The 53,024-nt window shown below is 60.9% G+C and carries 66 protein-coding genes, 1 tRNA gene, 2 other RNA genes and 1 pseudogene (1 of these 70 running past the window's edge); 24 read left to right on the top strand and 46 right to left on the bottom strand.

The annotated features are described in order from the left end of the window. On the bottom strand, positions 1-412 hold the beginning of the coding sequence (locus B7Y43_RS01590) for a lytic transglycosylase domain-containing protein (protein ID WP_374130177.1). 581 nt of this gene lie to the left of the window's left edge; 412 of the gene's 993 nt are visible here — the first part of the coding sequence; it begins with the start codon at positions 410-412; the stop codon falls past the left edge of the window. 148 nt (positions 413-560) lie between these two features. Between B7Y43_RS01590 and B7Y43_RS01585 the strand changes: the two genes are divergently transcribed. Next, a tRNA-Ser gene (locus tag B7Y43_RS01585) sits at positions 561-650 on the top strand. Positions 651-721: 71 nt separating this feature from the next. After that, a complete protein-coding gene (locus B7Y43_RS01580) occupies positions 722-1,261 on the top strand; it encodes a hypothetical protein (RefSeq protein ID WP_374129864.1) in 540 nt (179 codons plus the stop codon). A 107-nt stretch (positions 1,262-1,368) separates the two neighbouring features. On the opposite strand, the gene B7Y43_RS01575 is transcribed toward B7Y43_RS01580, so the two are convergent. The 18 genes from B7Y43_RS01575 to B7Y43_RS01490 all read right to left on the bottom strand — a co-directional run bounded on the left by B7Y43_RS01575 (position 1,369) and on the right by B7Y43_RS01490 (position 16,165). Next, positions 1,369-1,851, bottom strand: a complete 483-nt coding sequence (locus B7Y43_RS01575) for a hypothetical protein (RefSeq protein ID WP_374129863.1) — start codon at positions 1,849-1,851, stop codon at positions 1,369-1,371. A 14-nt stretch (positions 1,852-1,865) separates the two neighbouring features. Further along, positions 1,866-2,201: a PilZ domain-containing protein gene (locus B7Y43_RS01570; RefSeq protein ID WP_374129862.1), complete on the bottom strand. Its 336-nt coding sequence runs from the start codon at positions 2,199-2,201 to the stop codon at positions 1,866-1,868. A gap of 73 nt (positions 2,202-2,274) precedes the next feature. Beyond that, positions 2,275-2,505 carry a 50S ribosomal protein L31 gene (gene rpmE / locus B7Y43_RS01565; protein ID WP_374129861.1) on the bottom strand — a complete coding sequence of 77 codons (231 nt, stop codon included), beginning with the start codon at positions 2,503-2,505 and terminating at the stop codon, positions 2,275-2,277. 106 nt (positions 2,506-2,611) lie between these two features. Beyond that, positions 2,612-3,505, bottom strand: a complete 894-nt coding sequence (locus tag B7Y43_RS01560) for an SDR family NAD(P)-dependent oxidoreductase (RefSeq protein ID WP_374129860.1) — start codon at positions 3,503-3,505, stop codon at positions 2,612-2,614. An 81-nt stretch (positions 3,506-3,586) separates the two neighbouring features. Continuing rightward, positions 3,587-4,165 (bottom strand): TetR/AcrR family transcriptional regulator, encoded by a 579-nt coding sequence (locus B7Y43_RS01555; protein WP_374129859.1) that lies wholly within the window; start codon positions 4,163-4,165, stop codon positions 3,587-3,589. Positions 4,166-4,188: 23 nt separating this feature from the next. After that, complete coding sequence (locus tag B7Y43_RS01550; RefSeq protein WP_374129858.1) at positions 4,189-6,048, bottom strand: M2 family metallopeptidase; 1,860 nt, start codon at positions 6,046-6,048, stop codon at positions 4,189-4,191. Between the two features lie 58 nt (positions 6,049-6,106). Beyond that, positions 6,107-6,862 carry an alpha/beta fold hydrolase gene (locus B7Y43_RS01545; protein WP_374129857.1) on the bottom strand — a complete coding sequence of 252 codons (756 nt, stop codon included), beginning with the start codon at positions 6,860-6,862 and terminating at the stop codon, positions 6,107-6,109. Next, positions 6,859-7,302, bottom strand: a complete 444-nt coding sequence (locus tag B7Y43_RS01540) for a GFA family protein (protein WP_374129856.1) — start codon at positions 7,300-7,302, stop codon at positions 6,859-6,861. The genes B7Y43_RS01545 and B7Y43_RS01540 overlap by 4 nt, the downstream gene beginning before the upstream one ends. After that, positions 7,299-7,706 carry a type II toxin-antitoxin system VapC family toxin gene (locus tag B7Y43_RS01535; protein ID WP_374129855.1) on the bottom strand — a complete coding sequence of 136 codons (408 nt, stop codon included), beginning with the start codon at positions 7,704-7,706 and terminating at the stop codon, positions 7,299-7,301. Before B7Y43_RS01535 ends, B7Y43_RS01540 begins: the two co-directional genes overlap by 4 nt. Next, positions 7,706-7,951, bottom strand: coding sequence for a hypothetical protein (locus tag B7Y43_RS01530; RefSeq protein ID WP_374129854.1), 246 nt, complete (start codon positions 7,949-7,951; stop codon positions 7,706-7,708). The genes B7Y43_RS01535 and B7Y43_RS01530 overlap by 1 nt, the downstream gene beginning before the upstream one ends. Before the next feature lie 32 nt (positions 7,952-7,983). Beyond that, complete coding sequence (locus tag B7Y43_RS01525; protein WP_374129853.1) at positions 7,984-9,012, bottom strand: aspartate-semialdehyde dehydrogenase; 1,029 nt, start codon at positions 9,010-9,012, stop codon at positions 7,984-7,986. 61 nt (positions 9,013-9,073) lie between these two features. Further along, positions 9,074-10,432: a DUF418 domain-containing protein gene (locus B7Y43_RS01520; RefSeq protein ID WP_374129852.1), complete on the bottom strand. Its 1,359-nt coding sequence runs from the start codon at positions 10,430-10,432 to the stop codon at positions 9,074-9,076. Between the two features lie 77 nt (positions 10,433-10,509). Then, entirely contained in the window at positions 10,510-12,714 is a 2,205-nt protein-coding gene (locus tag B7Y43_RS01515; protein ID WP_374130176.1) for a DPP IV N-terminal domain-containing protein, read from the bottom strand. Positions 12,715-12,876: 162 nt separating this feature from the next. After that, positions 12,877-14,235: a DUF418 domain-containing protein gene (locus tag B7Y43_RS01510; protein WP_374129851.1), complete on the bottom strand. Its 1,359-nt coding sequence runs from the start codon at positions 14,233-14,235 to the stop codon at positions 12,877-12,879. A 140-nt stretch (positions 14,236-14,375) separates the two neighbouring features. Next, the gene (rplS, locus tag B7Y43_RS01505) at positions 14,376-14,768 is read right to left on the bottom strand and encodes a 50S ribosomal protein L19 (RefSeq protein ID WP_374129850.1); all 393 of its coding nucleotides are present in this window, start codon (positions 14,766-14,768) and stop codon (positions 14,376-14,378) included. Position 14,769: 1 nt separating this feature from the next. Continuing rightward, the gene (gene trmD / locus B7Y43_RS01500) at positions 14,770-15,513 is read right to left on the bottom strand and encodes a tRNA (guanine(37)-N(1))-methyltransferase (RefSeq protein ID WP_374129849.1); all 744 of its coding nucleotides are present in this window, start codon (positions 15,511-15,513) and stop codon (positions 14,770-14,772) included. Further along, positions 15,510-15,890 (bottom strand): type II toxin-antitoxin system VapC family toxin, encoded by a 381-nt coding sequence (locus B7Y43_RS01495; protein ID WP_374129848.1) that lies wholly within the window; start codon positions 15,888-15,890, stop codon positions 15,510-15,512. The genes trmD and B7Y43_RS01495 overlap by 4 nt, the downstream gene beginning before the upstream one ends. Next, on the bottom strand, positions 15,887-16,165 hold the full coding sequence (locus B7Y43_RS01490) for an AbrB/MazE/SpoVT family DNA-binding domain-containing protein (protein ID WP_374129847.1): 279 nt from the start codon (positions 16,163-16,165) through the stop codon (positions 15,887-15,889). Before B7Y43_RS01490 ends, B7Y43_RS01495 begins: the two co-directional genes overlap by 4 nt. A gap of 111 nt (positions 16,166-16,276) precedes the next feature. On the opposite strand from B7Y43_RS01490, the gene B7Y43_RS01485 reads away from it, so the two are divergent. Continuing rightward, complete coding sequence (locus B7Y43_RS01485; protein ID WP_374129846.1) at positions 16,277-17,560, top strand: diguanylate cyclase; 1,284 nt, start codon at positions 16,277-16,279, stop codon at positions 17,558-17,560. On the opposite strand, the gene B7Y43_RS01480 is transcribed toward B7Y43_RS01485, so the two are convergent. The 5 genes from B7Y43_RS01480 to ffh form a co-directional block, all read right to left on the bottom strand. Continuing rightward, positions 17,561-18,409, bottom strand: coding sequence for a TIGR04222 domain-containing membrane protein (locus B7Y43_RS01480; RefSeq protein ID WP_374129845.1), 849 nt, complete (start codon positions 18,407-18,409; stop codon positions 17,561-17,563). It lies immediately after the preceding gene. A 4-nt stretch (positions 18,410-18,413) separates the two neighbouring features. Next, positions 18,414-18,956, bottom strand: coding sequence for a hypothetical protein (locus tag B7Y43_RS01475; RefSeq protein WP_374129844.1), 543 nt, complete (start codon positions 18,954-18,956; stop codon positions 18,414-18,416). A 77-nt stretch (positions 18,957-19,033) separates the two neighbouring features. Continuing rightward, positions 19,034-19,510 carry a ribosome maturation factor RimM gene (gene rimM, locus B7Y43_RS01470; protein WP_374129843.1) on the bottom strand — a complete coding sequence of 159 codons (477 nt, stop codon included), beginning with the start codon at positions 19,508-19,510 and terminating at the stop codon, positions 19,034-19,036. Continuing rightward, a complete protein-coding gene (gene rpsP, locus B7Y43_RS01465) occupies positions 19,510-19,998 on the bottom strand; it encodes a 30S ribosomal protein S16 (protein WP_374129842.1) in 489 nt (162 codons plus the stop codon). The genes rimM and rpsP overlap by 1 nt, the downstream gene beginning before the upstream one ends. 48 nt (positions 19,999-20,046) lie before the next feature. Further along, positions 20,047-21,567: a signal recognition particle protein gene (gene ffh, locus B7Y43_RS01460; RefSeq protein ID WP_374129841.1), complete on the bottom strand. Its 1,521-nt coding sequence runs from the start codon at positions 21,565-21,567 to the stop codon at positions 20,047-20,049. Positions 21,568-21,807: 240 nt separating this feature from the next. Between ffh and B7Y43_RS01455 the strand changes: the two genes are divergently transcribed. The 4 genes from B7Y43_RS01455 to B7Y43_RS01440 are packed head-to-tail and all read left to right on the top strand — an operon-like array spanning position 21,808 to position 26,300. Beyond that, positions 21,808-23,427, top strand: a complete 1,620-nt coding sequence (locus B7Y43_RS01455; RefSeq protein ID WP_374129840.1) for a putative bifunctional diguanylate cyclase/phosphodiesterase — start codon at positions 21,808-21,810, stop codon at positions 23,425-23,427. A 50-nt stretch (positions 23,428-23,477) separates the two neighbouring features. Then, the gene (gene mtaB / locus B7Y43_RS01450; RefSeq protein ID WP_374129839.1) at positions 23,478-24,758 is read left to right on the top strand and encodes a MiaB/RimO family radical SAM methylthiotransferase; all 1,281 of its coding nucleotides are present in this window, start codon (positions 23,478-23,480) and stop codon (positions 24,756-24,758) included. Continuing rightward, complete coding sequence (gene ftsY, locus B7Y43_RS01445) at positions 24,755-25,687, top strand: signaling recognition particle receptor family protein (protein ID WP_374129838.1); 933 nt, start codon at positions 24,755-24,757, stop codon at positions 25,685-25,687. The genes mtaB and ftsY overlap by 4 nt, the downstream gene beginning before the upstream one ends. Further along, positions 25,680-26,300, top strand: a complete 621-nt coding sequence (locus B7Y43_RS01440; RefSeq protein ID WP_374129837.1) for an inner membrane-spanning protein YciB — start codon at positions 25,680-25,682, stop codon at positions 26,298-26,300. The genes ftsY and B7Y43_RS01440 overlap by 8 nt, the downstream gene beginning before the upstream one ends. A 32-nt stretch (positions 26,301-26,332) precedes the next feature. Here B7Y43_RS01440 and B7Y43_RS01435 read toward each other — a convergent pair whose 3' ends face one another. Beyond that, positions 26,333-26,953, bottom strand: a complete 621-nt coding sequence (locus tag B7Y43_RS01435; protein ID WP_374129836.1) for a superoxide dismutase — start codon at positions 26,951-26,953, stop codon at positions 26,333-26,335. Positions 26,954-27,065: 112 nt separating this feature from the next. After that, a complete protein-coding gene (gene pspF, locus B7Y43_RS01430; protein WP_374129835.1) occupies positions 27,066-28,112 on the bottom strand; it encodes a phage shock protein operon transcriptional activator in 1,047 nt (348 codons plus the stop codon). Positions 28,113-28,288: 176 nt separating this feature from the next. Between pspF and B7Y43_RS01425 the strand changes: the two genes are divergently transcribed. The 11 genes and pseudogenes from B7Y43_RS01425 to B7Y43_RS01375 all read left to right on the top strand — a co-directional run. Beyond that, entirely contained in the window at positions 28,289-28,447 is a 159-nt protein-coding gene (locus B7Y43_RS01425; protein ID WP_374129834.1) for a hypothetical protein, read from the top strand. A 97-nt stretch (positions 28,448-28,544) separates the two neighbouring features. Beyond that, positions 28,545-29,213 (top strand): phage shock protein PspA, encoded by a 669-nt coding sequence (pspA, locus tag B7Y43_RS01420; RefSeq protein ID WP_374129833.1) that lies wholly within the window; start codon positions 28,545-28,547, stop codon positions 29,211-29,213. 1 nt (position 29,214) lies between these two features. Then, positions 29,215-29,487, top strand: a complete 273-nt coding sequence (pspB, locus tag B7Y43_RS01415; RefSeq protein ID WP_374129832.1) for a phage shock protein B — start codon at positions 29,215-29,217, stop codon at positions 29,485-29,487. Between the two features lies 1 nt (position 29,488). Beyond that, complete coding sequence (gene pspC, locus B7Y43_RS01410) at positions 29,489-29,869, top strand: envelope stress response membrane protein PspC (RefSeq protein ID WP_374129831.1); 381 nt, start codon at positions 29,489-29,491, stop codon at positions 29,867-29,869. A gap of 33 nt (positions 29,870-29,902) precedes the next feature. Next, complete coding sequence (locus tag B7Y43_RS01405) at positions 29,903-30,196, top strand: hypothetical protein (RefSeq protein ID WP_374129830.1); 294 nt, start codon at positions 29,903-29,905, stop codon at positions 30,194-30,196. A gap of 14 nt (positions 30,197-30,210) precedes the next feature. Continuing rightward, positions 30,211-30,531 (top strand): hypothetical protein, encoded by a 321-nt coding sequence (locus tag B7Y43_RS01400; protein ID WP_374129829.1) that lies wholly within the window; start codon positions 30,211-30,213, stop codon positions 30,529-30,531. 10 nt (positions 30,532-30,541) lie between these two features. After that, positions 30,542-30,811, top strand: coding sequence for a hypothetical protein (locus B7Y43_RS01395; protein WP_374129828.1), 270 nt, complete (start codon positions 30,542-30,544; stop codon positions 30,809-30,811). A 28-nt stretch (positions 30,812-30,839) separates the two neighbouring features. Further along, positions 30,840-31,082, top strand: coding sequence for a hypothetical protein (locus B7Y43_RS01390; protein WP_374129827.1), 243 nt, complete (start codon positions 30,840-30,842; stop codon positions 31,080-31,082). Between the two features lie 11 nt (positions 31,083-31,093). Next, positions 31,094-31,339 (top strand): hypothetical protein, encoded by a 246-nt coding sequence (locus B7Y43_RS01385; protein WP_374129826.1) that lies wholly within the window; start codon positions 31,094-31,096, stop codon positions 31,337-31,339. Positions 31,340-31,364: 25 nt separating this feature from the next. Next, on the top strand, positions 31,365-31,769 hold the full coding sequence (locus B7Y43_RS01380; protein WP_374129825.1) for a SufE family protein: 405 nt from the start codon (positions 31,365-31,367) through the stop codon (positions 31,767-31,769). A 91-nt stretch (positions 31,770-31,860) separates the two neighbouring features. Beyond that, positions 31,861-32,325 (top strand): annotated as a pseudogene (locus tag B7Y43_RS01375) (PepSY domain-containing protein); the annotation flags it as partial. Here B7Y43_RS01375 and B7Y43_RS01370 read toward each other — a convergent pair. Both B7Y43_RS01370 and B7Y43_RS01365 read right to left on the bottom strand, forming a co-directional pair. Then, positions 32,322-32,624 carry a (2Fe-2S) ferredoxin domain-containing protein gene (locus B7Y43_RS01370; RefSeq protein WP_374129824.1) on the bottom strand — a complete coding sequence of 101 codons (303 nt, stop codon included), beginning with the start codon at positions 32,622-32,624 and terminating at the stop codon, positions 32,322-32,324. The pseudogene B7Y43_RS01375 and the gene B7Y43_RS01370 sit on opposite strands and share 4 nt — an antisense overlap. Continuing rightward, positions 32,621-33,157: a J domain-containing protein gene (locus B7Y43_RS01365; protein ID WP_374129823.1), complete on the bottom strand. Its 537-nt coding sequence runs from the start codon at positions 33,155-33,157 to the stop codon at positions 32,621-32,623. Before B7Y43_RS01365 ends, B7Y43_RS01370 begins: the two co-directional genes overlap by 4 nt. Positions 33,158-33,358: 201 nt before the next feature. On the opposite strand from B7Y43_RS01365, the gene B7Y43_RS01360 reads away from it, so the two are divergent. Both B7Y43_RS01360 and B7Y43_RS01355 read left to right on the top strand, forming a co-directional pair. After that, positions 33,359-34,939 (top strand): SulP family inorganic anion transporter, encoded by a 1,581-nt coding sequence (locus B7Y43_RS01360; protein WP_374129822.1) that lies wholly within the window; start codon positions 33,359-33,361, stop codon positions 34,937-34,939. Beyond that, entirely contained in the window at positions 34,936-35,595 is a 660-nt protein-coding gene (locus tag B7Y43_RS01355) for a carbonic anhydrase (RefSeq protein WP_374129821.1), read from the top strand. The genes B7Y43_RS01360 and B7Y43_RS01355 overlap by 4 nt, the downstream gene beginning before the upstream one ends. Positions 35,596-35,621: 26 nt before the next feature. On the opposite strand, the gene rnpB is transcribed toward B7Y43_RS01355, so the two are convergent. The 10 genes from rnpB to B7Y43_RS01305 form a co-directional block, all read right to left on the bottom strand. After that, an RNA gene (gene rnpB / locus B7Y43_RS01350) (RNase P RNA component class A) lies at positions 35,622-36,008 on the bottom strand. Positions 36,009-36,019: 11 nt separating this feature from the next. Beyond that, positions 36,020-36,718 carry an N-acetylmuramoyl-L-alanine amidase gene (locus B7Y43_RS01345; protein WP_374129820.1) on the bottom strand — a complete coding sequence of 233 codons (699 nt, stop codon included), beginning with the start codon at positions 36,716-36,718 and terminating at the stop codon, positions 36,020-36,022. Beyond that, complete coding sequence (locus B7Y43_RS01340) at positions 36,715-37,602, bottom strand: DMT family transporter (protein WP_374129819.1); 888 nt, start codon at positions 37,600-37,602, stop codon at positions 36,715-36,717. Before B7Y43_RS01340 ends, B7Y43_RS01345 begins: the two co-directional genes overlap by 4 nt. Before the next feature lie 55 nt (positions 37,603-37,657). Further along, entirely contained in the window at positions 37,658-38,515 is an 858-nt protein-coding gene (locus tag B7Y43_RS01335) for a protein-glutamate O-methyltransferase CheR (protein WP_374129818.1), read from the bottom strand. Continuing rightward, on the bottom strand, positions 38,515-39,585 hold the full coding sequence (locus tag B7Y43_RS01330; protein ID WP_374129817.1) for a chemotaxis protein CheB: 1,071 nt from the start codon (positions 39,583-39,585) through the stop codon (positions 38,515-38,517). The genes B7Y43_RS01335 and B7Y43_RS01330 overlap by 1 nt, the downstream gene beginning before the upstream one ends. 14 nt (positions 39,586-39,599) lie before the next feature. Then, positions 39,600-39,965, bottom strand: a complete 366-nt coding sequence (locus B7Y43_RS01325; RefSeq protein WP_374129816.1) for a response regulator — start codon at positions 39,963-39,965, stop codon at positions 39,600-39,602. A gap of 72 nt (positions 39,966-40,037) precedes the next feature. Next, positions 40,038-40,466 (bottom strand): chemotaxis protein CheW, encoded by a 429-nt coding sequence (locus B7Y43_RS01320; protein WP_374129815.1) that lies wholly within the window; start codon positions 40,464-40,466, stop codon positions 40,038-40,040. Positions 40,467-40,468: 2 nt separating this feature from the next. Beyond that, positions 40,469-42,808, bottom strand: a complete 2,340-nt coding sequence (locus tag B7Y43_RS01315; RefSeq protein WP_374129814.1) for a chemotaxis protein CheA — start codon at positions 42,806-42,808, stop codon at positions 40,469-40,471. Between the two features lie 61 nt (positions 42,809-42,869). Next, the gene (locus B7Y43_RS01310; RefSeq protein ID WP_374129813.1) at positions 42,870-43,514 is read right to left on the bottom strand and encodes a histidine phosphotransferase family protein; all 645 of its coding nucleotides are present in this window, start codon (positions 43,512-43,514) and stop codon (positions 42,870-42,872) included. A 56-nt stretch (positions 43,515-43,570) separates the two neighbouring features. Next, positions 43,571-43,978, bottom strand: coding sequence for a M67 family metallopeptidase (locus tag B7Y43_RS01305; protein WP_374129812.1), 408 nt, complete (start codon positions 43,976-43,978; stop codon positions 43,571-43,573). A 41-nt stretch (positions 43,979-44,019) separates the two neighbouring features. On the opposite strand from B7Y43_RS01305, the gene B7Y43_RS01300 reads away from it, so the two are divergent. From B7Y43_RS01300 to mtgA, 3 genes are all read left to right on the top strand, one after another. Further along, positions 44,020-44,976 (top strand): RluA family pseudouridine synthase, encoded by a 957-nt coding sequence (locus B7Y43_RS01300; RefSeq protein ID WP_374129811.1) that lies wholly within the window; start codon positions 44,020-44,022, stop codon positions 44,974-44,976. 52 nt (positions 44,977-45,028) lie between these two features. Then, the gene (gene rpoH / locus B7Y43_RS01295; protein ID WP_374129810.1) at positions 45,029-45,934 is read left to right on the top strand and encodes an RNA polymerase sigma factor RpoH; all 906 of its coding nucleotides are present in this window, start codon (positions 45,029-45,031) and stop codon (positions 45,932-45,934) included. A 64-nt stretch (positions 45,935-45,998) separates the two neighbouring features. Beyond that, positions 45,999-46,676, top strand: a complete 678-nt coding sequence (gene mtgA / locus B7Y43_RS01290; protein ID WP_374129809.1) for a monofunctional biosynthetic peptidoglycan transglycosylase — start codon at positions 45,999-46,001, stop codon at positions 46,674-46,676. 160 nt (positions 46,677-46,836) lie between these two features. Here the strand turns inward: mtgA and B7Y43_RS01285 are convergent, their stop codons facing one another. The 8 genes from B7Y43_RS01285 to B7Y43_RS01250 all read right to left on the bottom strand — a co-directional run bounded on the left by B7Y43_RS01285 (position 46,837) and on the right by B7Y43_RS01250 (position 52,321). Then, positions 46,837-47,070, bottom strand: a complete 234-nt coding sequence (locus B7Y43_RS01285; protein WP_374129808.1) for a hypothetical protein — start codon at positions 47,068-47,070, stop codon at positions 46,837-46,839. A 64-nt stretch (positions 47,071-47,134) separates the two neighbouring features. Further along, the gene (locus B7Y43_RS01280; RefSeq protein WP_374129807.1) at positions 47,135-47,458 is read right to left on the bottom strand and encodes a YbaB/EbfC family nucleoid-associated protein; all 324 of its coding nucleotides are present in this window, start codon (positions 47,456-47,458) and stop codon (positions 47,135-47,137) included. A 10-nt stretch (positions 47,459-47,468) separates the two neighbouring features. After that, the gene (locus B7Y43_RS01275) at positions 47,469-49,142 is read right to left on the bottom strand and encodes a DNA polymerase III subunit gamma/tau (protein WP_374129806.1); all 1,674 of its coding nucleotides are present in this window, start codon (positions 49,140-49,142) and stop codon (positions 47,469-47,471) included. A 231-nt stretch (positions 49,143-49,373) separates the two neighbouring features. Further along, positions 49,374-49,471: signal recognition particle sRNA small type (gene ffs / locus B7Y43_RS01270), an RNA gene on the bottom strand. A 35-nt stretch (positions 49,472-49,506) separates the two neighbouring features. Further along, complete coding sequence (locus B7Y43_RS01265; RefSeq protein ID WP_374129805.1) at positions 49,507-49,779, bottom strand: hypothetical protein; 273 nt, start codon at positions 49,777-49,779, stop codon at positions 49,507-49,509. 45 nt (positions 49,780-49,824) lie between these two features. Continuing rightward, positions 49,825-50,157 carry a 2Fe-2S iron-sulfur cluster-binding protein gene (locus tag B7Y43_RS01260; protein WP_374129804.1) on the bottom strand — a complete coding sequence of 111 codons (333 nt, stop codon included), beginning with the start codon at positions 50,155-50,157 and terminating at the stop codon, positions 49,825-49,827. Further along, positions 50,154-51,245, bottom strand: coding sequence for a cysteine desulfurase family protein (locus B7Y43_RS01255; RefSeq protein ID WP_374129803.1), 1,092 nt, complete (start codon positions 51,243-51,245; stop codon positions 50,154-50,156). The genes B7Y43_RS01260 and B7Y43_RS01255 overlap by 4 nt, the downstream gene beginning before the upstream one ends. Further along, on the bottom strand, positions 51,242-52,321 hold the full coding sequence (locus B7Y43_RS01250) for a cysteine desulfurase family protein (RefSeq protein ID WP_374129802.1): 1,080 nt from the start codon (positions 52,319-52,321) through the stop codon (positions 51,242-51,244). Before B7Y43_RS01250 ends, B7Y43_RS01255 begins: the two co-directional genes overlap by 4 nt. Positions 52,322-52,427: 106 nt before the next feature. Between B7Y43_RS01250 and B7Y43_RS01245 the strand changes: the two genes are divergently transcribed. Next, a partial coding sequence (locus B7Y43_RS01245; RefSeq protein ID WP_374129801.1) for an alpha/beta hydrolase occupies positions 52,428-53,024 on the top strand: 597 nt, incomplete at its 3' end.

The raw sequence follows: 53,024 nt of genomic DNA, 5'->3' as shown, positions 1-53,024 counted from the left end.
GCGAGGCAAGCGCGCGGGGCAGATCGAAATTGCCGGTAATCGCCCCATAATTGGTTTCATGGCCCCAAATGGCGACCATGATCGATTCGGGGACGCCCGTTTCGCGTTCAATCGCGGCGAGGCGTGGGCGCTGCGCGAGATAGGCCTGGCGCCCCCGGTCGATCCGTGACTGATCGACATGACGCGCTCGATAGGGCGCGAAATCGGGGATCGGCGCATTGGGATCGGCGCCCGGCTGCGCGCGATCCAGTTCAACGACGCGCGGATTATAGGTGAGCGTCGGCAGCACAGCGTCGAGCGTTGCCCGGCTGACGCCGCGCGATTCGGCCTGCGCCGCGAGCGTTTGCAGATAGGCCTGAAAACCCGATTCATCCTGCGCGGTTGCGGTCGTGCCCAGCGCAGCACCAGCCATCACGACAGCAATACCGGTCAAGAGACGCCTGAAGATCATTGCTCTGTTCGCCATCCCTTAGCGTTTGCCACAGCCTCACCGCGACATGAACCCCTAGCAGCAACCCCCTTGCACAAAAGTTCATAGCCGACATATGCGTGCAGCGTGCGGACAGGTGGCCGAGTGGTTTAAGGCAGCGGTCTTGAAAACCGCCGTGGGTGCAAGCTCACCGTGGGTTCGAATCCCACCCTGTCCGCCAAAATTTTGTCCGAGCGCGGTGAAACCGCCAATGGCACCGAGATAAGCACTGCCGAGCGGGAGGATTCAGCAATGGATTCGTTTGATACGATGTTGTCAGGCGGCCATCCCAATTCGCTCGGCCGCACGATAGAGGTCGTGCAAGCTGTGTTTGCCGATCCATCTCGGCTCGATGAACTATTCGAATGCTATAAGAGCGATGATCCCGTCGTTCGTTTGCGCACGTCAAACGCGCTTAAACGCATAGAAGCCGAGCGCCATGACTGGATCGTGCCGTTGCTTGATCGGCTGATTGATGCGGTCGGCGCGCTGGATCAGGCTTCAGCGCAATGGACATTGGCGCAACTTTTTCTGCGCCTTACATCTGACATGTCACCGGCGCAGTATCGCGGCGCGACGAAAATATTGAAGCGCAACCTAGAGCAACATGACGATTGGATCGTGCTCAACGCGACGATGGAGACGCTCTTTCAATGGTCACAGACCGACGATGAGCTAGGATTGTGGCTGAAACCTCATCTTGATCGTATCGTCAAAGACCCGCGCAAATCAGTCGCAGGAAGAGCAAAAAAGCTTTTGGCTTGCTATCCGGATCGGACTTCGGCCCCATAACTCGTCGCCGCAATCGCACAGCAATGTCGTTGCGCCGTCGGTTATGAAAGTGTCCAGCGGTACTATTCCCAAACGCAAATCACTGCCCCCGCGGGGCAATCGCGGCATCAGGAAAAGGGTTTCCAGCACCTGGCCTTCACCTCGGCGTGGGAATCGCAGGCCACGCGGGTCATCGTTGCATCATTTTTCAGCTGGACCATCCAGTCGCCAGAGCCTTCGCAACGGACATTCCAATAGGCTAAACCGTCGCGGCTGCCCAGATAGAATGATTTCTTGACCGCTGTGCACGCCTCGCCCGATCGGGCGATCATCTTGCTGAACCGCGCGGCACGGACATCGCTGGCCAGCGCGGGGAAGTTTTCGGCAAAGCTGTTGCGCGTTGAGATTGGCGCGACCGGTGGTGGCTGCGGGGGAGGATCACGGGTCGGCAGGCTGTCGATCAAGGAGGCAAGGCTAACCGCCACGACGGTGCCAAGGCCAAGAATCATCGCGATTCGGTGAAAGCCGAAGATTGAAAAACTATGGCCGCAGACCCGACAGACCGTCGTCTGATCCGATACATTGTCACGGCATTTTGGACAGCGTTTCATCAGCGCACGCCCGCCTAACTATTGCGGCGGGTGGTTTGATCGAGTTCGATCAGGGCGTTGAACGCTTCTTCCTCAAGCGGCGTCTGGAATTGGCAGCCAGCGGCGAAATCGTCTGACCAGATGATGGAGGCCGCAACCTGCCCGAGCTGCGGCAAGGTCAGCCAGATCATCGATCCGACGCGTAACGTTGAATATGTCTGCAACTTTGCGCCGAAAACCGACAGGTCGACGACCCGGCACAAGGTGCGGTCAAGTCCGCCCCGCCCGATCCGCGCGTCGAGAGACACCGGCGCACGTGGCGTGCGACGGCGTCCATTCGTCTCCGCGGGTTCGAATTCGGCAGTGAACATCAGCGATCCTCATCATCCAGATGAGCAAAGCCTAACCGTTCAGGGCTAACGCGGCGTTAACACGCCCGCCAGCTTACTTCTTGCCGAGCGACAGGCCACCAAAGCGCTTGTTGAAGCGCGCGACCTGACCACCAGCATCCAGCAGCCGCGAATTGCCGCCGGTCCAGGCCGGATGTGCAAGCGGATCGATTTCCAGCGTCATCAGATCGCCTTCTTTGCCCCAGGTGGAGCGGGTCTGATAGCTGGTGCCGTCAGTCATCTGGACGGTGATGAAATGATAATCGGGATGGGTATCTTTTTTCACGGGTATCGGGCCTTTGTCTGTGGCTGGTTACCGACCAGCCGGACGTTTGAAGGGCGCGCGCCTAGCATGGACGGGGCCGACCTGCAATGGACGTTGCGCTAATCGCCTATGGCACAAGGCCAACTAGCGTCGCGCTGTCCTCCCACAAGGCGGCACAGGCAGCATCGTCGCGCGCGAGCGTCGATGGCGTGCGGACGACCGGCCGCCGCCGCGTCATTGACCAATATAGACCACGGCCACCAGCAAAGCCCGAATCCTTTGCCAGAGCCGCCAATGCCCGTCCGGACGCTTTAGCCGTGCTGACATTCTCTCCACGCACCACGATTGGCAGGATCCGGCGGAACAGCCAGCGGATCATTGGCCCATAATCGCGTGCCAGCCCGGTGCCGGGGACAAAGCCCGGGTCGAACGCCAGCACGGTCAGATCGGGTCGGTCACCGCTCCGCCGGGGCAGCTCACGGATCGTCATCAGATTGCAGAGCTTGGAGGTCGAATAAGCGCGCCTGCCTGCCAAGCCGGGGCTTGGGTCTGCTGCTGGGTCGCGATCGGGGAAGGCAAGCCATTCAGCCTTGGCGTGGCGCGGTGGCGGGATGCCAGTGCTGCGGTCGGGATCATGCGTACCACTAGACGTCAGGATGATCCGACCGTTCTTGGCGATATGCGGCAGCAACCGACGCACCAAGAGATAATGGGCGAGATGGTTGACGGCAAAGCAGCGCTCGAACCCCTGCGCACTGCGCTGCGGCGAGACGATTTGAATGCCGGCATTGCCGATCACTGCGTCGATCGGCCCCAGCGCGGCTACATCACTGGCAAATTGGGTGACGCTGTCGAGATTGTCGAGATCCAACGGCAATGCCGTCACGCGACCGATCAGCGCTGCCGGAAGGCTCTCCGGCCGCCTTGCGCCGATGACGAGTGAGACGCCCGGTATGATGATCAGCGCATTTGCAGCCTCCAGCCCGATGCCGCTGGTGGCGCCTGTCATCACAATCCGCATTGCTCGCTCCTGAGTTGGTTAACCAACCAATATCAGCGCGTGGCTCAATCCACAAGCAAATCCAGCCTCATGCGCAATTGCCTAGAGCAAGCGGGGTTCCTGCACCCACATAATCGCCGCTTCTTCCAGTATCTCCGCGGCGGCGGTGATCGGGAATTGCGGATTGTTGATCCACGCCAGCATGATCCCATCGAATGCCGCCTTGAGCGTGGCCGCGAGCGCGCGATCCCGCGTTGTCGCCTCAGTTTCGCCACGCGAAGCGGCAAAGACCAGAGCGACCTCTTCCACCGCCGCCGCGTTGATCGCCTCGATGGATTCGACCAGCGCATGTTGCGTCATCGCCCGCGCGGCCAGCGCCAGCCGCACTTTGAAGAAATCGCGATCGGGCTCGACCGCCTCCCGCGCGGCAGCGAAAAACGCTTCAATCTGTTGGTGTTGCGGGGTTGCTTCCCGTCGCGTCCGATTGCGCTGAAGATAAGCGTCGAGCCCATGCCGCAGTGCCGCCTCGAGCATCTCTTCCTTGCGCGTGAAGTGATAATGGACCAGCCCGGTCGTCACCCCGGCTTCGGCCGCAATCACCTTAACGCTTGCCGCCTCCAGCCCCTCGCGCGCAACCACCCGAAAGGCAGCATCGATCAGCCGGTCGCGCGTTGATGGCATCGGGTCTTTGGAGAGCGTTGGTGTTACCACCCGGTCGGTTTTCCCTCATTCTGCTTGTCGAGCCAGGCCTTTAATGGGGCGAAATAATCGACCATGGCCTGCCCGGACATTTCACGGCTGCCGGTAAAGGCCTGGAGTGCATCGGGCCACGGCTTGGATTGGCCGAGTTCGAGCATGGCATTCAGCCGCGCACCGACTTCTTTATTCCCGAAGAATGAGCAGCGGTGCAGCGGTCCAGTCCACCCAGCCTGTTTGCAGGCCGTGGCGTAGAATTGGAACTGCAGCAACCGCGCGAGGAAGTATCGGGTATAGGGCACGCTGGCCGGCACATGATATTTCGCGCCAGGATCGAACCGAGTGTCGTCGCGGTCGACCGGCGGCACGATGCCCTGATATTGCAGGCGCATGGCATTCCAGGCCGCTTCATAGCCTGTCGGCTTGATCACGCCCGAAAAAACACCCCAGCGCCAGCGATCGATCAGCAAACCGAAGGGCAGGAACGCCACCTTGTCCATTGCCTGCTTCAACAACAGGCCAATGTCCTTATCCTCGCTTGGGACCTTTTCCTTGGCGAGCAGGCCGATATCGACGAGATATTGCGGCGTGATCGACAGCGCGACGAAATCGCCGATCGCCTCATGGAACCCATCATTGGCCCCATTTTTGTAGAGGAACGGCTGCGCCTTATAGGCGCGCTGATAATAATTATGCCCCAATTCGTGATGGATGGTGACGAAATCATCGCCATTCACCTTGGTGCACATCTTGATGCGGATATCGTCGAGATTGTCGAGATCCCAGGCCGAGGCATGGCAGATCACGTCGCGGTCGGCCGGCTTGGTAATCTGCGAGCGGGCCCAGAAGGTGTCGGGCAGCGGCGCAAAACCGAGCGAGGAATAGAACCCCTCCCCCGCCTTGACCATTTTCAGCGGATCATAGCCCTTTTCCTTGAGCAGATCGCCGGTATCAAAGCCCAGGTCACCTGCCCCCTTGGGCGCGACGATGTCATAGATATTGCCCCATTCCTGCGCCCACATATTGCCCAGCAAATCGGCGCGGATCGGTCCAGTCTTGGGTTGCACCGCATCGCCATATTTCGCGTTGAGCTTGGCGCGGGTATAAGCGTGGAGCGCGCGGTAGAGCGGCTCAACCTCGCGCCATAATTTATCAGTCAGCGCGGCGAATTCCTTGGGGCTCATGTCATAGCCCGAGCGCCACATCGCGCCGACATCCGGATAGCCAAGTTCGGTCGCGCCCTGGTTGGCGATCACCACGCTGCGGGCATAATCGTCATGCATTTGCGCGCCGACATTGTCGTGCCAGCTGACCCACATTTCCTTTGTTTTGGCGGGATCGCGCATCGTGCCCATCGCCGCTTCGATATCGCTGCCGTTGATCGGCTTGCCATCAAGCGTGCCCTTGCCCTTGCCATATTGTGAGGACATCCGCGTGACGATCGTCGCCAGTTCATCGGCGGCACCCGGCTTGGTCGGGGCTGGCAGCGTGATCGTGCCGCGCAGCAGATCGAGCTTGCGGATTGTATCGGGCGAGAGGTCCGCCACCTTCTGGAACCGGGCTGCTTCAAGCGCGAGCTTGACCGCGAGTTCGGTGCCCTCGGCCCCGGACTTGGCGGCGAGCGCATCGGTATCGTCGGTGATATAGGTGGCGTTCACCCATTGGATGCGGCTGGCGTCGATCGAATATTCAGCCAGCTGCTTTTCGGCAGCAGCCACAAAGGCATCGGCGTCTGCAGCAGTGAGCGCCACCGTCTTGGTCGCAGCTTCAGCGGCGGGCTTCTTATCCTTGGCGGTTGCCGGGCTGGAGAGCAGCGCGATCGTCAGCGCGATGGCCGACAACGAAACCGATGCGGGGAGGCGGTTCATGGGCATTCCTCTGCTTTTCATTTTAATGGGCCTACAGGACCAGACTGCGCCAATAGGGTCAACCCGCCAAAAAGCGCGCAATTGCCTCACCCAGTTCGGGTTTCACCACCGCGCTCATATGATTGCCGGGCACCTCGACATAACTGGCCTGTGGCAGCGCCCTAGCCAGTGCCTCGGCCGATCCATTGTCGAAATCATCCTTGCCTGACAGCACCAGCACGGGCTGGGTAATGGCAGCCAAATCGGCATCGGTCATGTTGACGAAGGTATCGAGTATATGGATCAACGCCTTGGGGTCGCCATCGCTGGACTTTAAGAAGGCCCTGGCCAACCATTCCGCAGACCCGCTGGCAAAGGCGCCGGGATGGGTGAGAACATGGCGGAAAAAGTCGATGCGCTTTCCGGTCTGCGTGAGCCCCTCATAACCCATGCCAGAAAAAATCACGCGGCGGGGTTTCGCGCCCAGCACCAGCATCCGCCCCGTCGTCCGCCCGCCAAGCGAATAGCCGCCGAGATCATAATCGCTGAGCCCCAGATGCTCGACCAACGCCAGACCGTCTTTTGCCAGCACGTCGAGCGGATAGGCGGACGCCTCGTGCGGCTTGGCGCTGTCGCCATGCGCACGCAGATCGGGCATGATCACGCGAAAGCCGCGCGCGACAATCGCGGCGGCATGGCCGTATTTGATCCAGTTGGTGTTGGCGTCCGAGAACAGCCCATGCAGCAGAAGCAGCGGCCGCCCCTCCCCGATCTCCCGCCAGACAAGATCGGCACCGTCGAACCCAGCAAAGTGGTGGATGGTCGGGTCTGTCATGCCATCAGCTTCATGAACGCGGCGGGGGGCGCATTTTCCTCGAAGCTCGGCACAGCGGGGTCGATCGTCAGCCAGGGCTGTTTGCGCTTGGTCCAGATGTGCATCAGCGGGCTGAGCGTCTCGGCAGCGTCAAGCGTCCCCGCGCGTACTACCGCCATTGCCGGCCACACCGTGTTGGTGTTCCACAGCCGCGTATGGCAGACGCTGCAGACATGCTGGGTCGAAACACCTCCGCTTGGCCTTTCTGCGGCATATTCCACTATTGGTCCGGCGGCGGTGATGGCATCGCTGCGGATCATCGCCTGTTCGGTAAAGGCGCTGCCCGACCAGGTCTGGCAATGCTGGCAATGACAGGCATAGACTGGGGGCATCGTATCAACCGCCAGCGTGTAACGGCACGCGCCACAGCGGCAGCCGCCTCCAATATGCTCCGTTATCATTCCAGTAGCTCCACTTGACGATGATACTGCGACAAGCTGACAACTGTCACGAATTTGTGGTCAGCGGTGAGCAATTTACCCCCGGTTTGCAGCGCAAGCGCCAAATACAAACAATCGTACAGCGCGTGCGATAGCTCGACCGAAAGCTCGATCGCCGACGCTAATAGCGGCGCAGTGGGCGCAAGGTCGGGCATGATCAATGGCAGCGCCGCAAATGCCTCCCGGGCCGTTTCAATCGGCAGCCCCGCGTAGCGCACCTTTTTGGCAAGGGCACTGGCGATTTCTGCTTGGATCCAATCTGGCGCAGTCCGTTCCTGCGCTCGACTGACTCGATCGATCGCGATCGTCGATCCCCCTTCACGCGTCAGCAATTTCATCACGACGCTTGCATCGACGATGAGCATTACTGTGCGTCGCGGTCCTCGCGGATCAGCGCCGTGCTATCGATCAATGCCGCGCTATCCGGTGTCAGTGCATGCAGGTGCGATACCAGCGACCGAAGCTGTTCGGGCGACAATCGCTGCTTGGGCCGACCGCGTTCGATCACATCGCGAAGCTCCGCCTCAAGCGATCGCCCATTGTCGCGCGCCGCCCGCTTGTACGCGGCAACGGTTTCATCTGCCAGATTACGGACAAGAACCTGCTTCATCGCAGCAGTGATAGCAAAATGCTATCGGCCGCTCAAGCCGCCTTCTTCAAATGCCGCCGCCCCAGCAATTCCGCGATCTGCACCGCATTTAGCGCCGCGCCTTTACGGAGGTTATCACTGACGCACCACAGCACCAAGCCATTGTCGACGGTCGGGTCCTCGCGCACGCGGCTGACAAAGGTCGCATAATCGCCGACGCATTCGATCGGGGTCACGTACCCGCCATCCTCGCGCTTATCGACCAGCATTACGCCGGGGGCTTCGCGCAGCAGACTCTGCGCCTTCTTGGCCGAAATCTCGCGCTCAAACTCGATCGTGATCGCTTCGCTATGGCCGACAAACACCGGCACGCGCACGCAGGTCGCCGTGACCTTGATCTTCGGGTCGAGAATCTTCTTGGTTTCGACCACCATTTTCCACTCTTCAGACGTTGATCCGTCGTCGTGGAAATCGCCGATATGCGGGATCACGTTGAACGCGATCTGCTTGGTGAACTTGTGCGCCTCCGCACTGTCGCCAACAAAGATGTTGCGGCTCTGCTCGAACAGCTCGTCCATCCCCATTTTGCCGGCGCCCGACACCGATTGATAGGTCGACACGACGACGCGCTTGATCGTTGCATAATCATGCAGCGGCTTCAGGGCGACGACCATCTGCGCGGTCGAGCAATTGGGGTTGGCGATGATATTCTTGCGCCGGTACCCATCAATATCCTGCGGATTCACCTCTGGCACGATCAGCGGCACATCGGGATCCATCCGGTAGAGCGATGCATTGTCGATGACGGTACACCCGGCCGCGGCAAAGCGTGGTGCGTGCAGCCGCGAGCCTTCGGAGCCGATCGCGAACAACGCCATATCCCAGCCGGTGGGATCAAAATGTTCGAGATTCTGGACCTTGAGCATCCGGCCGCTATCGCCGAAATCAATCTCAATGCCCTGGCTGCGTGACGAGGCGACCGCAGCAACATCGGCCAGCGGGAATTCGCGTTCGGCCAAGATGTTGAGCATTTCACGCCCGACATTGCCTGTCGCGCCGACAACGACAATCCGATATCCCATAATATGCTCCACATGGACTTCACGCGGTCGCATACGCTTCCCGCTGTGTTTGTCCAGCCAGTCAGGCGACTATTGGCGCATGTTCTTGTATCGTTACGGGCAAATCCCCCCGGCGGCGCAGCAGGGGCTGCCAGCGAACATAGGCAAGGCTGCGCCACAGCCATTCAAGTGGTCCGGCCACGAACACCCGCATATAAATGTTTGCGAAAATGAGCTGGCCGATCACGATCGCGGCGGCAATGGCGGACAGCTCTGCCCAACCGAACCTGCCGTACAAGCCCAGGCCGAAGGGCGCGAACAGGACATAAAGCGCCAGGAACTGCTGCATGAAGTAGAGGGAGAAGGCCATCCGCCCCGCTGCCTTGAACGGTGCCAGGATCGCGGTCCCGATCGCTGTTTTCACCGCCAGGTTCACCAGCGCGATATGCCCCAGCGTCATCGCCAGCCGACCAAACTCTTCGGTCATCCAGATCGTCTTGGGGATGGGCGCAAAGGCGAAAATCTCGGTTACCCCGATCACCCGGATCGTCGTGCCGATACCATAGCTGAGCAGCATCATGCCGAGATAGAAAGCGGTGCTGCGCCCCCCCTGCATTATCTGCCATTTCCACAGCGCCACGCCGATCAACATCGCGCAAAAGGCCTCAATGACAAAGGCGACTGTGAAGCCCTTGCCCTGCAATCCAAACCATTCCGACCACATTAGCGAGGCATAGGCGATAAAGCTCGCGCCGGGACGACGTGCCGCATCTTCCTCTTGTGCGGCCTTTTTTTGCGCGTCATTGCCCCGGATGGACTCAAGCTTTGTCTGCCATGTCTTAAGCGTTTCGCGATCCGGGACAGATAGCGGCTGGCCAGCGTGCTGGCGCGCCTGCGCCCTTTCGACCTTGGCGATCATTGCCGTCCGATCAAGATACTCCCCGGCTCCCATCGCCACCGTTGCCAGGGCAAAGCTCATACCGATCACCACCAGCCAATGCGCCGCCAGCTTCCGAAACGGAAAAAGAAATAAGGCGGCAAGCGCATAGATGTGGAGAATGTCTCCGACCCATAACAAACAGAAAACGTCGAACAGCCCAAAAGCCAGCAGCCACAAGTTCCGGCGATAATAAAGATCCGCTATAGCGACGGGCCCATCAGGAAGCATCGCCTTGGTCGTCAGCACCATCATCCCGGCACCAAAGAGCATTTCGAGCAAGCCGCGCTGCGTCCCTTCGGCAAGCACCTCGATGACCGCCCAGGTCCAGCGATCGGCCAATGTCCAGCCAATGGCGCGGATATTTTCCTGCACCAGGATACTGTTCTGTCCCATATATGGGATGTTCATGAAAAAAATGCCGAGAATGGCAATGCCGCGCAGAATATCCAGCACGTCGATCCGCGCTCTGCCGGTCACCGGTGCCAAAGCTGGTGTCGTCATGGTCAAACATCCCCCGGATCAAGAAGCGCTAATCACTGACGCAGGGGCGGTCAATCAAGGCCGCCTCTGCCGATCAGTCATTTCTTTGCCGGCAGGCGCCGATCAAGGAAATCGAGGATCGTCGTCCACAAATGCTCGCTGATGCCCGGGCCGCCGACCCGATGCGTCTGGCCCGGATAGAACATCATTTCGAATGGCCGCGCGCTGCGTTGCATGGCGGCGGCGAAGGCGGTCGAGTTGTCGAACACCACATTGTCGTCCGACATCCCGTGGATCAGCAATAGGGGATCACTGATCTTGGCCGCATCGGCCAGCGCATTCGATACGGCATAGCTCGCCGGGTCCTTGTGCGGATCGCCGAGATACCGTTCGGTATAATGGGTGTCGTACAATTCCCACTTAGTTACCGGTGCGCCCGAAATGCCGGCGGCATAGACGCCCGGATTCGCCTCCAGCATCTTGATCGTCATATAGCCGCCATAGGACCAGCCATAGGTTGCGATCCGGTCTGCATCCACGAAAGGCTGGGCCTTGATGAACTTGGCACCCGCCAGTTGATCGGCAACTTCAACCGTGCCCATCGCGTGATAGATATGGTCTTCGAACGCCTTGCCGCGATTATAGGACCCGCGATTGTCGATCTGGAAATAAACATAGCCCCGATCGACCAGATATTGCGCGAGCGTGCCGTTCCAGCCCCGCGTCACCTGCTGGCCGGTGCCGGGGCCGCCATAATGTTGGAAGAAAACCGGGTATTTCTTGCCCGGCTCAATCACCGGCGTGATCATTTCCCAATAGAGCGTCGTGCCATCATCGGCCTTGATCGTGCCGAACTGGCGCGGGCGATGGCTGGCGAGATAGGGATAATAAGGGTGCCCCTCCTTCACTGGATTTTCGTTGATCCACGCCGTCCGCTTGCCGCTTCTATCGGCGAGATAGATTTGCGCTGGCTGATTGGGATTGGAACGGCTGATGATCAGGCGCGTGGCGGCGGCATCCATCGCCGCGTTATTCCACCAACCGCCCTCAGTCAGCCGTGTAATCGCCTTGGGATTGGCGAGGTCGAGCGTGTAAAGATGCTGTTCGAGCACATCGTCCTTGTTGCCCGTGAAGAATAGCCGCCGCTTTTTTTCATCGACGCCGACCAAATTGGTCACCACCCAATCGCCCTGGGTAAGGGAAGTCCATTTGCCCGCGCGATAGTGATAGAGATGGCCAAAGCCGCTGCGTTCGGATCGCCAGATCAGGCTACCATCGCGCAGGATATGGTAGCTGTCGCTCAAGTTGATCCAGCTGCGCTTGCCCGATTTTTCGGTGAACATCACGGTCGACTTGCCGGTCGTCGGGTCGACGCTGAGCATATCGAGCACGGTCTGGTCGCGATTTTCGCGCTGAACGAGCAGGGTTTTGCCATCGGGCGTCCAGTCGACGCGGGCCAGATAGATATCGGGGTTCTGACCGAGATCGACCTTCACTTGTGCCGATCCATCAGGCTTCATCACATACAGTTCGACCAGCGCATTGGGTGTGCCGGCGGCTGGATAACGCTGATCGAAAACCTTGGTCCCTTCCGCGCCAATCGCTGTACGCGTGACGATGCCAACGGGCGCATCGTCAAATTTTTGCACCGCGATCAACCGGTCGCCGGGCGACCACCAATATCCCGTGCGGCGGTCCATTTCCTCCTGGGCGACGAACTCTGCTTCGCCCCAATGTACCGTGCCCTGGCCGCTGCTTGTCAGCGCTTTTGCCGGGCCGCCGGCCAGCGGCTGAACGTAGAGATTCTGATCGCGCACAAAGCTGACAAAGCCGCCCGCCGGGCTGATTACGGGATTGAGCTCGCCTTGCTTGGTATCGGTCAGCCGCGAAACCTTGCCGTCAAGTGTCGCGATGAACAGGTCACCATCCAGCGGCACCAGGATCGATTTGCTATCCGGGGACCAATCATAAGTGACAATCCCGCGCGACCCGCCGATCCGGGCACGCTCGCGTTGCATCTTTTCTGCTTCGGACAGCTCGGCGCCCGATCCAATTTGCTTGGAATCGACCAGCATCCGCTCCTTGCCTGTCTTGGTATCAAGCGCCCAGAGATCGAAACGTTCCTTTTCTTCGGCGCGTGCACGCAGCGACGTGAGCAGGCTGCCATCGGGCGACAGTCGCAGCGCGCGCGGTTGCGGGCCCGCCAGATCGGGGCTAGCGAAGACGCGCTTTAGGGTCAGCGCGGGTGGGCTTGCCGGCGTGTCAGAAGCCATCGCGATACCCCCCATGGTGGCGAGCAGCATGCCGCCTGCAAATAGCTTCATCATTTCCCTTGTTCGCCGACCCGCCGATTGCCGCAACGATCATCTCCCAATTCCGTTCTCATAGCCCGCCGACCGCGAGCGACGCCGCCTGTATCGCGACGGCGTGCCGGAAGGTAAAGGGCGGAGTGCGGGCCGCTCTGGTCAGGCAGGAATCGGTAACGCCGTCACTGGCCGATGGGTTTGCGGCTCACGCCAAGGGAGCCGATGGCCAGCGATTATCGATCGCCATAGCCATTCGACCGGCGCGATATCAACATAGCGGACATAGAGGTTCGCCCAGATCAGCAGCGCTGCATTGATCGCCAGGGCGAGCAGCATTAGCGGCGCCCAGCTCAATTTGCCGTAAAGGGCGAGACCCCAGGGCGGGAAGATGACCCATAAGGTGATCAGCGTCTGCGCAACATAGACGGACAGGGCCGTTCGTCCTGCCGCTGCAAAGGGGCGCAACAGGCGCTGCCCAAGCGGCGACGTTACCATCACAAGGACGAGGCCGATGTGCCCGATTGTCATCAATAACCGCGCCACTTCCATGGTCGCCCAAAATGTATGCGGGCCATCATCGAACCGCGTCTGCTCCCAGGCCCCGATGGCCCGCAACGTGCCGCCGATCCCATAGCCGATCATCAGCATGCCAAGATAATAGCGCCGCGATCGTAACCCCTGGATAATGCCCATCTTGTAGAGCGCAGCGCCAATCAGCATCGTCCCGGCCGCTTCCCAGATCGACAAGATTTCAAAGAAGCTGGGGAATCGATCCCAGGACACCAGAATTTGGGCCCAAATCCAGCTAAGGCCTGTGCCGGAACGGCCCTTGTCTTCGGCGGCGACCTTGCTTTTGAATTCGGCTTCGCGCTTGGCGCTTTCGGCCTTTGCCTTGATGTGCGCCTTTAGCTTTTTGGTTTCGTCCGCAGTCAGCTTCTGGCCAGCCGATTGCTTTGCTTCAATCGCGACGGTTTGCGCACGCTTTTGCAGCCCCTGATAATAGCCGAAATAGCCCCCCATGGTCAGCTGAATCAGTGCCATGCTGAGGCCGATGGTCAGCAGCCAGCGCGGGCGCAGCCGACGAAACAGCACGGCGACCAGCGCCGCCAGACCATAGCTGTGCAAGATATCGCCAGGCCACAGCAGAATATACATATGCACCACGCCGAACAGGAACAGCACGATATTGCGCACATAATAACGACGCAGCACGGCCCAGCCACTCGCCGCTGTCGCGAACCGATCGGTCAGGATAACCATGCCAACGCCGAACAGCATTTCCAATAGGCAGCGCGCCGTGCCGTTGGCCAGAATTTCGCGGATCCACCACGCTAGCTGGTCAGCGGGTGCCCATCCGAGATGACGGATATCGTCGAACGAGGCGTTGAGTGATTGCCCCATATCGTTGATGTTCATGAAGAGAATGCCCAGGATCGCAACCCCGCGCAGAATGTCCATGATCGCAAGGCGCGGCGCACCGTCGGGCTCGGTTGTCCTGGCGATTGTTGCGTCCGTCATCCCTGCAGCCCCCAATTGACCAGTGCATTATATTACTAATACAGCGGGACAAGCAAGCGCCCACCAAAACGAAAAACGCCGCGACCGATAAAGCCGGGCACGGCGTTTCCATGATGGACAACCGGCTGCTGCCAGACAGCTTATTCGGCGGCGGTGCCGCCCTTGGCTGCGCGTGGATCGCGACGTTCCGCGATGCGCGCACGCTTGCCGCGCAGGCCGCGCAGATAATAGAGCTTGGCGCGCCGGACGACGCCCTTGCGGACGACTTCGATCGAATCAATGTTGGGCGAATAAAGCGGGAAAACGCGCTCCACGCCTTCGCCGAACGAAATCTTGCGCACGGTGAAGTTGCTGCCCATGCCCTTGTTCGACCGCGCGATGCACACGCCTTCGTAATTCTGGACGCGGGTGCGCTCGCCTTCGACGACCTTCACGCCGACCTTCAGCGTGTCGCCGGGGCGGAAATCGGGGATGGACTTGGTTTCGAGAAACTTGGCGATGTTCTCGGCTTCAATCGTCTGGATGAGATTCATCTCATTCTTCCTTCGTCTGTTCGTGCGCGCCAGAGGGAGGATTGACCCGAGCGCCGTCGTGACGCTCCCAAAGATCAGGCCTCCTTAGCCGTGTATCGGTTTCGGCCATCAGCTTTCGCCATGCCGAAATCCTCGCATGATCCCCCGATCGCAGCACTTCGGGGATCGTGCGCCCTTCCCACACCGGTGGTCGGGTATAGTGCGGATATTCGAGCAACCCCGTTTCGAAGCTCTCGTCCACGCCGCTAGAAGCCGCGCCCATTACGCCGGGCAGCAGCCGAATGCAAGCGTCGAGCAGCACCAGCGCCCCCATCTCCCCGCCCGACAGTACATAGTCGCCGATCGAGAGCTGTTCGATGGGGCGCGCATCGAAGATGCGCTCGTCAAAACCCTCGAACCGGCCGCACAGGATAATCGTGCCGGGGCCGCCGGCAAGCGAACGGACGCGGGCCTGTGTCAGCGGTGCCCCGCGCGGCGTCATCGCCAGGATCGGGCGGTCATCGGCCACGCTATCGAGCGCCGCGGCCACGACATCGGCACGCAGCACCATCCCGGCCCCACCCCCCGCCGGGGTATCATCGACGGTCCGGTGCTTGTCGGTCGCAAAGTCGCGGATGTTGACGGCATTGCATGACCACTTCGCCTCGGCGAGCGCGCGCCCTGCGATCGACTGGCCGAGTGGCCCGGGAAACATGTCGGGATAGAGGGTCAGGATCGTGGCGGCGAAAGTGTATGGCCCAGTCATTGCGTCCAGTTCTCGGTCTTTAACGCTGGCACATCGCCAAAATCAGCCTCATTGTTCGTCACGATCGTTGCCCCCAGGCTCAGCGCATGCGCCGCCAATAACCGGTCATGCAGCCGGGAGCGACTAAACCGTAAGCGTCCGAAAATGCGGGCGGCCGCCTCGTCGAACGGTAACAGCGGGATCGCGGCAATGAAGGCGTCGAGCACGTCGCTTGGTGGTGGTTTTCCACAATGCGTTCCCAGCGCCACTTCCGCAAAGCTGATAGCAGATATCGCCACTGTCCCAGCCTCACATCCCGACAAGCGATTATTGAGCACTGGATACCGCCCGACCATCGCATAAACCGCGCAATCTGCGTCGATCAGATAGTGGATCATTCCTCGCCACGCGCCTCTCTCGCCCGCCGCGCTATGGTGCTAGGCCGTTCCTCGAAATCCTCGCGTGGTGGCACCTCCAGCCAAGGGGCCTTTCCCCAGAAGCCACTGATGTCGATCTTGCGCCGGGGTGCCTCGACTGGTTCGACCCGGAATGTCATCGCGGATTCCATCACCATGCGGACCTCGATCCCTTCGGGGATGCCCATGCCCTTGGGCAGGCGCAGCGCGACCGAATTGCCTGACTTGAATGTCTTGCCCTGATATTCGTCGGCCATAGCGCACCTATGTATATACATAATGTATATACCACGCACCCGTCGCTACGTCAATCGACGGTCGCAACGTCGTTAACGTCATTCTTACCAGGCCGCCCTAACACCTTGCTCATGCTCGGGCGTACCTTGTCGCGGATCACCGCAGGATTAGTCATCCTCGCTGCTGCGTGGAGCGCGGCGCCCGCCGATGCACAATCCAGCTTTGCCGACCATACCCAGATGAGTTGGGACGGCGCCCTAACAGGCATTTTCCTGGGGCTGCTGGTCTTTTCGGTGGTCTACAACGCGGCATTTTATTCCGTGCTGCGCGAGCGGTTTCTGGTTTGGCAGAGCTTGCGTGCGCTGATCTATTTCGCGCTGACCGTCGGGTTGTCACCGCTCGATATGGGCTCCGCGCTGGGCACCGACAGTGTCGCGCGGCAAGTTTACATCTGCATTTTGTTCGATCTATCGATCGCTGTCACTGGTCCGTTTATCCGGACCTATATCGAACCCGGCATGCTGTCGGCACGACTATACAAAATGCTGGCCTGGACCGGCCCGCTCATCATGCTCACCACGCCGGCGATGTTGCTGCAATGGCCGCTCTATATGGCGCTGCGCAATGCCGTGCTTTTGGGGACGCTGGGGCTGATGGGTTTCACCCTGACCCAGGCGTGGCGCCGCGGCAGCCGGACGGCACGTTTTCAGGCTGCGGCATGGACAGCCGTAATGGCGGTTTATGGGATAAGCTTGTTTCACGATATCGTCCTTGGCACGCCCTTTCCAATCTTCCTGTTCGCGTTGTTCTGCGCGCTGGGGTTGGAGGTGATGTTGACCGCGCTGGGCATTGCTGATCGCTTTTTGCGGCTGAAGCGCCAACATGACGAGGCGCGCGCAACGGCGAGTGCGCTGCATGTCATCGCCCATAAAGATCCACTTACCGGCCTCAACAATCGACGCGCTATTGAGCGGACATTTGCCGACCGGCGGCCTTATGCCATCGCGATTGTCGATCTCGATTTCTTCAAGGCGGTGAACGACCATCATGGCCATGATGTGGGCGACCGGGTGATCCAGGCGGCCGGCGCGGCGCTTGCCTCGGGCAATGCAGAGGTTGGGCGGATTGGCGGCGAAGAATTCGTGCTGCTGCTCTATGGCAACGCTCAAGAGGTGCAGGACCAAGCCGAACGCCTGCGGCAACGCATCACGCGATATGCGGCCGATCGGGTGCCTGAACTGATCCGACCAGTCACGGCGAGTGTTGGCCTTGTTCTGGTCGGCGAGTCCAGCTTTGGCGTTGCGATGAAGATCGCCGATATCAATCTCTACACGGCAAAGGGCGCGGGCCGAAACCGCCTTGTCATGCCCGCCCCGACCGTCCTCGTCGCTGCAAGGCCGCAGCGCGCAGTCTGATCAGCTACCGCACCCGCCGCAACCACCACCGCCACAGCCCCCTCCGCTGCTGCCGTCGCTCGACCCGCTGTCACTCGCAACCCCGGCGTCTCCGCCGCTCGCCGCGCGCATCCGGTGAAAGTCGGACAGCGCTGAACCTGCCAGCACCGTTGTGCCGAACAGCGCCACCGCGAGCGCCGCCTCACCCGCAGCGGGGGCCCGGCGCAGGCGCTCGAAGCGCTCCCTTGCCGTTGACAGCGCCGCCAGGCCGCCCTTCGTTCGGCGATCAACCGCCAGCAGCCGGATCAGCGCAACGACCAACGTCACGACCAGCAAGGCGGCCAGAAACCCGACCGGCTTGTCGCGCGCTACGCCGATTTGCCACTTGATCGCGCCAAAGCCGATCAGCAGCAGAAAGGGCGCCGCCTGCCATAAGCGCAGCGGCATCATGCCCGCCTTGTCGATCATCAGGCCGGATCGGATCAGCTTCTGCTCGATTGCCGCGGCCGGTGACCGCGCCGCGCGCGCTACCGCCGCCCAAGAGGCGGGCGAAGGTAGCGCCAATATCGCCCGTCCCGCCGGGCGTGCATCGCTGGGTTGCGCGACGATCCTCAATCTATTGCTGCCCTCCATCATCAGCGCCTTTGCCTCTAACAGGCTTGCAACCAGGCTTTCCGCCATGCGCGCCCTGCCCCCGGTCAGATAGGCGAGCGCATCAGGGTCGCTTTCGGGGATTGCACGGCCCTCAGGTCGCATTACGCGAGCGAGGACCAAGCTGGCGGTGATCGCCACTACGAACAGGGCGCCATAGAGCGCCAGAAATGCCCCACCGGGAAGATCGAATACGCCAAATCCGGTCACAAATTCCATGACTTCAGCTCCTCCACCAAAACAGGATCGCAGCGGTCAATCCGGCAAGTGCGAACAGCGACCACCGGCGCAGCGACGTCCTGGAAATGATTAGATAGTCGCGTGGGGTGACCCGCCACGCCTTCGGGTCCTCAACCAGCCGCCGCTGCGCACCGGGCCAGATATCGGCCGGGGGCAAGCCGAAGACCGCTTCATAGGCCTTCAGCGTGGCAGCGTACTGATCGAAAAATCGATGGCGCTCGGCATCACCGCCCGCAGTTGGGCCATGATGGAGCGCGCAGCCCAGGACATCAGGGCAAAAACGCGCCCAATAGTCACGGGTATAGGTAAGGTGCAGGTGCCATGCCTGATCGACGGCGTCGGAGGGGGTAACTTCCTGCCCCGCTGTGACTGCTAAAAAGCAGAAGCGACGATATTCCTCAATGACGCGGTTGGCGTAAGCAACCGTCCAGCCATTCTCACGCGCAAGCCGTTGAGCAAAGCCAAAGGCCGCGTCTGCAGGGCCGATCGAATAACAGGAAATTTTGGACCAAAGCGGGTGATCCAAGGGAGGCGCCGAAGGAACGGACAACTCATGCATCTAAACTCCCACTAACATAGTGGGAGTTAAAGCGCAAGGGGGCGTTAGCCTATATAGCTTGCCGTCATGATCAGCCGGGCGTCATCCCATTCGGGTACCGCCTCCACCCGCATCGGCACCATGAAACGCTTCTTGTCCGGGCGTTCAATTTCCAGCACGTCGCCAGCACCGAAATTGTCGATCGCCACGACGATCCCCACGGCGTCGCCCGTATCGGTCATCACCGGCAGCCCCAGGATATCGGCGTGATAATATTCGCCCTCCGCCAAGGGCGGCAGCGTCGAACGGGGAACGGTGAGTTCGGTGCCGCGCATCGCCTCTGCCGCGTTGCGATCAACAATTTCGGCAAAACGCGCGATCGTGCCATTGCTGCCGACGCGCGCGGATTTCAGCGTGAAAGCGCCTTGGTTGAAACTCTTGTACGGCTTCAGGTCCTCAGCGAAGACCTTCAGCCGCACCTCCCCCGCCACCCCATGCGCGCCGATCACGACGGCCAGGGTAACGGGGCGATCCGTGGGCATTATGCCTCAGCAGGCTTTTCTTCGGTTTCGGCGGCTGCAGGTGCCGCTTCCTCGGCGACCGCTTCTTCAGCGGCTGGCTCTTCGGCGACAACCTCGGGCTCGGGCTCAGGCGCGGGAGCGGCGGCTGCCTCGGCAGCGGCTTCCTCGGCTGCCTTCAGCTTCTCGGCACGCTCTTCAGCGCGTTCGGTGGCCTTTTCGCCGGGCTTGCCCTTGTTGGGGTTGCTGCGGGCCGGACGTTCCTTGACACCCAGTACGTCAAGGAAACGCGCGACGCGATCAGTCGGCTGCGCGCCGACGCTCAGCCAATGCTTGGCGCGGTCGGTGTCGAGCTTGATGCGCTCTGGGCTGTCCTTGGCGAGCAGCGGGTTATAGGTGCCGATCTTCTCAATGAAGCGGCCATCGCGCGGGGACCGGGCATCAGCAACGACAACGCGGTAATAAGGACGCTTCTTGGAGCCGCCACGCGACAAACGAATGCTCAGTGCCATAATCTAGTTCTCTCTTCTTTCTGATCAGATAATTGCTGGCCGAAGCCGTTATTTCTTCTTGTTGATGAAATTTTCGAAACCCGGCGGCAGTTTCGGCATGCCGCCCATGGGCCCATTCAGGGGATTACCGCCGCCCAGGCCGGGCAGGCCACCGCCCGCCTTGCCCATCATGTCGCCAAGCTCGGGGCCACCGATGGCATTGCCGAGGCCACCTAGGCCGCCGCCCATACCGCCCTTGCCGAGCATCGCCATCATGCCCTTCATGCCGCCCATCTTCTTGATCTTCTTCATGGCGGTCGACATTTCCTGATGCATCTTCAGCAGCTTGTTCACGTCCTGCACGGTCGTGCCACTACCCTTGGCAATGCGGATCTTGCGCTTGGCGGAGAGGATTTCAGGTTTGGAGCGCTCCTTCTGCGTCATCGACGTGATCATCGCGTCCATCCGCAGTAGCAGCCGCTCATCAGCGGCACCCGAAGCAACGGCGGCTTGCGCCTTCTTCATGCCGGGGATCATCCCCGCCAGCGCGCCGAGCCCGCCCATCCGCCGCATCTGCGCCAGTTGCGCGCGCAGATCGTCCATATCGAACTGGCCCTTGGCCATCTTGGCGGCCATCCGCTCGGCATCTTCGACCTGGATCGATTCCGCCGCGCGCTCGACGAGGCTGACGACATCGCCCATCCCCAGGATGCGCCCGGCAACCCGGCCGGGATGAAACGCCTCGATCGCGTCCATCTTTTCGCCGGTACCGGCAAACTTGATCGGCTTGCCCGTAACGGCGCGCATCGACAGCGCCGCACCGCCGCGCGCATCGCCATCCATCCGGGTCAGCACCACGCCGGTCAGCGGCACCTGCTCGCTGAAATTCTGCGCGACGTTGACCGCGTCCTGGCCGGTCAGTGCATCGACGACGAGCAGGATTTCATTCGGCGTCGCAATGTCGGCGATCGCCTTCATCTCGTCCATCAACGCCTGGTCGACATGCAACCGGCCCGCCGTGTCGAGCATCAGCACGTCATAGCCCTGCAGCTTCGCCGCTTGCAGTGCCCGCCTTGCAATCTCGACAGGGCGCTGGCCCGCCACGATTGGCAAGGTCGCCACTTCAGCCTGGGTACCAAGCGTCGCCAGCTGCTCCTGCGCAGCGGGGCGATTGACGTCGAGCGACGCCATCAGCACCTTCTTGCCGTCGCGCTTGGTCAGTCGCTTGGCGATCTTGGCGGTCGTGGTCGTCTTGCCTGAGCCCTGCAGACCGACCATCATAATGATCGCCGGCGGGGTCACGTCGAGCGCGAGTTCGCTCTCGTCTGCACCCAGCATCTCGGTCAGCGCATCGTTGACGATCTTGACGACCATCTGCCCCGGCGTCACCGAGCGCAGCACATTCTGGCCGACGGCCTGTTCGGTTACCTTATCAACGAAATCGCGCGCCACCGGCAGCGCGACATCGGCCTCAAGCAGCGCCACGCGCACTTCGCGCATCGCCGCGCGCACGTCCGCCTCGGTCAGCGCACCGCGCCCCCGTAGCCGATCGAACACACCGCCAAGCCGTTCGCTGAGACTGTCGAACATCGTTAGACTCCGTTACTGATCACCCCCCCGCCGGAAACGCAAAAGAAGCTGGCGGACGAAACCTCGTCGGCCAGCTTAGCCCTTGGGCATGCTCTATTTGCGTCCTGGAAGGATGCGATCGAACGCGCCTCTAGCTCAACCGTCATAGTTTCGCAACCATGCGGTTTAAGATCATCTACACGACCATCGGGTACATTCCCGGCCATGAACCGACGGGGGCATGCCCTAATGACGCTGGAAATGGCGGACAACGCCCATAAGCCAAAATCCGCTCGCCGTGACATGACAAGCGGCGCGATCACCGTGGCGGCGATCTTGTTGTTTGTCGGCACGGGCAGTTCTGCGCTGTCGAGCGCGGTCAAATATTACTTCGCCGCCGGTGACCCAACCGACCGGACATTGGTGATTGCGCTGTTGCTGAATGTTGCCCTGATTCTGATCGGGTGGCGGCGTCATAATGAGTTGCGCCGCGAGGTTGAGGTGAGGACTGCCGCCGAAGAACGCGCGCAATTGCTCGCGGCGCGTGATCCGTTGACGGGCTTCCTCAATCGGCGCTCGCTGGCGGAAGAGGGCGCAGCGTTGCTGGTTCAGGCCGAGCGCCGGCAAAAGGCACTGGCGATGCTCATGCTCGATCTCGATCACTTCAAGACAATCAACGATATGCATGGCCACGCTACCGGCGATGGGCTGTTGCGGCTGGTTTCGGAAGAAATTGGCCGGGCGATGCCGTCGGTGGCGTTGATGGGGCGGCTGGGCGGCGATGAATTCGCCTGTGCTTTCCTGTTTGATCCCGCGCACCCCGATACAGTCGAGCGGATCGCCGAACGGCTGGTTTCGCGGGTCGCCCAGCCCTTTGTGTCCGATGGCCTGCAATTACAGATTAGCGCCTCGATCGGCATTGCCCGGACTGATCATGGATGTGCGAGCATCGATGCGCTGATGCGCAGCGCCGATATCGCCATGTATGCCGCCAAAAATGCGGGTCGCAACCGCTTCGCCTGGTTCGACCAATCCATGGAGCGTGAACTCAAGGCGCGCAACGAACTTGAAGTTGGGCTCCGCACGGCGATCCCGCGGCAGGAAATCGTCCCTTATTTCGAACAGCAGATCGACCTAAGCACCGGTCGACTGTTTGGCTTTGAGGTGCTGGCACGCTGGGAACATCCCACACGTGGGCTGATCCCTCCTGAAAAATTCATCTCGATCGCCGAGGATATCGGGATGATCAGCGATTTGTCGCTGTCGGTGATGCGCCAAGCCTGCTTGATCGCGAAAGATTGGGAACAGAGCCTCAGCCTGTCGGTCAATATCTCTCCGCTGCAACTCAAAGACCCTTGGCTGGCGCAGAAGATCGTCAAGGTGCTCACCGAGACAGGCTTTCCAGCGAGCCGCTTGGAACTTGAGATTACCGAGGTTGCGCTGTTCGACAATCTCGCGCTCGCGCAGTCGATCGTCGGCAGTATCAAAAATCAGGGCATCCGCATCGCGCTCGACGATTTCGGCACGGGGTATAGTTCGCTCGCCCATCTGCGCGCCCTGCCTTTTGACCGGATCAAGATCGATCGCAGCTTTGTCGGATCGATTAATGTGAACGCTGAAAGCGCCGCGATCGTCAATGCGATCGTTCGGCTTGGCGAGAGCCTGAACCTGCCGATCACCGCCGAGGGAATCGAGGATGCAGCGATCGAGGATCGGCTTCGCGCAATGGGATGCAGCAAGGGCCAGGGCTATCTTTACGGGCGCCCACTAACGGCTGCAAATGCGCGTCGCTTGCTCGCCGAAAAGCGACTGCTGCGCAACGCGCCTGCAAAGACGCCTGATCTGGATGTCTCCGACGATGAAGCGCGTAAGGCGGGCTAATCGCCTGGGTGCAGTGGACTTCACCGGGAGCGCCCCCTAGATCGGCGGCAATGCCCGCCGTCGCCCCTGCCCCTGTTGCTGCCCGCAGCGTTGATCCGGAAATCATCACGCTTGGCTGCCGGCTGAACCTGGCCGAGAGCGAGACAATCCGCGCCATCACTGCCGGGCGCGACATGGTCGTTATCAACAGTTGTGCCGTGACCCAGCGCGCGGTGCGCGAGACTCGCGCAGCGATCCGCCGCGCTCACCGGGATCGCCCCGAAGCCGCCATTGTCGTGACGGGGTGCGCGGCGCAGATCGATCCGGCGGGCTTCGCTGCTATGCCCGAAGTCTCCCGCGTGATTGGCAATGCCGAAAAGCTTGATCCGGCTGCTTGGAGCGGCACCGCACCTGTGATGGTCAGCGACATCATGGCGGTGCGCACGACCAGCCCGCACCTTGCCGCCAGCTTTGACGCGCATGCCCGCGCTTTTGTTGAGGTGCAAAATGGCTGTGATCATCGCTGCACCTTTTGCATTATCCCGCATGGCCGCGGAAATAGCCGTTCGGTGCCCGCTGGCGCCGTGGTCGATCGTGTCGCGTCGCTGGTCGCCGCTGGCTATCAGGAAATCGTCCTTACCGGGGTGGACTTGACCAGCTATGGCCCCGATCTGCCCGGCAGTCCGACGCTGGCGATGCTGATTGAGCGCATCTTGCGGCACGTGCCGACGCTGCAAAGATTGCGGCTTTCGTCGCTTGATTCGATCGAAATTGATGATCGGCTGTTTGAGCTTGTGACCGGGGAACCACGGATCATGCCGCACCTCCATCTGTCCTTGCAGGCTGGCGACGACATGATCCTGAAACGCATGAAGCGGCGGCATAGTCGCGCTGATTCAGTGCGGATCGTCGAGCGCTTGAAGCGCGCCCGGCCAAGCATTGCAATTGGCGCTGACCTGATCGCTGGATTTCCGACCGAGGATGACGCCATGTTCGCCAACAGCGCGGCGCTGATCGATGATTGCGATATCGTCCACGCGCATATCTTCCCCTATTCGCCCCGTGAGGGCACCCCGGCCGCGCGCATGCCGCAGGTATCGCCCGCGATCCGCAAAGCCCGCGCGGCAGCGTTGCGAGACGCCGCGTCCGCGCGCCGGACGGCGTGGCTGGCTGGCCAAGTTGGCTCGGTCCAGGCAATTCTCGTTGAGCGCCCCGGTGATCGCGGCCACGCACCGAATTTTGCCGAGATCCGTGTTCCGGGTGACCCGGCGCACCCGACGATGGTAGGAGAAATTGTGGCGATGACCATCACTGGCGTCGATGGCACGCGGTTGATCGGGGTGCCGGCATGACCACGGCCTGGCATGAAAAGCTGCTTGGCGGCTTCAAACGCACCTCAGATCGTCTGATCGGTAACCTTGCGGGCCTTGGATCGGCCAGACTCGACACCGATACGCTGGACCAGATTGAGGAGGCGCTGATCGCTTCCGATCTTGGACCGACGACAGCCGCGCGGATCAGGGCGAGGCTCGCCGAAGGCGCTTTCGAGCGCAATATGGAAGAGCTCGGCATCCGGGTGATCGTTGCCGAAGAGATTGAAAAGGTGCTGGCCAAGGTCGCCCGCCCGCTTGAAATCAGCGCTTTCCCGCGTCCCCATGTCATATTGGTGATTGGCGTTAATGGATCGGGCAAGACGACGACGATCGCCAAATTGGCGCATCTGTTTACCGAACAGGATTATGGCGTGATGCTCGCCGCTGGTGACACGTTCCGCGCCGCGGCGATCGGCCAGCTGGCGACCTGGGCCGACCGGATTGGCGTGCCGATTGTGCGCGGACCCGAGGGGGGCGACGCCGCCGGAATCGTCTTTGATGCCGTCAAAAAGGCGACCGCGACCGGGATCGACGCGTTGATCGTGGACACCGCTGGACGCTTGCAGAACAAGCGCGAATTGATGGATGAGCTCGCCAAGATCAAGCGGATGCTGGGCAAGATCGATCCGGCATCGCCGCATGACGTGGTGCTGGTGCTGGATGCTACCACCGGCCAGAACGCCTTATCGCAAATTGAAGTGTTCAAGGAAGTCGCCGGGGTGACCGGGCTGGTCATGACCAAGCTTGATGGCACAGCGCGCGGCGGTGTGCTGGTGGCCGCCGCGGAGCAGTTTGGGCTGCCCATCCATGCCATTGGCGTCGGTGAAGGGGTTGGCGATTTGCGGCCCTTTGATGCGAACGAAGTTGCGCGGATCATCGCAGGCGTGGAAAGGCCCAGAAATGGCTGATCAATCCTCCCCCAAGGCAGCGCCGCCGGGCTTACGCATGGCGATCGATTTCGGGCCGCTGATCGTGTTTTTCGCCGTCAACGGCTTAGTCGGCGGGCCGCAGATTGGCCGGGTCATTACCGCAACGATCGCCTTCATGACGGCAACGGTGATCGCGATGATCATCTCCCGCTGGAAGACCGGCCACATCTCACCGATGCTGTGGATGTCGGGTCTGTTGGTGATGGTCTTTGGTGGCCTGACCATCTATTTTCACGACGAAACCTTCATCAAAATCAAGCCGACGATCATTTATCTGATGTTCGCGAGCGTGCTGATTTTCGGGCTCGTCACGGGTCGCCCGCTGCTGCAATTCGTGCTCGAATCCGCTTATCCTGGGCTCAGCCCAAAGGGCTGGCGCCAGCTGACAATCAACTGGGCGGCATTTTTTATCGTGCAGGCGGTGCTGAACGAAGCCGTCTGGCGCAACACCAGCTGGGATTTCTGGGTCGCCTATAAATTATGGGGTGTGATCCCGATGACGATGCTGTTCGCGATCGCCAATCTGCCGATGCTGATGAAGCACGGCATGCAGATGGACGGCAACGCGCCGCCGATCCCGCCTGAAGGCTAGCGCCTCGCCCGGTGGGGCGAGGCGCTATGCACTCAACCCTGGTCAGCGCGCGAAATGCCCGCGCCGTCCAGATTCTGCGCGGCAAATTCCCAGTTGAGAATCTTGGCCGTCACGGCTTCCAGATACCCCGGCCGGGCATTGCGATAATCGATGTAATAAGCGTGCTCCCACACGTCGATCGTCAGCAGCGGCTTCATGCCATCATAAACGACTGGCGTGTCGGCATCATGCAGCGACGTCACCTTCAGCTTGCCGCCATCGAGCACCAGCCAGCCCCAGCCGCTCGCGAAGTGGTTGGTCGATTCTGCGACCAGTTGCTTTACCAGTTCTTCGGTCGTGCCGAATTCGCTGGTGATCATCTCGGCCAGCTTGCCCGTTGGCGCGGCATAATTTGGCGTCAGCGAATGCCAGAAAAATGTGTGGTTCCAGATCTGCGCCGAATTGTTGAACAGGCCCTTTTCGCCCTTGTCCTTGGCGTGCTTGATCACGTCCGTAAGCTTCGCATTTTCCAGGCCATGCTGCAGCAGCATGCCGTTGGTCTTGTCGACATAGGCCTTGTGGTGCTTGCCATGATGGAAATCGAACGTCTCGGCCGACATCACGGGGGCAAGCGCGTCCTTGGCATAGGGCAGTGCGGGCAATTCGAAAGCCATTGGATAGTCTCCTGTTGGGTGGTGATGCACGCGTCGTGCTCACCGTTGGGAACGCCGTTACGCCCCAATTGGGTCCGCCGCGATCATTGCGCAACCGATTCGTCTTGGGATTTTACGCGGGCAGCAGGTCGTGCCGCCGCAAGGCGTGACGAAGCTGGTCATAACTCAGCCCCAATGCCTCTGCGGTTGCGCGTTGATTGAAGCGATGCTCGGCAAGCGCGCGAGACAGCAAGTCGCGTTCAAACCGCGACACCTGCGATTTGAAATCGGACGGCCCCTCTTCGTCACACACTGCCAATGGCTCGTCGGGATGCGTATCGGCCGACATATCAATCGGGGCCGGATCGGCTTTGGCATGCGCTCCACCCGGCGGGCCAGCGGCGGGCGCATAGGGCGAGGCAAAGGGATCAAACTGGATTTCATCAATCGGCCCATCGCGTTCCCAGCGATAGACCGCCCGGCCCACAACGTTGCGCAATTCGCGCACATTGCCCGGCCAGCTATAGCTGACCAGCGTCTCCATCGCCGCTGGCGTGAAGCCCGGCCAATCCGCCCAGCCCAATTCAGATGCCATGCGTCGCCCGAAATGCTCCGCCAGCACCATCACATCCCCCGCGCGGGCGCGCAGCGGCGGCAGGGTCACCACTTCGAAGGACAGCCGATCGAGCAAATCGGCCCGGAAGTGATGTCGATCGACCTTGTCGGGCAAATGCTCATTGGTCGCGCCGATAATCCTGACGTCCACCCTGATCGGGCGCGATGAACCGATGCGGGTGACCTCGCCATATTCCACCGCACGGAGCAACCGGTCCTGCGCCGCCATCGATAAGGTGCCAAGCTCATCAAGGAATAATGTGCCGCCATGCGCTTCTTCGAAGCGTCCAGCGCGCGTCTTGGTCGCGCCGGTAAACGCGCCGGCCTCATGGCCGAACAGTTCTGCTTCGATCAGCGTTTCGGGCAGTGCAGCGCAGTTCATGATGACGAGCGGCTGATCCCAGCGTGGGCTCAGCCGGTGGAGGCGCTCGGCAACCAGTTCCTTGCCGGTCCCGCGCTCGCCGATCACCAACACGGGGCGATCAAGGGCGGCGGCCCGGCTGGCGCGCTCCAGCACGTCCAGGAAGACGCCTGACTGACCGATGACCTGGGTTGTGCGATCCATGCCGATTACTTGGCGTAAAATCCCAAACTTTGGCAAGGTGAAATTGGCAAGATCTGACAGCCTAGGTTCATTAATGGCGCAAATCCGCCATTTTCAAAATTGGCACGCTTCCTGCTGAGCTGTTGGTATCTGCCGATTGGGCAGCACGAAACACTTAAGGCTCAGGAAGAAACGCCATGAATACCGGTTACAACGCAACCAGCCCCGTTCGCACGATCACCGCCATCGCCTTTGCGATGCTGTTCAGCGCCACCTGCGTGATGGGCGCGATTGCGCCAGCCGCGCTTCAGTCCGCCCAGACGGCGCATCTGATCAACGACGTTCCCGTCGCCTAACCCCGCAGGCGACGCCCCTGGCCGGGGTGCAGCTCCCCCTGAAGCACCCCGGCCGCTCTCTCTTTCGATCTTCCCGTATTTAGTCAGGAGTTCCCCGATGGGCATTTTTTCGCGAACCCGAGACATCATCGCCGCCAACGTCACCGACTTGCTCGACAAGGCTGAAGACCCGGCCAAGATGATCCGCATGATCATCCTCGAAATGGAAGAAACGCTGGTCGAGGTTCGCGCGTCCGCTGCGCGCACGATTGCGGATCAAAAGGAAATGCGTCGGCACATCGCCAAGCTGGAAAAGCTGCAGGACAGCTGGACCGAAAAGGCCGAACTGGCGCTGTCGAAGGATCGCGAAGACCTGGCCAAGGCAGCCCTGGTGGAACGCCAGAAGGCGGTCGACATGGCTGATCAGCTTGGTGCCGAAATCGGCGTGCTCGACGATACGCTGCGCAGTGCTGAAGAAGACATCACCAAGCTGCAGAACAAGCTGCGCGAGGCCCGCACCCGCCAGAACTCGATCACGACGCGGCTCGAATCCGCGCATAACCGGGTGAAGATGCGCGAGGCTTATGCCGGCCCCAAGGTGCAGGACGCGTTTTCGCGCTTCGAAATTATGGAGCGTCGTGTCGATTTCGCCGAAGGCCGCGCCGATGCACTCAGCCTGGGCGCACCGCCCAAGACGCTTGAGGAAGAGATCGCCGAGCTGCGGTCAAGCGAAAAGGTCGATGCCGATCTTGCCGCGCTGAAGGCCCGTATCGGCAAGGCGAACTGAGATGGAAGAATTCATGACGATCGCCATCGTCCTGAGCATCCTGTTCATCGGGCTGCCCTGGCTGGTGCTTCATTACATCACGCAGTGGAAGAAAACCTCGTCGCTGACGGGTGAGGACGAAAAGCTGCTCGACGAGCTGCATTACACGGCCCGTCGTTTGGAAGACCGGCTCAACACGATCGAACGCATCATCGCCGCCGATCACCCCGAGTGGAAACTGGGCAGCAACAGCACGCCCGAAGCCCTCGACTACGACATCACCAGGAGGAATTGAGATGAGCGCCAGCCGCACCAAATTCTATCTCGACAAGCAGAACAGCAAATGGCTGGGCGTTTGTGCCGGGATTGCCGACTATACCGGCGTCGAAGTCATCTGGGTCCGTGTCGGCACGGTGATCTTGACGTTGGCCGGGGGCTTCCCCTGGACGCTGATCGCCTATTGGATGATCGCCTGGATGGCGAGTGCGAAGCCAAATGGCTTGTACGAGACGCTCGAGGATCAGAAATTCTGGCAGGGCGTCCGCTCCAACCCGGCACGCACCACCCGCGACGTTCGTTCCAAATTCCGCGATATCGATCGTCGGCTCGCTGACATCGAAACTGCCTATACCAGCCGCAATACGCGACTTGCCGACGAAATCGACAGCCTGCGCTGATCCGGTTCGGGGTAAGGGAGGGAGTTTATTTCAATGAGTAACACGCAAACATTCATCGTCGTCATCGTGCTGATGTCGACGGTGGGCTGGGTCATCACGACCTGGATCCGGGCAAAGCACGGCTATCCTCTGGATAGTGAATTCGGCGGCAAGGTGATCCGCGACCTGGATGATCCCGAAGCTGAGCGCGCCATCAACCTGCTCTCGAACGAGAACCAGCGTCTGACCGGCCAGATCGGCCGACTGGAAGAGCGGATCGCCGTGCTCGAGCGGATCGCCACCGATCCCGCCGAGCGGGTTGCCCGCGACATTGACGCGCTACGCTAAGGGGGAAATATCACATGGACTCGATCGAAACGCTGATGCGCGTCGCGCCACTGATCGTTACCGTCACGATGATCGGCACGGTCGGCTGGATGTTCACCACTTGGCTGCGGATCAAGAACGGATACCCGCTCGATGGTCATTGGGGGCAGGCACTTTATCCAAAGAGCGATCAGGAATCGGTCGAACGGATCAAGCTCCTAAGCCAGGAAAACGCCCAGCTGCGCGCGGAACTTGGATCAATCAAGGATCGGCTCGCCAATGTCGAACGGATCGTCACCGACGGTTCACACAGTCTCCACGCAGAGATTGAAGCATTGCGCATCAAGCCGAATTGAGGATCGCATCATGAACTACGGCAGTCTAGTTTACCTCTTTGCCCTGCTGATCCCAATCGTTGCAATTGTCGCCAAGCAGATCGTCCAACCTTGGCTGCGCCTTCGTGAAAAGCAGATCGAAACTGAAGCCAGCATGATCGCCGAAAAGGCAGCGCAATATGCGGCGCAGACCGAACGCCTGGAACAAAGGGTTCGCGTTCTGGAACGGATCACCACCGATCGCGGCATCGATATCGCGGACGAGATCGAAAAGCTGCGTGATCCGAAACCGTTGAATTAAAAAGAAAATATAGCTTGGAGTGAATCCGATGAGTTTTTGGTCAGCCGTTGTTTTGATGGTCCTTATCGTGGCTGGTGCCCGCGTGTTGCGTGCCCGATATGAAGCGCAGGGCGCCAGCCCATCGCTTGCCAGGGACCCCGATGCGCGCCGCCTGCGTGATGATGTTCAGGCTCTCAAAGATCGGATCGCGGTGCTCGAACGGCTCGCGACTGAAGACACCAACGCCATCCGCCTCGATCTGGAGATCGAGAAGCTGCGCGACATTCGCTAGGAGGATCTGTGATGATCGACCCCACATTATCCGTGACGCTGGCCATTGCGAGCCTGGCCGGGCTGGCCATGGTGACCTTTGCTGGCCTGGCTGGCTGGCGCGGCTGGCTATCGCTTAAGCAGCAAGAGCTGGTTCGCACCCATCCCGAACCGATGCCGGCAATGCAAGGCGCCAGCGCCAGCGCCCGGATCGAGATTGCCGATTTGAAGGAACGAATCCGCAAGTTGGAAGCCATTGCTGCCGGGGTGGACCTCTAAGGTCCATCCCGCTAGCGGGACAAGCATGACCAGCCTGTCCGACATTCACGACGAATATGATTTCCTTGATGCGGATGATCGTTACCGCCTGTTGATCGATCTCGGCCGCGCCTTGGAGCCCATGCCCGATGCGCTGAAGGCCGATACAACCTTGGTCCGCGGATGTTCGGCCTCGGTCTGGGTCTATCCCACCCGACGCGAGGATGGCGCGCTGCATTTTCTGGCCGACAGCAATGCCGCAATCACCAAAGGCATCATCGCGCTGGTGCTGCTGACGGTCCAGGATCAGCTGCCTGCTACAATTGCTGAGACCGATATCGAAGCGAGCCTTGCCCCGTTCGATCTCAAGAACCAGCTCAGTTCAAACCGGACCCAGGGCATCCCCAACATGATTGCGCTGATCCGCGAAACAGCGGCGCGCTACATATGAAGAGCGCTTGATCCGCTCAATTGGCTGACTTTGCCCTTATTGTGCATTAGCGACCCAGCGTGCAGGCAGCCCGCCATCTGATCCGCAACCAAGCCCGACAGGCCCTGCCAATGGGCGTTTCTGGAAGCTGACCAGCGAGGCGCAAAACCGGTCCGTCATCCGTACGGTGCGCTATGACGCCAACAGCGGCGCGGTGATTGATCGCCGGGGCTTTGCCGACAAGCATGTGATCGATCGCATCATCAGTTACGGCATTGCCTGGCACGAAGGGCAGTTATTTGGCTGGATCAACCAGGCAATCGGTGTGATCACCGCCGCCATGCTGATGCTGCTGGCGGCCAGCGGTACGATCATGTGGTGGCGGAAACGGCCAAGCGGAACGTTGGGGGCGCCGCCTGCCCTTCGCGAACCGCAGGCGCGGATCATTACCGCGTTATTGGTTGTGTTGGCGATCCTCCTGCCCGTGCTCGGCCTGTCGTTGCTGCTGTTCTGGCTGGTCGATCAGGGCATTCGTGTCCTGCTGCCCGGCATGGCAGAGCGGCTAGGGCGAGCCTAGGCACGAAGGCCGATCTCGCGCGCCAGCGCGTCGAGATCGGCCCCAGGCCGCACCAGCCGCCATTCGCCCGGCTGACTTGCATCAACGACCGTCACTGCCCCGCGCGGACAAACCCCCAGGCATTTCACCTCGACAATGCCGACCGGCGCCTTGCGGAAGCGTTTTATTCCCAGATGTTTGCGCAGCGCCTTGGCCAGTGATTTTTTGCCATTGCGGCCAAAGCCACCGCCCAGCCGCTTTGAACATTTTGCACAGATCAGGACGGCATTTTCCCAATCAGCCTTGATCAGGGCCTTCACTCAGGCCGCCATTGCCGATTCTCTTCAGCTACGCGCAGCACGTCATAAGCCGCCTGGATCGCCTGAAAGCGGGCGGCGGCGTCCTTGTCGCCTGGGCGAACATCGGGGTGATTAGCCTTGGCCATCTTGCGCCAGGCGACCCGCACCGCTTCAAAGTCGGCATCGGGTTCAAGTTCAAACAAGTCGAGCGCGCGCATTTCGTCCCGCGACCGCGATCCATCGCCCGGCCCTGCCCAGCCATTATGGCGCGATTCGGTGTAGCCAGAGGTGTCGCGATTTTCCTCTGCTTCGCGCGCCGCCGCTTCCTCTGCCGTTAATCCTTCGAAATAATTCCAGCCACGATTATATTCGCCGGCATGGACCTGGCAGAAATACCAGCGTTCGGGGCTGTTGGGCGATTTGGGCGCCGGACAATTGCCGGGCTCCGCACAGCCGTGACGATCGCATAGCCGCACCTGCGTCGCCTCGCGGCCACTGCCATAGCCGCGCCAGCGCGGGAAACCCCAGTCAACGGATCGAGTGCTGCGTGCCATGGTTTTGCCCTTACGCAACAATCACGAGAATTGCCATCAGTGTCCGTACGTTCCGGTCGTAGCACCGCTGCCGGGATAAAATTGGTGGCAATCCAGCAATGATTCAACACATTTTCAGGGGTTCCGCCGATGCTCAAGCGCCTACATAGAAATAGCTGGTCTTAGGCTATGATCACCGATCCTTGATGACGTGGGAGTCCAATGAACAAACCTCAATCGCTCTTGAGCAATTGGCTGGCCGATTTGCCGGCCTCGATCGTTGTTGCGCTCGTCGCATTGCCGCTATGCCTTGGCATCGCGCTCGCTTCCGGCGCACCGCTTTTTTCAGGGCTTATCGCGGGCATCGTTGGCGGCATCGTCGTTGGGTTGGTGTCGCGCTCGCCATTATCGGTTAGCGGGCCCGCCGCCGGTCTGACCGTCATTGTGCTGGACGCGATCCAGAGCCTACCGAGCTACCAGGTCTTTCTTGCTGCGGTTGTCATTGCGGGCATCATTCAGATCGTTTTTTCCGTTTCGCGTGCCGGCTTGCTCAGCGAATTTGTGCCATCATCGGTGATTACCGGCATGCTCGCCGCAATCGGGCTGATCCTGATCCTGAAGCAAGTCCCCTATGCCGTTGGCTATGAGAAGGATTTTGAGGGCAGCGAGAATTTCCTCAATGCCGATGGCGGCAATACGCTAACGACCTTTTGGGCTGGCCTGACCGAGAGCCTGACGCCAGGTGCCGCGATCATCGGGATCAGTTGCACGGCGTTCTTGTTCCTTTGGGACAAGATCAAACCAAAAAAAGGTCCTTTGAAGTTGCTGCCGGGCCCCCTGGTCGTTGTCGTGATGGGGGTGGTCGGCAATGCCCTTTTCGCGGTGTTCCGGCCTGAATGGGCGCTGGGACCCAAGCATCTCGTGCAAGTGCCAATTGCTGACGGCTTTGATGGTTTTGTCGGCCTGTTCACCTTCCCGGATTTCTCGGCGATCGGCACGGGCATTTTGTGGACCACGGCATTGACGCTGGCGATCGTCGCCAGCCTCGAATCGCTGCTCAGCGTGAAGGCGGTCGATGAAATCGATCCGCGCCGCCGCACCACCAACAAGAATTGGGAACTGCTCGCGCAGGGGAGCGGCAATATCGTTTCGGGCCTGATTGGCGGCTTGCCGGTTACATCGGTCATCGTGCGATCGTCGGCCAACGTCATGGCGGGTGCGGAAAGCAAAGCATCGGCAGTCATGCACGGCGTTTGGTTGTTGCTGTCGGTTGCGCTGATCCCGGTTATTCTGAACTTGATTCCGTTGTCCGCGTTGGCGGCTGTGCTGATTGCGACCGGCTATAAGCTGACCAACCCGGCGCTGTTCATCGAACGCTACCGGCAGGGTCTGACTCAGTTTATTCCGTTTGTTGTAACGATTGGGGCGATTTTGTTCACCGATCTGCTGATTGGCATTCTGGTTGGCCTGACGGTGGGCTTCGCTTTCGTCATCGCGCGCAACTTCCGGCCCGCGATCACCTTTGCCGTGGATGGCGAGGATTGCCTGCTGCGCGCGCGGCGCAACCTCTACTTCATTCATAAATATGAATTGCAGCAGGCGCTTAACAAAGTTCCTGACAATTCTATTCTGGTGATCGATCTGTCGTCAACCAGTTATGTCGATCTCGACAATATCGACGTGATCAACGCCTTCATCAAAAGCGCTGCATTCCGGAAGATCGATGTGCATGTCCGCGGCGATGTCGCTGAACGGACCGCGCCAAAGATCAACGCGCCATCCTATGGGGTCCGTTTCGCATGAGACATTACAAGCAGCTGCTGCTCGCCAACAAGGCATGGGCCAAGGAACTGACCGACGAGAACCCGGAGTTCTTCAAGCGTCAAATCGCCGGACAAAAGCCCGATTTTCTGTGGATTGGCTGTTCGGATAGCCGCGTCAGCCCCGAACAAATGACGATGACGCCGCCGGGTGGCATGTTCATTCACCGCAACGTTGCCAATCTGGTGAATGAAGACGATCTCAACCTGATGTCGGTGCTGCAATATGCCACCGATGTTCTGCAGGTGCGCCATATCATGGTCTGCGGCCATTATGGCTGCGGCGGGCTTCAGGCCACGCTGGCGGGGGGCACCAGCGGCGCGGTAGATTCTTGGCTGACCAACGCGCGCGCCGTGCTCCATGCGCATGAGCATGAGGTGACGAGCCAGCCCGATGATGAAACCCGGGTTAATCGCCTGGTCGAGGTGAATGTGCGCGATCAGCTGATCAAGCTCGCCCGCACCAAGCTGATTCAGGCCGCCTGGGCCCGCAAACAGGAGGTGTTCCTGCACGGCTGGGTCTATGACATTCGCGACGGGCACATCAAACCGCTGCTGGAAATCGACGCTTCGACGCCGCTCGATGCCATTGGACAGCCTGACAAGGTGCTGCATGCCAGTCCGGATGCACCAAGCTGACGAGCGAGGCACCGCCGGTGCAGAAAAATGCCAGAGGGTCTGTAAGCCGGGTTCTGTCCACTCCCTGACAGGGAGATAGGCGACCATTCCTCTAGGCCCCGAATTGCTTCGGGGCTCAAGCAACCAACCCGGGTAGCGGGCCGGAACATGCCCTGAGATTACTCTCGCGCCACCCCTATTCGGTCTTGCTCCCGGTGGGGTTTGCCATGCCGCTTCTGTTACCAGTCGCGCGGTGCGCTCTTACCGCACCCTTTCACCCTTGCCTGTGTCCCTTAAAGGACCATCGGCGGTTTGCTCTCTGTGGCACTTTCCCTAAGGTCACCCTCGCCGGACATTATCCGGCACCGTCGTTTCCGTGGAGCCCGGACTTTCCTCGCGCGCCCTAAAGCACCCGCGGCCGCCCGACCCTCTGGCACGATCAGCCTTAGTCGTCCCCTTGCGGCTTTGGCAACAGCAGCGCGAGTAGGATCATCCGGCATTCGGCATCGACTTCGCCGTCGATCATCTCAGGACGAAAACGCCGTTGAAAGGCCATGATCGCGGCCATCGGATCAGTCACGTCATAGCCGAAGCGCTCAAGCGCGAGCAGAAAGCCCGCCTGAGTCCAGTTCGGGTCCATCAGATTCTTGGTCGGCCGCGGCAGGGAAAGGCGCAGCCGGGCCAGCTTGCTCCAGGGGAACAGCTCGCCAGGATCGCGCTTGCGCTGTGGGGCGATATCGGAATGGCCGACGATATTGCCGCGCGTGATCTGATAGCGATCCTTGATCTGCATCACCAGCTGGACAACCGACGCAATCTGTTCGTCGGGAAAGGGGCGATAGCCAAATTCATGGCCGGGATTGACGATCTCGATGCCAACCGACGCGCTGTTGATGTCAGATGGAATATCGCGCCAGCTCGCCAAACCGGCGTGCCAGGCGCGTTTATCCTCTGGCACCAGCCGCAGCACGGTGCCGTCCTCTGCAACAACATAATGCGCCGAAACCCGGTTTGCTGACTCTGGATCGCGAAGCCGGGCGATGGCGGAATCAGCATCCTGCATCCCGGTATAATGCAGGACGATCATCGATATTGGTCGGGCGCGCTCATCGAAATTCGGCGAAGCGGCGTCGATAATGTTCATGACGATGCCGCTTGCGCAGTGCGCACCGTTACGATCGCTACGCCCAGCATGGCCATTGCGCCTCCGACAAGCATGATCGCCGTTACCGGCGTGTTGAAATACCAAGAAGCGGTAAAGACTGAAATCACCGGGGCCGCAAGCGTCAGCGGTGTCACCACGCCAATAGAGTGCCGCTGGAGCAGCCAAGCCATTGACCCCTGCCCCAACACCGTTGACCCAATTGCCGAAAACGAAACCAGCACCACTGTGTGCAATGGCAAATCGGGCAACGCCGCCATCGCTGTCGGCTCCCGCCACCAGGCGACTGCGCCCAATATCACCGTGCCCCACAAGCCGATCCACGCATAGATCGTCAGCACCCGAACGCCGATCAATAACCGTTGGATAAGCGAACAAATTGCCCAGATCAGGGCAGCAAGCGCGGTTAGCGCAAGGCCCAACCCCTCGCCCGCCGCCGCAGGATCGAACACGAGTATCATCACGCCAAGGAGCGAAAGCGAGATGCCAATGATGCGCGGCGCGTGGATGCGTTCGTGAAAGACCATAATCGTCAGCAACAGCGAAAAGGGCACGCCAAGCTGCCCGGCAATTGCCAGCGCACCAACATTGGTCGCCACTGATAGCGAGAGATTTGTAGCGATGTAAAAAGCACCGCCCGAAAGCACCCCAAGCGCGGTCAATTCGCGCATCTTGCCCGGCACAATCCGCAGCGCCGACGCACAGACCAGCAGCACAATCGCTTGGCGGAGAAAGGCGGCGGTAAGTGGGGATATGGCGTCGACCGAGACCTTCACGACGATCAGGTTCAGGCCCCACAAGATATTCATCGCGATGACGACGAACAAATCACGCGGGCCAAACGCCTGTTTTCTGAGGGGCGTCACCAGTTCCATCAACCCCGCTTGGCGCGGTGCCTGCACAAAGTAAACGCTCGTCTGATCAGGCGGCCACCAAACCGAGCTCGTGCATGGATTGGGCGCCGCGCTCGTACAGGCCGCGGAAGCGCGGGCTCGGGGAAAAGGCCTCTGTCTGGCCGATCACCGTTTCGCCTGCACCAAGCACCAACAGGCCACCTGGACGCACCACTTGGGCCAGCAGATCAAAAACGCGCTTGCGCAGCACCGGGGAGAGATACAGCATGACATTGCGGCACAAGACGATATCAAAATAGCCGACCGGTGCGGGATCGCCGACCAGATTGTGGCGCCGAAAATTGATTTTGCGGACCAGACTGGACTGCGCAATCCAGTCCGACCCCGATGCCTCAAACCATTTGATCATCTGGCGGACCGGCAAGCCGCGCTGAATCTCGAACTGGGAATAGCGGGCGGCACGGGCACGCGTGATCGCGGCGTCGGAAACGTCTGTCGCCAATATTTCCGGCTCTACTTTGCCTGTGGTTTCGAACCGATCAGCGAACAGCATCGCCAGTGACAAGGGCTCCTGCCCAGTCGAACAGGCGGCAGACCAAATGCGCGGGCGACGATCACACTCCTGTTGGCGTTGGTCAATCGCTGTCACCACCATGTCGAGCACGCCGGAATCCCGAAAGAACGAGCTTTCCTGGTTCAGCAGGGCATCGACAATCTGATCGGCAATCACCCCAGTCTGATCATCGAACAACTCGGCCACCAGCTGGTCAAGGCAATCATGCCCGCGCACGCGCAGAACGGGTTTCAGCGCGGTTTCAATCCGCCAGGTGCGATTGGCCGCGATCTGTTGACCTGTCCGGGCTTCAAGCAGGCTGGCAACGACCGCCATCGCGCCAGTTTGGGCCGTTGGCTGGCGGTTGATCATCACCGTGCCGGCCGACGTTGTTCGGTGATCAGCCGTCCGATCGCCTGGGGCGTCATGATTGCGTCGGCCAATCCAGCATTGGCGATCATGCCGGGCATCCCCCACACGACCGAACTAGCCTGATCCTGGACGATGACGCTGCCCCCGGCTGCACTCACCGCTCGCGCGCCTTCAGAACCATCGCGGCCCATCCCACTCAGCACAATCGCAAGCGCGCGCGCGCCATAGATTTTGGCAATGCTTTCGAGCATCGGGTCTACGGATGGCATGCACCCACTGACCGCGCGCTCGGTCGTTAGCCGCAAAGCAACCCCGTCGCCAAAGCTAACGCAGCGCAAATGGGCCTCACCGGGGGCGATAATAATTCGTCCCGGCTGGATCCGCATATGATCAGTGGCAACGACGCAGGGGCGGCTTCCCAAAACCGCAAGCTGCGCGGCGAAATAGGGCATGAAAGATGGCGGCAGATGTTGCGTAATCAGGATCGGCAACTGGCATGATGCAGGAATAGCCCGCAGCATCAGGCTTAGGGCATGGATGCCGCCGGTGGAGGCACCAATCGCGACAATATCATAGTCATCGCCCAGAGCGACCGGTGGCGGCAGTGCCTGCAAATTGGCGACGCGCGCACGCCCTTGAACCAAGCGGTGCAGCTTTTCCTCAAGGATGTCGCCGAACTTGCCGACCAGATTGCCGATACCGGGTTTGACCAGCGTATCTGCGGCACCCAGCGTCAACGCCTGAATGGAAGCGGCAGCACCCTCAGCACAGGAGGAAGAGACAATCAGCACATGCGCGTTTTGCCCAGCGGCGATAATGTCGGGCAATGCTGTCAGGCCATCGACACCGGGCATTTCGATATCGAGCAGAATGATATCGACCCGATGTTGCCGCAAAAACGCCAGGGCAGCCTGCGCATCGGCAACCGCGCCAGCGACCATGAAATGACCGGTGGAATCGATCATCCGACCAATCACCGCCCGCGCGACCACTGAATCGTCAACGATCAGAATGCGGGTCGGCGGCGCGTCAGGTGGCGACGTCGATAAGGCTAAAGGGGTGTTCTTCACCGGGCTAACTCAGTTCAAGCCACGCCGACGATTTGCAATTTGCTTTCCAGCGTTTCCCGATCAAACGGCTTCATGACATATTCGTCTGCGCCAGCTTCGATCGCCGCGCGAATATAGGCCATGCCATTTTCAGTGGTGCAGAACACTACTTTGGGTCGGTGCGAGACCGCGCTTTCGCGAAGCGCGCGCAAGAAATCCATGCCGCTCATCACCGGCATGTTCCAATCGAGCAAGATGACATCGGGCGCCGATTTCAGGCAACTTTCCAGCGCCTCACGGCCATCGCCAGCCTCTGAAACTTCGAAATTCAATGTTTCGAGGATGTGGCGGGCGACCTTGCGGATCACCTTTGAATCATCGACCACTAGGCAGGTCTTCATTATTCTTACCCCGTTGAATGCCTTTGGGTGATTAGTGCACTAGAAACGTAAGCTTAGCGTTAAGCGATCCGATCAAGCCGCGATCGCGATTCCGGGAATGAGCGCACGAAGGTTGACGACCAGCAACGGATCCCCATCGCGATTGACGATCCCGCAGCCGGCCTTTGCCCATCCCCCATCCACGACGATGCCACTGGCCAGCGGCGCGACACTGAAGGGGGCAACGTCTTCCAGGGCGTCGACCAGGACAGCGTAATGATGCCCTTCGACCAGCGTGATGACCGCGCGGGTGGGGCTGATTTCGGCAGGTGGAAGGCCAAGAGCGGCGCAGGTATCGATCACCATCACCACCCGGCTGCGCAGCGCTGCCAGTCCACGCACTTCTGCGGCGGCGCGGGGAATCGGGGTGATTTCACCGATATCGACGACCGATTCGACTTGATCGGATGCAATCGCAACGGTTCGGCCGGCGATGCGGGCAATAAGGAACAAATCCGCCATCTTCAGCCCTTTCCGCCAGCGTGGCGCTTTGCCAATGCCGCCAATAACCCGTCCCGATCATAGCGATAAACGCTGTCGTCGGCGGTGCTTGGCGGCTTGGGATCAGCGCGCAGTCGCACGATTGGCGCATTGCCAACCGCAACCGAATCATCGCTATCCATCGCCAGGGCAATGGCCACGGCCTCGCCTGGCTTGATCTTTGTCACGACCTTATACCCGGCATTTTCGAGCACTGGCCGCAAGAATTGCTCCATCCATTGAGCTTCATCGCCAGCGAGCAGGCACAGCGCCTGACCAGCGGTCTTCGAACCAGGATCGGCATGGGCGGCGAACAACCAATAAATGTCGAGCACCTCGACTTGCTCACCATCTATCGCCACGACGCCAGCGATCGGCCCAGCGATCCGCGCTGGGACCATCGGATCTGTGAGGGAGACGATGTCGAGCGCATCGGCAATCGCATAGCCAATTTCGGTGCGACCATCCGCCAACCGCAGCACCGAAATCTCGGTTCGGGCGGCGATGAGATCATCCGCATTGGCCACCCCGGCGAGCGGCACAATGGCGTCGTCAATGGACAGGCGGAGCTGACCGGCGGAGCGGCGCACTGCGTCGCTTGATGCAAGTTCGACGCGTTCGACAATATCCAGCGGTACGGCGCGGCGCGCACCGTCAAGATCAAGGAACAACAGCACCGACATCGCCTGTGCGGCCTGGTCGTCAATGCCATCGTCATCATCGCCGACAATGACATCGCGGCTGAACTGCAGCCCGGCTTCGGCAGCAAGTCCCGCGCAATCGAGCAGCAACATCGGCCGTCCGCTATCGGGCAATGTCTGCCCAGCATAAAGCCCGGTGGCCATCACAATCGGCGGCGCCGGCTTGATCACAAGCTCTTCGGTATCGAGCACTTCATCGACCGCTAAGGCAAAGCTGCCCCCAGCCACGCTGACAATGGCCAGCATCCGGATCGCCACAGGGTCGTCGCGCAGGCGCAATATCTGGCATAACGGCACCAAGGGCAAACGGCGGTCGCGCACGGTCGCTACCGGCGTATCGCCGAGCATATCGACCCGCACCGCATCGCCGCGCACCGTTACAATTTCTTCGATGGACTGCCGCGAAACCGCAAAGCGCTGGCCTGCAGCGCCGACCACGATTGTCGAGATGATCGACAGGGTCAGCGGGACATGGATAGCGATGCACAGGCCCTTGCCCGGCCGGTTAATCAATTCAACGCGGCCGCCAATCTGCTCAATATTGGCGCGGACCACGTCCATGCCGACCCCGCGACCGGAAATGGCCGTCACTTCATTCTTGCTCGACAGGCCAGGCGCAAAAACAAGATCGAGCTTGGCGCGCTCGGGCAAGGCGCGAAGTTCAGCTTCGCTGCGTTCCCCAGTGGCGGCCATCTTAACAATGAGGCGCTCGACATCGATGCCGCGCCCGTCATCGACGACTTCGACGATAATCTGGTTGCCCGATTGCCGGGCGGCGACTGAAAGCCGACCATTTTGTCGTTTGCCCGCAGCGACACGCTCGGCGGCTGTTTCCAGGCCGTGGTCGATCGCGTTGCGGATGATGTGGACCAAGGGATCACGCATCATCTCGATCATCTCGCGATCAAGCTCAACATCGGACCCGTCAATCTGCAGCACGACGCTTTTGCCGAGTTCCGCCGCTGTATCGCGCACCATCCGCGGTAGCGCCGAGAACAAGGCGTCAATCTTTTGCATGCGGGTGCGCGTGACCGTATCGCGCATTTCCGAAACGGTGTGGGACAATCGATCGAGTGCGGCCTCAATCGCCGGATCGACGGCTTCATCGCGCAAGCGCCGCGCCAATTCATTGCGCGCCAACACCATGTCCGACATGCCGCTCATCATCATGTCGAGCAAATCGACGCTCAACCTTACGCTGCGCGTGGGCGCGCGCTGAATGATCGTGGTTGGCATTTGGGCTGCCGCGACCTCTGCGCCCTTGTCGAGCGCGGCAATCAGCAAGTCTTCGCCCGAATCATCAAGCGACGCGCCGACATCGATCGCCTCGATGATTTCGCCGATGCGATCAACAATGGCGAGCACGGCATTGACCAAGGCGGTGTCTGGCGTCCGCTCACCCGAGCGGACCGCCGACAGCACATCTTCGGCAGCATGGCTCAATCGGCTGAGGCGGGGCAGATCGAGGAAGCCGCAGCTTCCCTTCACGGTATGAACAAACCGGAAAATCGCATCCAGGCGCGCGCGATCCGACGGATCGGCCTCCCACATCACGATTTCCCCCGCGAGCGCTTCCAGCGTCTCACGGGTTTCAGCGATGAATTCTTGCAGAAGATCGTCCATGGGCCCCCGATATGCCTCTACCGGCGGGGTAACTCATGACGATAAGCAGTTAATTTGCAGTTTACCGCGCGCGAAAAGCTGCACCAAACAGCAATACGGGCGCATCGGAATCAGAAATCTTCACTTCTCCGCCGCCTTCAGCCACCAGCGCTTGAACAAGATAGGCTGCTGCTGCCCGCGGCGTAATGACCGTATCGGGGCTCGCCCCAAGCAAGGCAGTGCGCAATTCGCTGTCGAGCACGATGCGGGGGCCATCGCCACGGACGACGATTTCGACCATCCCGTCAACGACTTCAGCGCCAATATCCAGCTGGCCGCCACGAATCAGCGCATCGCCGGCGATCAGCGCCAGATTGAGCAATACCTTGATCGCTGGCTTGGGCAGCACCGCATCCTCGACCATCCAGCCAAGCGAAACGCGGTGATTGTCACCAAACAGCCCCTCGATCGCGGCCCGCGCTTCCCGCGAGTCGACCGTCTCGCCAAAGCCACCTGCCGCCCCGAATGCGAGCCGGAAGAATTTCAGCTTATTGGCGGACGCGCGGGCGCTCTCGCTCAGCAGCTCAAGGCAGCGATTGCGCATTTCCGGGTCATGCTCGTCGGCAAGCAGCTCCAGCCCATTGTTGAGCGCGCCAACCGGGCTCAGCAGATCATGGCACAAGCGCGAGCATAACAGGCTGGCGAAATCGACCGGGCTGATCGTCATTGAAAAAGGGGCTCCAGACGGCGAGAATTTGTTGGTAAACGAGGCGATGCCGCCTCTCATGGCGAAGCGGCGGCAGCGGCGCAAGGCGCAGTAAGGCTAACGGGCACGCGATCAAAGCGTTCCAGCCCTGTCCCATCGCGCTTGGCCCGCCACAGCGTCGCTTCCCCGCCAGCAATGATGAGCCACAATTCGCCACCAATCGCCGCCGCCGCATCGACCGCTGAGGGCGCGGCAAGGCCGGTTGGATGCGAATGATAATGGCCGATCACCCTTGGCCCACCTGCGCGCATCGCTTTGTGGGCGGCAAACAGCGCCGCCGGATCGATCTCAAACGCAATCGAGGGGTCTGCCGCCACATTTCGGCAAGCTATCGCTGCTGATATCGCCGTGTCATCGCCAAACAGCAGTCCGCATATCTCTGCGGACGGCGATTGCGCTGCCTCCGCCAGCAATCGATCCAGCACGCTTCTTGAAATTCCAACGCCGCTTTCCATATCCGGCAGACATGGACCGGGGGGCAGAAATCATTCAAGTGCGGATTGCAGGCATCGCCGATGGGCTTCGCCTCGACCGCGCGCTTGCCGACGCCGCGCCGATGCTTTCCCGCGAGCGATTAAAGGCACTGATCACCGCTGGCAATGTTGCTGACGAAGCGGGCCTGCAAGCCCGCGATCCATCACGCAAGGCCGTTGGTGGTCAGCTGTTCAACGTGACCCTGCCCGCCCCTGTCCCGCTCGACAACGCCGCGCAGGATATCGCGCTCAATATCGTCTATGAGGACGAGCATCTCATCGTCATCGACAAGCAGGCCGGGCTGGTTGTCCATCCGGCAGCGGGTAACCTCGACGGCACCCTGGTCAACGCGCTGCTGCATCACTGCGCCGGGCAATTGTCCGGCATTGGCGGCGTCGCGCGGCCGGGCATCGTCCACCGGATCGATAAGGATACATCCGGCCTGATGGTCGCCGCCAAATCCGATGCCGCCCATCTAGGGCTTGCCGCGCAGTTCGCCGCGCATTCGATTGATCGGCGGTATCTGGCGATTGTCGCTGGCCGCCCCAATCCGTCCGAAGGCACCGTCGATGCGCCGCTCGCCCGATCGGCGTCGAACCGGAAGAAAATCGCGATCGTCAGCGGCGGCAAGCATGCAATCACCCATTACCGGATGATCCGCCCCTTGCGCGAAGCGGCACTGGTCGAATGTCGGCTGGAAACGGGCCGCACTCACCAGGTGCGTGTGCACATGGCCTCGATTGGCCATGCCCTGCTCGGTGATCCCGTCTATGGCCGAACAAAAGCGGCGCACCGCGCGTTGTTGGACGAGCTCGCCTTTAACCGACAGGCACTGCACGCCGCTCGTTTGGGATTCATTCATCCGGTTAAAAGTAACGCTTTGGCGTTTGAAAGCGAAATACCTGCCGACATGCAGGCACTCTTGGGTACACTCATTGGTCTAGGTTGATGCGCTTTTGGGTCCACGGTACTTTGAGCGCACGGATAAGGGAGATTTGATCATGGCAAGCGGCAGCAACGTCCCAGCGACGATTCCCGCCCTCGGCGGCGAGGCGAGTCTCAATCGCTATCTCGCGGAGATCAAGAAATTCCCCATCCTCGCGCCCGAGCAGGAATATATGCTCGCCAAGCGCTTTGAGGAGCATGGCGATACCGATGCGGCGGCGCAGCTCGTCACGTCGCATCTTCGCCTCGTGGCGAAGATCGCGATGGGCTATCGCGGCTATGGCCTGCCGGTCAGCGAGTTGATTTCCGAGGGCAATATCGGCCTGATGCAGGGCGTGAAGAAGTTTGAGGCTGATCGCGGCTTCCGGCTTGCCACCTATGCAATGTGGTGGATCCGCGCATCGATCCAGGAATTCATTCTGCGCAGCTGGTCGCTGGTCAAGATGGGCACCACCGCGGCGCAGAAGAAGCTGTTCTTCAATCTGCGCCGGATGAAGGCCAAACTCGATGCGTTCGAGGATGGCGATCTGAAGCCCGAAGATCTCGCGAAGATCGCCAAGGATCTGGGCGTCACCGAAGAAGAAGTGACGAGCATGAACCGCCGCATGGCGATGGGCGGGGATACCTCGCTCAACGTGCCGATGCGCGAAGATGGCGAAGGCCAGTGGCAGGATTGGCTCGCCGACGATGCCCCGCTGCAGGATGCGGTGGTGGCCGAGGCACAGGAAGCCGATGTCCGACATACCATGCTCGTTTCTGCGATGGACGATCTTAACGAGCGCGAAAAACATATCCTGACCGAGCGCCGGCTGACCGATGATCCCAAGACGCTGGAGGAACTGAGCCAGGTCTATGGCGTCAGCCGCGAACGCGTCCGCCAGATCGAGGTCCGCGCCTTTGAAAAGCTGCAAAAGGCAATGATGCGGCTGGCGGGTGAGAAACGGATGCTGGCAGCGTACTGATCCGGTACGCAACCACCCTCTTCGGGCTTGATTGCAGCCCGCCCGCATGCGACCCGGTGGATCGATGATCCGCCGGGTTTTTTCCATCTCTGCCAGAATCGTGCTGGGCTTCCTTTTGGTCTCCATCCTGTGGGTGGTGATCTACCGCTTTATCGCCCCACCCATCACCTTCACGATGATTGGCGATGCACTGGGCGGCCACCGCATCTCAAAAAGCTGGATGCCACTATCGACCATCGATCCCGACATGGCCCGCGCTGCCATTGCCGGTGAGGATGGGCGCTTTTGCGAGCATCACGGCTTTGATTTCAGCGCAATCGAGCAGGCGATCGCCAAAAATGCGCGCGGCAAGCGCCTGCGCGGCGGCTCGACGATCAGCCAGCAGACCGCCAAGAACGCCTTTCTGTTCCAGGGCGGCGGCTATGTCCGCAAGGCGTTCGAAGCCTATTTTACCGTGCTGATCGAAAATATCTGGGGCAAGCGGCGGATCATGGAGGTGTATCTGAACATCGCCGAGACGGGCATCGGCACCTATGGCGTCAATGCCGCATCGAAGCGCTATTTCGGGCATGATGCGTCGCGCTTATCGCCTTCTGAGGCGGGCCGGATCGCCGCCGTTCTGCCCCTGCCCAAGAAGCGCGCCGCGATCGCGCCGACTGGATTCACCCGCCGCCACGGTAATTCAATAACGCGGCGCGTCGGCGTGGTGCGCAATGGCGGGCTGGATAGCTGCCTGCGTTAAAACCTAAACTGTGATGACTTTGGGTTGGACCAACCCATACGCCGTTCGCCCTGAGCGAAGTCGAAGGGCATGCGGAGCGTGTGGGCTTCGACTTCGCTCAGCCCGAACGGGGGGCGAGGTTGAATCGACCTAACGTCATCCGACTCAAGCCCATATCTTCTTACTTGTTCGGGTCGACGGCCTTCTCAACCGCACCGCCAGCCTTCTCGGCACTGTCGCCAACATCTTTTGCGGCAGATGTCACCGCATCAGTGCGCAAATTATCGTTATTGGTCTGGTTGAGCACGAAATAGCCGGCGATTGCGAGCAGGATAACCAGTGCGAGCCCGATCATGAGCCCGGTGCCATTGCCGCTACGTTCGACGACGACGGTATTTGGTTGATTGTCTGCCATGATGTTCTTCTCTGTTGAGTGACAGGAGAAGAACCTGAATCGCCGCGCTTTGTTCCTCGCGCCTTCAGAACGGCAGCTTGAACCCGGGCGGCAATGGCAATCCACTCGTCATCTTCGACATTTCGGCGTTTGATGCCGAATCAGCTTTTGCCCGCGCATCGTTGAGCGCCGCCGCGATCAGATCCTCCAGCATCTGCTTCTCGCCCGGCTGAAACAGCGAATCGTCGATCGACACGCCGATGATCCGCCCCTTGGCCGATGCCTTGACCTTGACGAGTCCGCCGCCCGCCACGCCTTCTACCTCGATATTGTCGAGATTGGCCTGCGCCTTTGCCAGCTCTGCCTGCACATTTTGCGCCATGGCCAGCATGTCTTCGATACCCTTCATCGCCCGTTCCTCATGTCACGCTTTGTTGTTTCAACGCCCATTCGACCACTTCGGCCGCAGGAAAAGCTTCCATTGCGGCCTTCACGATTGGCGTGCCCCGCACCCAGTCCAGCTCTGCAGCGCGCGCCGCCGCTTGTGCCTCGCGGACGCTGGGGGCACCGGGGGTGTCCTCGGTCGTGATTCGCCAGCTCTTGCCGGTCAACCGGCGCAAAACATCCGCGAGTTCGCCTGGAATGTCCGCCGGGAACGGCTTTGCGGAACTCAGCACGATATCCGGCGGGGCGAAACGGACCAACCGGGCGGCGAGCCGCAACTTTTCAGCCAGCCCCATTTCACGCGCCGTATCGAGCAGGCCCAGCACCGCACCAAAATCAGTCGGCCATTCGCCATTCTCGCTTGGCCGTATGTCGCTCGCCATGGCCGCTGATGCTGCCGGCGCAGTGGATGCGCTTGCCTGTACTTGCGCTACCGGTGGCGAGACTGATTCGCCCGCAAATCGCCGCGCCAATTCTCCGGGATCAGGCAGGCTGGCGGCGTGGATCACGCGCAACAAGGCCATTTCGCACGCCTCGATCGGCAATGCCGCCCGCGCCACTTCGTCATGGCCTTTCAACAGCAACTGCCATAGCCGGTGCAAGGACGCGAACGACAGCGTCGCCGCCCAGCCGGCAAGCGCCGCGCGCTCTTCCACGGACTGCGCCGAATCTGGCTCGGTCCCCAGCTTTGTGAGCGTCACGGCATGCACCGATTCGAGCAGGGCGCGCAGCACTCCTAGCGGATCAACCCCCAGATCATATTGCCGACGCAGCGCGGCCAAGGCGCCGGGCCCGTCGCCGGCCAGTACCAGTCCGAGCAAATCGCGAATGGCGCCGCGATCGGAAAGCCCCAGCATCTCGCGGACCGCATCGGCCCGCACGCCGCCGCCTTCCAGTCCGGCATGGGCAATCGCCTGATCAAGGATCGACAGCCCGTCGCGTGCCGATCCTTCGGCAGCGCGCGCAATCAGCGCCAGTGCCTCGGGCTCAGCCTCGACACCTTCGGCATCGACGACATGCGCGAAATGCGCCGTCAGCTTCTCACTGGTAATCCGCCGCAGATCAAAGCGCTGACAGCGCGACAGCACCGTTACCGGCACCTTGTTCACCTCGGTCGTCGCGAACAGGAACTTCACATGCGGTGGCGGCTCCTCAAGCGTCTTCAACAACGCGTTGAAGGCGTTCTTCGACAGCATATGGACTTCGTCGATGATGTAGATCTTGTAGCGCGCCGACACCGCCGAATAGCGCGAGGCATCGATAATCTCACGGACGTCATCCACCCCGGTATGGCTGGCGGCGTCCATCTCGATCACATCGATATGCCGCCCCTCGGCAATCGCCCGACAGGGCTCGCACACCCCGCACGGATCGATCGTCGGCCCACCCTCACCGTCAGGCCCGATGCAGTTGAGCGCCTTGGCAATCAGCCGCGCGGTCGAGGTTTTGCCAACCCCGCGCACCCCGGTGAGCAGAAACGCATGTGCCAGTCGACCGCGCTTGATGGCATTGCCCAGCGTGGTGACCATGGCATCCTGCCCGATCAGCTGATCAAAATTCTGCGGGCGATATTTGCGCGCAAGGACGCGGTACGCCTCGGTCTTTGCGGGCTGGGGCGGTTCGCCAAGATCGAGGAAGGAGTCGGCCATCGCCATCTATCTAGGGGCAGGCGGCGCGGATGTCGAAGGGGTGTGGTGGTTAGTTTTGTGTTGGGGAGGCGACCTTGGGGCGCCGCGGCAAAGCCAGTTCCTGGTCGATCATGCCCCCAGCATGATCTGCAGGATGCGGGGCATCCTGCACCTGGAACTCGTCGGACGGGGCCTTGCCCCGCCGGCCGCGCTTGCCAGCGTGGAGCGGCATTGCCACTCTCTCGCTGTCTGCGCGGTGGGAGCCGGGACGACCCGCAGCGAAATCGTTGTGGCTGCTGCCTTCCGGCCCTGACCAGGTTGGCGACGGCTACGCCCGCCCGACTCCCGCGGCGCATATGGGGGAGTAAGGCGGGCGGATCAAGGCTTAGTAGCGAACGCGGATCGTGCGGCAGCGGCGGATGCGCTGATGGTTGCGATAGGTAACGCGGCAGACCCGCCGATTGCGATAATGGCGCCAGCCATTGCCGCGACGAACGGTATGTGATCGCTGCGTAACGACGACACGCCGCTCGGTATGACCCATCTGTTGCTGGCGAACCTGTTCGCGCGGCTCCATCTGTTGGGCGGTCGCGGTGGTGGGGCTGAGCATGGCCGCCACGCCAAGCAGGCCGGCGGAAAGTAGCGCGACGATTTTCATGAGCAAGAACTCCTTCGCGTGCGAAAGGCACTGAAGGCGAAATGATCAGCGGCCTTGCATGTTCCGTGTCTCGCGCGGCATTTTCACCGTCAGGCTCTCCAAAGCGCCGTCGAGCCAGATCTGGCAAGCGAGGCGGCTATTCCGCGTGGCGCCCATGGCAAGGTCGAGCATATCCTCTTCCTCCTCGCGCGCCGGTTTCAATTTCGTGAAATCATCGGCATCGACGATGACATGGCAGGTCGAGCACGCCATCTGCCCTTCGCAGGTGCCCTCCAGCGGCTGGCCATTGGCCTGCGCCACGTCGAGCAGCCGGTCGCCGGGATTGGCCTCCACCTCGCGCACGCTGCCATCGGTGGCGATGAAGCGGACGCGGATCACGGGGTCACCTGCTGGGTGGCGGCGGCTGCCATGATGCGATCGATCGCGGTCACCAATTCCTCCTCGGTCGTATAGCGGCCAAACCCGATCCTGATGCTGGAACGCGCCTGCGCCTCATTCAGGCCAATCGCGCGCAAGACATGGCTCGATCGCCCCGAGCCACTGGCACAGGCCGATCCAGCAGAAAAGGCGATATCGCGCAGATCGGACATCAGCCGCGCGACGTCGAGCCCCTCGCACCGCATGTTGAGATTGCCGGGGTAGCGATGCGCGGTCGATCCGTTGATCGTCCAGCCTGGCCCGAACTGCTGCCGCGCCATGCCAAACAGCCGCTCGACATGCGCACGATCCCTACCAGCCCGCTCGGCCATCATCTGGGCGGCGACCCCAAAACCAGAACAGAGCGCGGGCGACAAGGTGCCCGATCGGCCGAGCCCCTCCTGCCCGCCGCCATGCATCAGCGGTGCGAGCGTGACGCCGTCCCGCACCCACAGCGCGCCAATGCCCTTGGGGCCATGAACCTTGTGTGCCGACACTGCGATAATATCGCAGCCATCGGGGATCGGCACCCGGCCATAGCCCTGCACCGCATCGCACAGCATCAGCGCGCCTGCTTTGTGAGCGAGATCGGCCAGCGCCGTGATCGGCTGAATGACGCCAATCTCGTTATTGACAAGCATTGCCGCGACCAGCCCCGTCCCCGGCACAATCGCGCGCTCCGCCGCCGCCAGATCGACCAGCCCATCACGCCCGACCGGCAGCACTGTCACCGCCCGCCCCTGTCGCCCAAGTGCCTCAACCGTATCGAGCACCGCTGCATGCTCGGTCGCGATCGTCACGATCGGGCCGACAGTTCCCTTGATCGCCCAATTAAGCGCCTCGGTCGCGCCGCTGGTGAAGGCCAGCGATCCCTCTGCGGGCAGCAGCGCCGCCACCCGATCGCGCGCCACCTCCACCGCCGCCTTCGCCGCACGGCCCGGGGCATGGGAGGAGTGCGGATTGGCATGCTGGTCACGCAGCCACGGCAGCATCGCCTCAAGCGCTTCAGGCGCGAGCGGCGTCGTCGCCTGATAATCGAGATAAATCATGCCCGCTTCGCCGCGTCCTGCGCGACTTCAAGCCACGCCTCGCGAAACGCGTCGATTTCGTCGGGCGTCGTATTCCACCCAAAGCTCACTCGGATCGTGCGAGAAGCGGTATCCTCATCCACCCCAAACGCTGCCAGCGCCCGACTGCGTTTGAGCGTCCCCGAAGAACACGCACTGCCCGCCGAAACGGCAAAGCCCATCGCATCGAAGCGGATCAACTGCGCTGCGGCGGATAGGTGGGGCATCGGGATTGCTTGGATATAGTGGCTGTGCGCGCCGAAGAACGGCACCTGATTGTCATCCATGCGTTCCATGAAGTCATTAAACGCCGCCAAGCGCGCTTGGCCAATTGCCTCGTCCTCATCAGCAAAAGCCTGCAGCGCTTCGGCAAAGCCGAGTATCCCCGGCAAGTTTTCCGTGCCGGCACGGTAGCCAAACTCATGGCCTCCGGTCGGGTCCAACATCCTGAGGTCTCGCACCAGCAAAGCCCCGATCCCGGGCGGCCCGCCGAGTTTGTGGGCCGAAACCACCACCAAGTCTGCATCCGGCAGCGCGTATTTTCCCGCAGTTTGGGAGCAATCGGAAACCAGCATCCCGCCTCTCTCGCGGATCATTGGCGCCAATTTGTCTATCGGCTGCATGATGCCTGTTTCAGAGTTAGTGCTCTGGATCGCTACTACCGGCCGCGTCATTCGGCCGAGCGCTTCGCTCAGCGCTTCACCGTCTATCTCGTTTGTCGATCCACTGCGCTCGATCGGCAAGATTTCTGCCCCCGGTGCAGCTCGAAATACGGCATCATGTTCCACTGCAGACACCAGGCGGTCGCCGCCAATCGCGCGGCTCAGCGCAATCCACAGCGCCTCGCTTGCGCCGCTGGTGAAGATCAGCTCGCCCGTCCACCCAAGTGCCGCCTTGATCCGCGCCCGCGCGCCCTCCAGCGCCGCGCGCGCCGCCCGCCCTTCAGCATGCGGGCTCGACGGGTTCGCCCAGCGCGCCATCCCTTCGGCCACCGCCGCGATGGCTTCAGGGCGCATCGGCGTGGTTGCGGCGTGGTCCAGATAGATGCGCTTTTTCACCGCTAAGGCCCTAGCGGTCCAGAATGATTGCGCCAAGCGCGCCCTTTCCTATATAGGCCCGCATCCCGTGCCCCGCGCGCGTCCCGCATTCACGTCAGCAGGTCCCATGCCAGAAGTTATTTTTCCCGGCCCCGATGGCCGTCTCGAAGGCCGTTTCTCGCCGCCGCCTCGTCCGCGCGCGCCCGTCGCGATGATCCTGCACCCGCACCCCTCCTCGGGCGGCACGATGAACAACCGGATCGTGCAGGAGCTTTACAAGACCTTCCAGCGGCGCGGTTTTGCAACACTCCGCTTCAATTTTCGTGGCGTGGGCAAAAGCCAGGGCGTGTTCGACAATGGCGTCGGCGAGCTTTCAGACGCCGCCAGCGCACTCGATTGGGTACAGAGCATCCACCCCGAAGCTTCCACCACCTGGATCGCCGGCGTCAGCTTTGGCGCGTGGATCGGCATGCAGCTGCTGATGCGCCGCCCCGAAATCCGCGGCTTCATCTCGGTCGCGCCGCCCGCCAACATGTATGATTTCACCTTCCTGGCGCCGTGTCCCTCCTCGGGTATCATCATCCAGGGCGACGGCGATGAAGTAGTGACCCCGCTCGCGGTGCAAAAGCTGGTCGACAAGCTGCGCACGCAAAAGCACATCACCATCCACCACGACGTGCTGCCGCGCGCGAACCATTTCTTCGAGCATGAAATGCCCGAGCTG

The sequence above is a fragment of the Sphingomonas sp. 28-62-20 genome, from assembly GCF_002281505.1.
Note: the sequence above shows the minus strand (reverse complement) of the source record. Positions and strands in the feature narration are given on the sequence as shown.

Bases quoted from the DNA above. Each gene is read 5' to 3' on its own strand.
- B7Y43_RS01580 (WP_374129864.1), top strand. From the start codon at position 722: ATGGATTCGTTTGATACGATGTTGTCAGGCGGCCATCCCAATTCGCTC.
- B7Y43_RS01575 (WP_374129863.1), bottom strand. From the start codon at position 1,851: ATGAAACGCTGTCCAAAATGCCGTGACAATGTATCGGATCAGACGACG.
- B7Y43_RS01570 (WP_374129862.1), bottom strand. From the start codon at position 2,201: ATGTTCACTGCCGAATTCGAACCCGCGGAGACGAATGGACGCCGTCGC.
- B7Y43_RS01560 (WP_374129860.1), bottom strand. From the start codon at position 3,505: ATGCGGATTGTGATGACAGGCGCCACCAGCGGCATCGGGCTGGAGGCT.
- B7Y43_RS01555 (WP_374129859.1), bottom strand. From the start codon at position 4,165: ATGCCATCAACGCGCGACCGGCTGATCGATGCTGCCTTTCGGGTGGTT.
- B7Y43_RS01550 (WP_374129858.1), bottom strand. From the start codon at position 6,048: ATGAACCGCCTCCCCGCATCGGTTTCGTTGTCGGCCATCGCGCTGACG.
- B7Y43_RS01545 (WP_374129857.1), bottom strand. From the start codon at position 6,862: ATGACAGACCCGACCATCCACCACTTTGCTGGGTTCGACGGTGCCGAT.
- B7Y43_RS01540 (WP_374129856.1), bottom strand. From the start codon at position 7,302: ATGATAACGGAGCATATTGGAGGCGGCTGCCGCTGTGGCGCGTGCCGT.
- B7Y43_RS01535 (WP_374129855.1), bottom strand. From the start codon at position 7,706: ATGCTCATCGTCGATGCAAGCGTCGTGATGAAATTGCTGACGCGTGAA.
- B7Y43_RS01530 (WP_374129854.1), bottom strand. From the start codon at position 7,951: ATGAAGCAGGTTCTTGTCCGTAATCTGGCAGATGAAACCGTTGCCGCG.
- B7Y43_RS01525 (WP_374129853.1), bottom strand. From the start codon at position 9,012: ATGGGATATCGGATTGTCGTTGTCGGCGCGACAGGCAATGTCGGGCGT.
- B7Y43_RS01520 (WP_374129852.1), bottom strand. From the start codon at position 10,432: ATGACGACACCAGCTTTGGCACCGGTGACCGGCAGAGCGCGGATCGAC.
- B7Y43_RS01515 (WP_374130176.1), bottom strand. From the start codon at position 12,714: ATGCTGCTCGCCACCATGGGGGGTATCGCGATGGCTTCTGACACGCCG.
- B7Y43_RS01510 (WP_374129851.1), bottom strand. From the start codon at position 14,235: ATGACGGACGCAACAATCGCCAGGACAACCGAGCCCGACGGTGCGCCG.
- rplS (WP_374129850.1), bottom strand. From the start codon at position 14,768: ATGAATCTCATCCAGACGATTGAAGCCGAGAACATCGCCAAGTTTCTC.
- trmD (WP_374129849.1), bottom strand. From the start codon at position 15,513: ATGACTGGGCCATACACTTTCGCCGCCACGATCCTGACCCTCTATCCC.
- B7Y43_RS01495 (WP_374129848.1), bottom strand. From the start codon at position 15,890: ATGATCCACTATCTGATCGACGCAGATTGCGCGGTTTATGCGATGGTC.
- B7Y43_RS01490 (WP_374129847.1), bottom strand. From the start codon at position 16,165: ATGGCCGACGAATATCAGGGCAAGACATTCAAGTCAGGCAATTCGGTC.
- B7Y43_RS01485 (WP_374129846.1), top strand. From the start codon at position 16,277: ATGCTCGGGCGTACCTTGTCGCGGATCACCGCAGGATTAGTCATCCTC.
- B7Y43_RS01480 (WP_374129845.1), bottom strand. From the start codon at position 18,409: ATGGAATTTGTGACCGGATTTGGCGTATTCGATCTTCCCGGTGGGGCA.
- rimM (WP_374129843.1), bottom strand. From the start codon at position 19,510: ATGCCCACGGATCGCCCCGTTACCCTGGCCGTCGTGATCGGCGCGCAT.
- rpsP (WP_374129842.1), bottom strand. From the start codon at position 19,998: ATGGCACTGAGCATTCGTTTGTCGCGTGGCGGCTCCAAGAAGCGTCCT.
- ffh (WP_374129841.1), bottom strand. From the start codon at position 21,567: ATGTTCGACAGTCTCAGCGAACGGCTTGGCGGTGTGTTCGATCGGCTA.
- B7Y43_RS01455 (WP_374129840.1), top strand. From the start codon at position 21,808: ATGGCGGACAACGCCCATAAGCCAAAATCCGCTCGCCGTGACATGACA.
- mtaB (WP_374129839.1), top strand. From the start codon at position 23,478: ATGCCCGCCGTCGCCCCTGCCCCTGTTGCTGCCCGCAGCGTTGATCCG.
- ftsY (WP_374129838.1), top strand. From the start codon at position 24,755: ATGACCACGGCCTGGCATGAAAAGCTGCTTGGCGGCTTCAAACGCACC.
- B7Y43_RS01440 (WP_374129837.1), top strand. From the start codon at position 25,680: ATGGCTGATCAATCCTCCCCCAAGGCAGCGCCGCCGGGCTTACGCATG.
- B7Y43_RS01435 (WP_374129836.1), bottom strand. From the start codon at position 26,953: ATGGCTTTCGAATTGCCCGCACTGCCCTATGCCAAGGACGCGCTTGCC.
- pspF (WP_374129835.1), bottom strand. From the start codon at position 28,112: ATGGATCGCACAACCCAGGTCATCGGTCAGTCAGGCGTCTTCCTGGAC.
- B7Y43_RS01425 (WP_374129834.1), top strand. From the start codon at position 28,289: ATGAATACCGGTTACAACGCAACCAGCCCCGTTCGCACGATCACCGCC.
- pspA (WP_374129833.1), top strand. From the start codon at position 28,545: ATGGGCATTTTTTCGCGAACCCGAGACATCATCGCCGCCAACGTCACC.
- pspB (WP_374129832.1), top strand. From the start codon at position 29,215: ATGGAAGAATTCATGACGATCGCCATCGTCCTGAGCATCCTGTTCATC.
- pspC (WP_374129831.1), top strand. From the start codon at position 29,489: ATGAGCGCCAGCCGCACCAAATTCTATCTCGACAAGCAGAACAGCAAA.
- B7Y43_RS01405 (WP_374129830.1), top strand. From the start codon at position 29,903: ATGAGTAACACGCAAACATTCATCGTCGTCATCGTGCTGATGTCGACG.
- B7Y43_RS01400 (WP_374129829.1), top strand. From the start codon at position 30,211: ATGGACTCGATCGAAACGCTGATGCGCGTCGCGCCACTGATCGTTACC.
- B7Y43_RS01395 (WP_374129828.1), top strand. From the start codon at position 30,542: ATGAACTACGGCAGTCTAGTTTACCTCTTTGCCCTGCTGATCCCAATC.
- B7Y43_RS01390 (WP_374129827.1), top strand. From the start codon at position 30,840: ATGAGTTTTTGGTCAGCCGTTGTTTTGATGGTCCTTATCGTGGCTGGT.
- B7Y43_RS01385 (WP_374129826.1), top strand. From the start codon at position 31,094: ATGATCGACCCCACATTATCCGTGACGCTGGCCATTGCGAGCCTGGCC.
- B7Y43_RS01380 (WP_374129825.1), top strand. From the start codon at position 31,365: ATGACCAGCCTGTCCGACATTCACGACGAATATGATTTCCTTGATGCG.
- B7Y43_RS01365 (WP_374129823.1), bottom strand. From the start codon at position 33,157: ATGGCACGCAGCACTCGATCCGTTGACTGGGGTTTCCCGCGCTGGCGC.
- B7Y43_RS01360 (WP_374129822.1), top strand. From the start codon at position 33,359: ATGAACAAACCTCAATCGCTCTTGAGCAATTGGCTGGCCGATTTGCCG.
- B7Y43_RS01355 (WP_374129821.1), top strand. From the start codon at position 34,936: ATGAGACATTACAAGCAGCTGCTGCTCGCCAACAAGGCATGGGCCAAG.
- B7Y43_RS01345 (WP_374129820.1), bottom strand. From the start codon at position 36,718: ATGAACATTATCGACGCCGCTTCGCCGAATTTCGATGAGCGCGCCCGA.
- B7Y43_RS01335 (WP_374129818.1), bottom strand. From the start codon at position 38,515: ATGATCAACCGCCAGCCAACGGCCCAAACTGGCGCGATGGCGGTCGTT.
- B7Y43_RS01325 (WP_374129816.1), bottom strand. From the start codon at position 39,965: ATGAAGACCTGCCTAGTGGTCGATGATTCAAAGGTGATCCGCAAGGTC.
- B7Y43_RS01320 (WP_374129815.1), bottom strand. From the start codon at position 40,466: ATGGCGGATTTGTTCCTTATTGCCCGCATCGCCGGCCGAACCGTTGCG.
- B7Y43_RS01315 (WP_374129814.1), bottom strand. From the start codon at position 42,808: ATGGACGATCTTCTGCAAGAATTCATCGCTGAAACCCGTGAGACGCTG.
- B7Y43_RS01310 (WP_374129813.1), bottom strand. From the start codon at position 43,514: ATGACGATCAGCCCGGTCGATTTCGCCAGCCTGTTATGCTCGCGCTTG.
- B7Y43_RS01300 (WP_374129811.1), top strand. From the start codon at position 44,020: ATGGACCGGGGGGCAGAAATCATTCAAGTGCGGATTGCAGGCATCGCC.
- rpoH (WP_374129810.1), top strand. From the start codon at position 45,029: ATGGCAAGCGGCAGCAACGTCCCAGCGACGATTCCCGCCCTCGGCGGC.
- mtgA (WP_374129809.1), top strand. From the start codon at position 45,999: ATGATCCGCCGGGTTTTTTCCATCTCTGCCAGAATCGTGCTGGGCTTC.
- B7Y43_RS01285 (WP_374129808.1), bottom strand. From the start codon at position 47,070: ATGGCAGACAATCAACCAAATACCGTCGTCGTCGAACGTAGCGGCAAT.
- B7Y43_RS01280 (WP_374129807.1), bottom strand. From the start codon at position 47,458: ATGAAGGGTATCGAAGACATGCTGGCCATGGCGCAAAATGTGCAGGCA.
- B7Y43_RS01275 (WP_374129806.1), bottom strand. From the start codon at position 49,142: ATGGCCGACTCCTTCCTCGATCTTGGCGAACCGCCCCAGCCCGCAAAG.
- B7Y43_RS01265 (WP_374129805.1), bottom strand. From the start codon at position 49,779: ATGAAAATCGTCGCGCTACTTTCCGCCGGCCTGCTTGGCGTGGCGGCC.
- B7Y43_RS01255 (WP_374129803.1), bottom strand. From the start codon at position 51,245: ATGATTTATCTCGATTATCAGGCGACGACGCCGCTCGCGCCTGAAGCG.